Consider the following 57,305-nt stretch of genomic DNA (forward strand, 5'->3'; position numbering starts at 1 on the left):
GCGCGGACCGTCTTGACGAGATCGGGCGTGAAGGTGACCGGATCGAAATGGCCGACGGCCTCCACTTCGCAGCCGACGCCGAGCTCCTTGCAGATGGCGGCGGCCTCCTTCTCGATGCGCGCGCGCATGCCGTCGAGCTTTTCCTGGTCGACCGTGCGGATGTCGACGGTGAAGACCACCTTGCCGGGAAGCACGTTCCTGGAATTGGGCGAGAAGTTCGCCTGGCCGACGCCGCCGACGGCGTTGGGCTGGGCGTCCATCGCGACCTTCTGCACCATCTCCAGGATCCGGGCCATGGCGAGGCCGGCATTGACGCGCATCGCCATCGGCGTGGAGCCGGTATGGGCTTCCTTGCCGGTGAGGGTGAATTCCAGCCACCACAGGCCCTGGCAATGGGTGACGACGCCGATGTCCTTGCCCTCGGCCTCCAGGATCGGCCCCTGCTCGATATGGAGTTCGTAATAGGCGTGCATCTTGCGCTCGCCGACCTTCTCCTCACCCTTCCAGCCGATGCGCTCCAGCTCCTCGCCGAAGGTCTTTCCCTCCGGATCCTTGCGGGCATAGGCGTAGTCGACCGTCAGCGCCCCGGCGAAGACGCCGGAGGCGAGCATGGCCGGCGCAAAGCGCGCGCCTTCCTCGTTGGTCCAGTTGACGACGACGATCGGGCGCTTCGTCTTCACGCCGAGGTCGTTCAGCGTGCGCACGCCCTCCAGCGCGCCGAGGACGCCCAGAACACCGTCGTAGCGCCCGCCGGTCGGCTGGGTGTCGAGATGGGAGCCCACATAGACGGGCAGGGCCTCGGGGTCGGTGCCTTCGCGGCGGGCGAACATGTTGCCCATCTCGTCGACGCCCATCGTCAGGCCGGCCTCGTCGCACCAGCGCTTGAACAGTGCGCGCCCCTTGGCATCGTCGTCGGTCAGCGTCTGGCGGTTGCTGCCGCCGGCCACGCCGGGCCCGATCTCGGCCATTTCATGGATGGCGCTCCACAGACGGTCGCCATTGATCCTGAGATTGGATTCCACCTCGTCCCCCTCACCGTTTCCGGCCTCGGTGCCGCGCCTGCGGAAGGCGCCCGGAAAGCCCGGAAAACTTGACTAAATGGTCAAATTACACGCTATGTGGCGTCGATTTTCCGGTCAAGGCGAAAAGCTTGACCGGATGCCTGCAAAACAGGCAGGCATGCCGAATGGGCGGGAGGGAAGATGCTGGACAAGGGCGTGCCCGCGCCGAAACCGACGCGGATACAGGCCGCCAAACGTGCCCAGATCCTGAAGGCCGCCCTCGCCGTCTTTTCCATCGCCGGATACCGCGCCGCGACGCTTGACCGCATCGCCGAGGAGGCGGGCCTGTCGAAGGCGAGCCTCCTCTACTATTTCGCCGGCAAGGAAGCGGTGTATGTCGCCGTCCTGGAAGACACGCTCGCCTTCTGGCTGGAGCCGCTCGCCGCGCTCGACCCCGATGGCGATCCGCTGGAAGAGATCGGCCGCTACATCACCACCAAGCTGGAGATGTCGAAGAAGCGCCCTGCGGCTTCCCGGCTCTTCGCCAACGAGATCCTTGCCGGCGCGCCGGCGATCGGGCGCTTTCTCGAGGGACCGCTAAAGGACCTCGTGGACCGCCAGACCGCGGTCATATCCGGCTGGATCGACGAGGGACGGCTCGCGCCGGTCGATCCGCGCCACCTCCTCATGATGATCTGGGCCGTGACGCAGCATTACGCCGATTTCGACACGCAGGTTCAGGCGGTCCTCGGCCCGGGCGCGGCGCGCAAACGCTTCTCGGTGGCGCGCGAGACGGTGCTTTCGGTGCTTCTAGAGGGTCTGAAGCCGCGCGGCTGAGGGCGCGGCCGCCTCCGGATCGCACGCCCCGCCTGCAAATGTCTCTTCTTTCGGCCCCGCAGGGCCTCTGCGCCTTTGTCTTGCAGGCCGGCGCGCTATCTCTCGTCGGGAACGCAAAGACGGGACCGCCTTGCCAGAAGCCTTCATCAACCGCATCGCGACCGCCGTGCCCGCCCACGAGGTGCATCGCTTCTTCCTCGGCTTTGCCGCCGCGCAGCTGAAGGACGATCCGCGCAAGCGCGCGGTCTTCTCGCGCATGGCCGACAAGGGCGGCATCGAACACCGGTATTCCTGCGTCGCGCCGGCCGAGGATCCGGAGGGGGCCAAGGTGGATGCCGGCGGGATCTTCCTGCGGGGCGACTTTCCCGGAACGGCACAGCGGATGGACCTTTACGAGAGCCACGCGCCGGATCTGGCGATCGAGGCGGTGGAGCGGCTCGACCTCGGCGCCGAGCGCGAGCGCGTCACGCATCTCGTCGTGACGAGCTGCACCGGCTTTTCGGCGCCCGGGATCGACCTTGAAATCGTCGCCCGCTGCGGCCTGTCGCAATCCGTCGAGCGCACCCTTGTCGGCTTCATGGGCTGCTACGCGGCGCTCAATGCGCTGAAGCTCGCCCGGCACATCGTGCGCTCCGAACCGGAGGCGCGCGTCCTCGTGGTCAATATCGAGCTGTGCACCCTGCATCTGCGCGACACCGTGGAGCTGGAAGAGCTTCTCTCCTTCTGCCTGTGGGGCGACGGCTGTGCAGCCGCACTCGTCAGCGCCGAGGAGGCGGGGCTGCGTCTCGACAGTTTCAGGACGCTGCTCGCCGCCGACAGCCGCGAACTGATGAGCTGGCGCGTGCGGGACGACGGCTTCGACATGGTGCTTTCCGGACGGGTTCCCGCGGTGATCCACGAGACGCTCGGACAGCACCGGGGTGAGGTGCTCGGCAATACCGCGGTCGGCGACATCGACCTGTGGGCGGTGCATCCGGGAGGGCGCTCGGTGCTCGACGCGGTGGAGCGTGCGCTCGAGCTCGGACCGCAGGCGCTCGCAGCCTCGCGGCAGGTGCTGCGCGAAAACGGCAACATGTCCTCGGCGACCGTGATGTTCGTGCTGGAGAAGATGCTCGGGGACGCCAGCGGCGGCGAGCAGGGCTGCGGCATGGCCTTCGGGCCGGGGCTGACGGCGGAGACCATGCGCTTTCAGGCGACCGGACGCGCCGCGTGAGCCCGCTTGCGCTCAGGCGGGTCGAGCCGGAACTCCTCGATTCGCTGCCGGTGGTCGATCAACGGGCGATCGCCTCGCGGCGGGACCTTGCGCGCGTCAACGCGATCATGGGACAGGCGCGGATCGCCGCGCGCCTTCTGCGTGACAATCTTGCCCAGCCGCCCAAACGTATCCTGGAAATCGGCGCGGGCGACGGCAGCTTCATGCTGAAGCTTGCCGAGCGGCTGTCGCCGCAATGGAAGAATGTGGAGGTCGTGCTTCTCGACCGCCAGCACCTCCTCAGCGACGAGCGCTTCGCCGCCTTTTCAGCCCTCGGCTGGCGGGTGCGCCCGCTCCAGGCCGATATCTTCGAATGGACGGCACGGGCGGAGGAGGAGCGCTTCGACGCCGTTACCACCAACCTCTTCCTGCACCATTTCTCCGATACGGAGCTGCGCCTTATCTTCGAGCGGCTCGCCATGATCGCGCCGCTCCTGACGGCGACGGAGCCGCTGCGCTCCGGCGTGGCGCTCTTTGGGACGCGCATGCTCTGGGCGCTCGGGGCGAACGAGGTGACGCGGCACGACGCGGCGGCGAGTGTGCGGGCCGGATTTGTCGGCAACGAGCTTTCGACGCTCTGGCCGGAGGAGCCGGCCTTCGAGACCTTCGAGCGGCGGCGAGGCCTCTTCACCCATACCTTTGTGGCACGGCGGGCCGGGCGCCGGCGATGACAGGGCCGGCCGCCTACGACGCGATCGTGCTCGGCGCCGGCCCTGCCGGCTCGACTGCCGCCATTGCGCTATCGCGCCGGGGCTGGAAGGTGGCGCTCATCGAAAAGGCGGAATTCCCGCGCCGAAAAGTCTGCGGCGAGTTCGTCTCCGCCACCAGCCTTGCCGTGATCGAGCGGGTCGGCCTCGGCGGGGAATGGCGGGCGATGGCCGGACCGGAGGTTCGGCGCGTCGCTTTCTTCGGCGGCGAGCGCGCCGTCGCCGCGAACATGCCGGCCGCAGGCGGAAGGGGCTTCGGGCGGGCGCTCGGACGCGACGTTCTCGACGACCTTCTGGCGCGCGAGGCGGAGCGCGCCGGCGCCACGCTTTTCCAGCCCTTTCGCGCCACCGCCATCCGCCGGGAAGCGGAAGGACAGGCCGTGACGGTCGTTTCGCGGGAGCGGGAGGAAACGCTTCTGGCGCCCGTCGTCATCGCCGCGCACGGCTCCTGGGAGCCCGGCGGCCTGCCGAGCCAGCTGGAAAAGACGAACCGGCCCACCGATCTCCTCGGCTTCAAGGCGCATTTTTCGGGGGCGGAGCTGGCTTTCGACCTCATGCCGCTGCTCGTCTTTCCGGGCGGCTATGGTGGCATGGTCCGGGCCGATGGTGAGCGGCTTTCCCTTTCGCTCTGCATCCGGCGGGACGCGCTGACGCGGCTGCGACAGCAGGCGGGCGGCGGCCCGGCCGCCGACGCCGTGCACCGACATCTCCTCGCCTCCTGCCGCGGCATTGAGCAGGCAATCGGCGGGGCGGAGCTCATCGGGCCCTGGCTCGCATCCGGGCCGATCCGGCCGGGCATGCGCCCGCGCTACGCTGACGACATCTTCCGGATCGGCAACGCCGCCGGGGAATCGCATCCGATCATCGCGGAGGGGATCTCGATGGCGATGCAATCGGCCTGGCTTCTCGCCGAGGAACTGGGCGCCATCGATCCGTCAAGCCGCGCCGAGCGCGCGGCCGCGGGCCGGGGCTATGCGCGGCGCTGGCGCGGGCAGTTCGCGACGCGCATCCTTGCCGCCTCCGCCATTGCCGAACTCGCCCTGAGGCCGGCGGGCGCGGCCGCGATGGGCCGGGCTGTGGAGGCGCTGCCGGCGCTCCTCACCCTCGGCGCGCGCCTTTCCGGCAAAACGAAGGCGCTTGCAAAGATGCCAGATGGCCGAGCGAGGATGTGCCGGATGCGAGCCAGCTGAACCCCTCTACAGTTTTCGGGATATGCCGGCCTGCTTGAGCACGGCGTTTGCGGTGTGGCGCGAGGCCACGGTCACCGCCACGGTGAAATGTCGTTGCGAAAGGGGGCTGTACCAGACTTCATGGCTGCCCGTCCCTTGCCGTACGAAGCGACAGCCGCTGGCTCTGAGTATCTTCGCCAAATCCCGGTAGTAGTTTCCCATCGCCGTCGCCCCCGATCGCGATGAGCCAGGAGAACCTTACGCTGCCGCGGAAAGGCTGCTCCGGACGTGGGCCGTCAGATGATACTCGATCCGTGCCTGGGCTTCGACGTGATGCCCGTTCGCCTTCAGGAGTTGGGGTATGAGCGCCTCGATCTCCGCGACAAGCGTGTCAACGCTACGTGCCTCGACCACCAGCCCCGGGACGTCCTCGCTGACTGCGACCCAGACCTTTGCCTCGGCGTCCCAGTCCGCCGTTACCTCGATCGCATTGGTCGAGCTTTCAGTCATCCGTCGATCCTCGCTCGCGATCTTCCGAGAATATCACGACGGGACAGCAAACGCAGCGGGGCCTGGAGGCTATTCCGCCGCGTCGGGGACGATCTTTTCGATCCCGGCGTCGGGCCTCGCCATCGGGTTGTTCGGATGGCTCGTCCAGTTGCCGTACTCGGCCGGAATCGGCTTCTTCGTGCGCGGATCGTATTCGGCGATCCGCTCCATGGTGATGCAGTCCTCGACCGGGCAGACGTTGACGCAGAGGTTGCAGCCGACGCATTCGGCGTCGATCACCTCGAAGTGGCGCACACCGTCCACGGTGTGGGTGATCGCCTGGTGCGAGGTGTCCTCGCAGGCGATGTGGCAGCGCCCGCATTTGATGCAGAGCTCCTGGTCGATGCGCGCCTTGGTCACGTAGTTGAGGTTCAGATACTGCCAGTCGGTGACGTTGGGCACGGCGCGGCCGACGAAGTCGTCGAGCTTTTCAAAGCCCTTCTCGGCCATCCAGCGCTCCAGGCCCTCGACCATCTCGCGGACGATCTTGAAGCCGTAGGTCATCGCCGCGGTGCAGACCTGCACGTTGCCGGCGCCCAGCGCCATGAACTCGGCCGCGTCCTTCCAGGTGGTGATGCCGCCGATGCCGGAGATCGGCAGGTTGCGGGTTTCGGGGTCGCGGGCGATCTCGGCCACCATGTTGAGGGCGATCGGCTTCACCGCCGGGCCGCAATAGCCGCCATGCGAGCCCTTGCCGTCGATGGTCGGCTCCGGGGCGAAGAGGTCAAGATCGACGCCGGTGATGGAGGAGATGGTGTTGATCAGCGAGACCGCGTCGGCGCCGCCCTTCTGGGCCGCCCTTGCCGGGTAGCGGATGTCGGTGATGTTCGGCGTCAGCTTGACTATGACGGGCATGCGGGTGTGCTGTTTGCACCAGCGGGCGACCATCTCGATGTATTCCGGCACCTGGCCGACGGCCGAGCCCATGCCACGCTCCGACATGCCGTGCGGGCAGCCGAAATTGAGCTCGATTCCATCGGCCTCGGTCTCTTCCACGCGGCGCAGGATGTTGACCCAGTTCTCTTCCTCGCAGGGCACCATGAGCGAGACGACGACGGCCCGGTCCGGCCAGTCGCGCTTGACCTGCTTGATTTCGCGCAGGTTCACTTCGAGCGGCCGATCGGTGATGAGCTCGATGTTGTTGAGGCCGAGGAGCCGCCGGTCCGGCCCGTGGATGGCGCCGTAGCGCGGGCCGTTGACGTTGACGATATGCGGGTCCTCGCCGAGCGTCTTCCAGACCACGCCTCCCCAGCCTTCGCGGAAGGCCCGGACGACGTTGTATTCCTTGTCGGTCGGCGGCGCGGAGGCGAGCCAGAAGGGGTTCGGCGATTTGATGCCGAGGAAGTTCGAAGAAAGGTCAGGCATGGCGCTTCTCCTGTCCGGCCTCAGCCCATCAAGGCGCGATGGATCGATTCCGCCGCCACCTTGCCGTCCTCGACGGCGGCCACGGTGAGATCCTCGCCACCGGCGATGCAATCGCCGCCGGCCCAGATGCCGGCGAGCGAGGTGCGGCGTTCCTCGTCGACGCGGATGCGCCCGGCCTCGATGGCGAGCGCCTCGGCGGCGCCGTCGATCGCGGCGGGGACAAAGGTCTGGCCGATCGCCTTGAAGACCATGTCGGCGGCGAGCGCGAAGGTCTCGCCGGTGCCGACGAGCCGGCCGGCCTCTTCGCGGGTTCGCTCCAGCTCGATGCCGGCCACATGTCCGTCCTCGGCAATGAGCCGCTTCGGCTTCGCCCAATGGCGGATGGTGACGCCCTTAGTCTGGGCGAGTTCCTGCTCGAAGCCGGAGGCCTTCATCGCCTCGGGGCCACGGCGGTAGACGATGGTGACTTCCTCCGCGCCGAGGAGCTTCGACTGCACGGCCGCGTCGACCGCCGTCATGCCGCCGCCGATGACGACGACGCGGCGCCCGACGGGCAGGGATGAAAGATCGACCGTCTGGCGCAGCTCGGCGATCCAGCCGACGGCGTCCGCCGAGCCGGAGGCGTCCTCTCCCTCGGCGCCGAGCGCGTTGACGCCGGCAAGGCCGAGCCCGAGGAAGACGGCGTCGTAATCCGCCTTCAGGCTGTCGAGGGTGACATCGCGGCCGAGCGCCTTGCCGGTCTCAATGGCAATGCCGCCGATCTTCAGGAGGAAATCCACCTCCTTCCGGGCGAAGCCTTCCGGGGTCTTGTAGGCGGCGATGCCGTATTCGTTGAGGCCGCCCGGCTTCTCGCGTGCTTCCAGGATGGTGACGTCGTGGCCGCGCATGGCGAGCCGGTGGGCGCAGGAAAGCCCGGCCGGCCCGGCGCCGACCACGGCGACGCGCCTGCCGCTCGGGGCGGCGCGCTCGAAAGGCTGCTCGCCCGCCGCCATCATCGCATCGGTGGCGAAGCGCTGCAGGAAGCCGATCTTCACCGGCTTGTCCTCGGCGAGGTTCCTCACGCAGGCCTCCTCGCAGAGCGTCTCGACCGGGCAGACGCGGGCGCACATGCCGCCGAGGATGTTCTGTTCGAAGATCGTTTCGGCCGCGCCCTTGGGATTATGCGCCTGGATCTGGCGGATGAAGAGCGGGATGTCGATGGAGGTCGGACAGGCTTGCGTACACGGCGCGTCGTAGCAGAAGTAGCAGCGATCGGCCTCCACCAGCGCCTCGTGCGGCGAGAGCGGCGGATGCAGATCGGAGAAGTTCTTGGCGTAGGCTTCGGCTTCGAGGCGACCGGCGCGGATGTCCGGTTGACCGACCGGAATGGATCCGGACAAGCCCGACGAGTGTTCGTTCACGGCCAGTTCCCCCGTGAAAGCTGCTGTTCCCGGAAGGAAGAATGCGCATTTTTGACCGAACGGTCAATTTTTCTCTGTGCTGAAAATGCGGGCGCCGCAGGAGAGACGTGCCTCTCTATTCGGCGGAAGGCGGTTCGGCGAAGGTTTGTGCGGTGTTCGCACTGTCCGCAGGAAATCCCATCTCGAACTGCTCCAGCATGGCGAGGTACTTCACGCGCGTATCCTGGGTGAGCTGATAGAAGGCCAGAAGCTCCTTCCACGGCCCGAGCAGATCCTTGTAGGCGGCCAGCACGGCGACCAGCGCGCCGAAGGAGAGCGTGCCGGCGATCACCAGATAGCCGCCGACGGCGTAGAAGAAGAACGGCGTCAGCTGGTGCAGGAAGTTGTTGAGGAACTTGATGACGTATTTGCGCTGCGCCAGGCGGTAGCGGATCTGGAAATTCTCGTGGAGCCGCTCGTCGAGCGCGGCGAGGTGCGTGGCGCTGCCCTGCGGGTCGTCATCCTCCAGCGAGACGGCGCTCGCGGCGAATTCCTCGGCGATGCGGCGCGTGCTCTTCAGCCGCTCCAGCCCCAGCCGGTTGACCCGCTTCTGCAGGCGCGAGATCAGATAGCCCTGCAGCGGATAGAGCGCCACGGCGGCGAGACCGAGCCGCCAGTCCTGCACGAAGATGAAGAGGAAATAGACGAAGAGCGTGCCGCCCTGCAGGGCGGGCGTGGCGAAGGCCTCCCCGATGAAGTAGCCGATCGGCTGCACCTCGGCCGTCACCGTCGGGATGATCTCGCTCGGCCTTGCCTGCGGCCGGTCGGAAAGCCGCGCCGCCAGCGCCTTCCTGAGGAGGATCGCCCGCAGACGCTGCAGGAGGCGCTCGCCCGTCAGGTTCTTGGTGATGTTGATCCAGTACTTGATCGCGTTGTTGACGATGACGAGGCCGAGGAAGGCGCAGGAGAGGAGGAAGAGATATTCCACCTGCGAGAATTCGTGGCCGAAGACGAGCTTCGGGAACGCCTCGCCGGCGTCGAGGGCGCGATTGACGATCTGCTTGGGCAGTTCGAGCGTCAGGTAGAGAAGCGGCAGCGAGGCCGCCGAAAGCGCCACGATGAGAACCTGCCGCCGCCAGGAAGCCTTCAGCACATAGCCGAAGAGCGTCGGCTCCAGTTCCGGCCTCTCCTCGATGCCCGGAAGGGCGGAGAGGTTGGCCTGCCTCACCGCATGATCTCGTGGAGCGCCGGATAGACCTTGCGCCAATGCGCGTAGCTGTCGCGATAGGCGTGGGCGAGCGCCGGCACCGGTTCGATCGTGGCGGAGATCGGCGGCACGGTGAGGACGGAGGCGGGATCGGCGCCCTCCGCGGCGATGAGGCCGAGGCGGGCGGCACCGAAAGCGGCGCCGTAATCGCCCTCCGCCGGCACGTCGACCGGGGCGTCGAGAACGCTTGCGATGATGGAGAGCCAGGTTTGCGAGCGCGAGCCGCCGCCGACCGCGAGATAGCGCGGAATCGACGTGCCGGCCGAGGCGAGGGCGGCCTGGCAATCGGCGAGGGCGAAGGCGACGCCTTCCAGCACCGCCTGGGTCAGCGTGTTGCGGTCACTTTCCTGGGCAAGGCCGACGAAGGTGCCGCGCGCGGCCGCATCGTTATGCGGCGTGCGTTCGCCGGAGAGATAGGGAAGGAACAGGACGGGCGCCGGATGCGCCGGCGTGGGGCCGAGCTTGTCGATGAGGCCGGGGCCGGTCTCCTTGAGAACGCGGCCGAGCCATTCCAGCGAGGCGGCGGCGGACAAAATGACGCCCATCTGGTGCCAGACGCCGGGGACGGCATGGCAGAAGGCGTGGACGGCGCTCTCCACCTTCGGGGCGAATTTCTCCGTGGCGGCGAAGACGACGCCCGAAGTGCCCAAGGAAACGAAGGCGGTGCCCGGATGGGTGATGCCGAGACCGCAGGCGGCCGAGGCGTTGTCGCCGCCGCCGCCGGCCACCACGACGTTGCCGCTCATCCCCCAGCGCCGGGCGAGCTCGGGGCGCAGCGTGCCGGAGACCTCCGTGCCTTCCACGAGGCGCGGCATCTGCCGCTCCTGCATGTCGGTGGCGGAAAGCAGCGTGCCGGACCATTTGCGGGCCCCGACGTCGAGCCAGGATGTGCCGGAAGCGTCGGACATTTCGGAGACCGCCTCGCCGGTCAGCCAGAAGCGGACATAGTCCTTCGGCAGGAGCACCTTGTCGGTGGCGGAGAAGTGTTCGGGCTCGTTGTTTTTCACCCAGAGGAGCTTCGGTGCGGTGAAGCCCGGAAAGACGAGGTTGCCGGTGAGTTCGTGGAAGCGGGGATCGGCGTCGAGGAGCCTTGCTTCTTCCGCCGCGCGGCCGTCGTTCCAAAGGATCGAGGGGCGCAGCACGGCGCCGTCGCGGCCGATCAGGGTGGCGCCGTGCATCTGGCCGGAAAGCCCGATCGCCCTGGCGGCGGAAAGCGCCGCGGCGTTCTTCTGCTTCAGCCTGTCGAAATTCGCCTCGACGGCCGCGATCCAGTCGGCCGGGTTCTGTTCCGACCAGCCCGGATGTGGGCGCAGAACCTGAAGCGGCGAGGATGCCTCGCCGACGACCTGCTGCTCCTCGTCGATCAGGATCGTCTTGACCGAGGAAGTGCCGATATCGATGCCGAGATACAAGGAAGGCCCCCATTTTGAAGAGGGCCTTCTTGTAGCTGCCGAGCGCCTGCCGGTCGAGGCGGCAAGGCGCGGGTCTTCGCTGTCTCGGCCTTGCCCGCCCTCAGGCGAGGACGGCTGATTCCGGCTGGCTCGTGTCGAAGGCGACCGCGGCGAGCGCCGCTTCCAGCGTCGCGACCTGTTCGACCGAGAGCGGCAGGAGGGGCGGCCTTGGATTGCGCCAGGAGCGCGTGCCGTAATGGGCGGCGAGCGTGTGCTTCAGCGCCGGGATCATCGGCACCGTCTCGTAGGCGCGGCGCACCGCGGTGATGCGCTCCTGCAGCTGATCGGCTTCCGCCTCGCCGGCGCGGTCGATAAGGGCGCGGGTGGCGGTGACGTTGACGTTCGCCGTGGCGCTGATCGCCCCGGCGCCGCCGGCGCGCATGTTGGCGAGCAGGCTCGTCTCGGAGCCGGAGAAGATCTGCAGGCCTGGAAACTGCAGGATGAGCATCTGGGTGTTGGCCCAGTCGCCGGAGGAATCCTTGAGGCCGGCGATCACGGGCCCGAAGGCCTCGACGAGACGGTTCACCAGCGAGGCGCTGATGCCGATCTGCGACTGCGGCGGGATGTGGTAGAGATAGATACGCAGCGAAGGCTCGCCCACCGCCTCGATGACGGAGGCGAAATGGCGGAAGAGCCCGTCCTCGGAGACGCCCTTGTAGTAGAAGGGCGGCAGCATGAGGACGCCGCGGCAGCCGGCCGAAGCGGCCTGGCGCGTCAGCTCCACCGTCTCGGGAAGGTTGCACAGGCCGGTGCCCGGCATCAGAGAGGCCGCCTCGATGCCGCCCTCCAGGATGGCGTCGAGCAGCCGGCGCCGCTCCCGCGTCGAGAGCGAGTTGGCCTCGCTGGTCGTGCCGAAGGGCGCGAGCCCGTGCGCGCCGGAGGCGAGCAGCGTGCGGCAATGGCGCAGAAAGGCCGGGGCGTCCGGCTCGAGCTGCTCGTCAAAAGGCGTTGCGACAGGTACGTGAATTTCCGGCAATGGCGTCGTCCGAAAGCGTGAAAGAGGGAAGGGCACAGGTTCGCAATTTTCCGAAAGGATTGCTACACCCGGAAGACACGCAATTGCCGCGCCTCAGGCCCATGACCACACCCTGCATCATCACCGTCGCCATCACCGGATCTCTGCCCAGGAAGGAAAACAATCCGGCGGTTCCCATCACGGTGGAAGAGCAGGTCGCCTCGACGCGCGAGGCCTTCGAGGCGGGAGCGACGATCGCTCACATCCATGTGCGCAACGACGACCAGTCGACGACGTCCGATCCGAAGCGCTTCGCCGAGCTGCAGGCGGGCCTGAAGGAAGCCTGCCCGGGCATGGTGCTGCAGTTTTCCACCGGCGGGCGCTCCGGCCAGGGCGCGGAGCGGGGCGGCATGCTTCACCTGAAGCCCGACATGGCCTCGCTCGCGACCGGCTCCTGCAATTTCCCGACGCGCGTTTACGAGAACCCGCCCGACCTCGTCGAAGAGCTCGCTTCCAGGATGAAGGAACATGGCGTCAAACCCGAGATCGAGGCCTTCGACCTTTCGATGATGTACCAGGCGGTGCGCATGGCCGAGGAAGGGCTTCTCGTGGCGCCGCTGCATGTGCAGTTCGTCTTCGGCGTGAAGAACGCCATGCCGCCCGTGGAGCAGGCGCTCGACTTCATGGTCTCCGAGCTGAAGCGCCTGATGCCGGAGGCGACCTGGGTCGCGGCGGGGATCGGCCGCCACCAGATCGAGGTCAATCGCTGGTGCCTCGAAAAGGGCGGGCACTGCCGGACGGGCCTTGAAGACAATGTGCGCTGGGACAAGAACCGGCTCGCCGCGTCCAACGCCGAACTCGTCCAGCGCGTCGCCGATCTCTGCCCGCAATACGGACGTCATCCCGCGAGCGTGGACGAGGCCCGGGCGCTTCTGGGGCTGAACTGAGGGGGCGCACGACCGGCCTCTGTCTTCACCAGAGGGTACTGAGCGCGCTGTCGCTACCGCCGGCCTGACCCCGGCGATCCATCTCTCGGCTGTAGAGGCGTGCCGCAACCGTCATGGGATGGATGCCAGGGTCGGGGCTGGCATGACGACAATCTGGGATTTCCCGATTGCTGCCGCCGCGATGTTGGCCCGATTGCGGCGCCGTGCAGGCGGCACTAGCATCCCGCCAAAACGAGAGCGGAAGAATGCTGCCGAAACGGGAGGATTATGCGGCGCTGAGGCGCGATTTCGCCTGGCAGGTGCCAGCGCGCTTCAACCTCGCCGCTGCCTGCGGGACGAGCGCGGGACGGGCCGACAAGGTCGCGATCATCGAGGCGCGCGAGGGCGAGGCACGCCAGGTCACCTTCGGCGAGATCGAGCGGCAGGCGGCGCGTCTTGCCAATGTGCTGAAGGCGAAGGGCCTCAAACGCGGCGAGCGGCTGGCGATCCTGCTGCCGCAGATGCCGGAGACGGCGCTCGCCCATCTCGCGGCCTGGCGGCTCGGCGCCGTCACTGTGCCGCTCGCCATGCTCTTCGGCCCGGAGGCACTGAACTACCGGCTCTCCGATTCCGGCGCGGCGGGCCTGGTCACGCTCTCCTCCTGCCTGGGCAAGGTCGCCGAGTACCGGGAAGGGCTCTCCGATCTGCGCTTCGTCCTCACGGTCGATGGGCCGGGCGAGGGAGCCGAGGATCTCACGGCCCTGATGGAGCGTGCGTCGGAGAGCGGGGAGATTGCCTCCACCGGGCCGGACGATCCGGCTGTCATGGTCTACACCTCCGGCACGACCGGCCCGCCCAAGGGGGCGCTGCACGGCCACCGGGTGCTCCTCGGCCATCTGCCGGGTGTCCAGTTCTGCCATGAATTCCTGCCGCAGCAGGGCGACCTTTTATGGACGCCGGCCGACTGGGCCTGGGCCGGCGGGCTCTTCAACATCCTCCTGCCGGCGCTCTATTTCGGCGTGCCCGTGGTGGCGAGCCGGGCGCAGGGCTTCGATCCGGAAGCCGCGCTCGCGCTCATGGCGCGGCATGGCGTGCGCAACGCCTTCATCCCGCCGACGGCGCTGAAGATGCTGCGGGCGGTGCCCGATCCGGCGGGCTACGGCGTCGATCTGCGCACCCTCGGCTCCGGCGGGGAATCGCTCGGGCGCGAGGCGCATGAATGGGGCAGAAGCGCCTTCGGCCTTTCGATCAACGAATTCTACGGCCAGACGGAATGCAACTATGTGCTGTCCTCCTGCGGGGCGATCGGCGTCTTCTCGCCGGGCGCCATCGGCAAGGCCGTGCCCGGCCATGACGTCGCGATCGTTGGCCCGGACGGCAAGGTGCTTGCCGCTGGAGAGCAGGGGCAGATCGCCGTGCGGGCGCCCGACCCGGTGATGTTCCTGGAATATTGGGGGCGGCCGGAGGCGACGCGCGAGAAATACATCGGCGACTGGCTGACGACGGGCGACCAGGGCGTCATGGACGAGGAGGGCTACGTCTCCTTCGTCGGGCGCGACGACGACGTGATCACTTCGGCGGGCTTCCGCATCGGGCCGGGCGAGATCGAGGATTGCCTGATCGGTCATCCGGCGGTGCAGCTCGCCGCCGCGGTCGGCAAGCCCGATCCGATGCGTACCGAGATCGTCAAGGCCTATGTCGTGCTCGCCGATGGCTACCGGCCCTCGGAGGCGCTGGCCGCGGAGATCGGCCGGTATGTGCGCGAAAGGCTCTCGGCGCACGAATATCCGCGCGAGGTCGCCTTCGTTGAGGAGATGCCGCTGACCACGACGGGCAAGGTGATCCGCCGGCATCTGCGCGAGGCGGCGCAGCGCGAGGCGGAGGCTGGAGAAGCGCGCTGAGGCGCGGGCTTTGCCGCTGAGGATTTCGCCGCGCCCGAGGCTCAGCCCTTGAAGCCGCCGCCTTCCAGATAGGCCTTTTCGGCGGCACTGGAGCGCCGGCCCAGCGCCTCGTTGCGATGCGGGAAGCGCGCGAAGCGGCGGATGATCTCGCGATGGCGCAGGGCATAGGGCAGGGTCGCGTCGCCATCGGCGAGGGCATGCGAGAGCACCACGCAGCGATCCTGATCGGCGAGGCTTTCGGAATGCATGAAGGGCATGACGAAGAACTTCTTCACGTCCGGCGGCACCTTGCCGTCGAAACCATCGGCCAGCGCCTGATCGGCGATGCGCCGAGCCTTTGCGTCCGCCCGGTAGGCGGCAGCGCTGCCGCGATGCAGATTGCGGGAGAACTGGTCGAGGAGGAGGACAAGCGCCAGGGCGCCCTCCGGCTTCTCGGCCCAGCCGTCGAGCTCGCCGTCGGCGGCCGCGCGATAGGCCTCGGCGAAGCGGGAGCGGATCTCGGCGTCGAATTCGTCCGAGGCGGAGAACCATTTCTCCGGCCCGGCCTCGCGCCAGAATGAAACGATGTCGGCCGGGCGGGTCTCCATCGGCTCAGAAACGGATCTGGCCGGAGGTGATGACGCCGTAAAGTTCGCTGTCGATGGGCACATAGGCCTCCTTGTCCGGATGCAGCACATAGAGCGGATCGTCGATCTCGTCAGGGTCGAAGCCCTCGCGCACAAGGTCGATCTTGCGCTGCTTGAAGGTGCCGGTGACGTCCATCGCCTGCTGGACGCGCACGAAGATCGGCCGCGCGTAGCGGGGCAGCTGCTTCGTCACATGGGCGTAGAAGCCGGAAAGGTCGAAATCCTCCTCCACGACGAGCGAGACCATGCCGGCCCGGCCTTCCGTGCCCGGGATCGTCACGCCGAAGACATTCGCCTCCTTCACTCCCGGATAGACGGTGAGGGCCTCCGAGACCTCGGAGGTGGCGACGTTCTCGCCCTTCCAGCGGAAGGTGTCGCCGATCCGGTCGATGAAATAGACGTAGCCGAGGGCGTCCTTCTTCATCAGGTCGCCGGTGCGGAACCACATGTCGCCCTTCTTGAAGACGTCGCGCAGGATCTTCTTCTTCGTCGCCTTCTCGTCGGCGTAGCCCTCGAAGCGCTGGCTGGGCTTGGACGGATCGTCGAGGATCTCGGAGATCACCTCGCCGACCTCGTTCGGATCGCACTTGATGCAGAAGCCGTCCGGCCCGCGCATCGGCTCTTCGGTATCGTAGTCGAAGCGCACCACCTCGGTGACGAAGCGCTTTTCCGCCCATTTGGGGATGCGCCCGACCGAGCCCACCTTGCCGTCGAAGTTGAAGAAGACGGCATTGCCCTCCGTGGAGGCGTACCACTCAAGGATCTTCGGAATGTGGAAGCGGTTCTTGAAGTCGAGCCAGATATCCGGCCTCAGCCCGTTGCCGCAGGCGAGGCGGAGCTTGTGGCGGTTCTCCTTGGGATGCGTCGGCGAGTTGACGAGGTAGCGGCAGAGCTCGCCGATATACTGGAAGATGGTGCACTCGAAATCGACGACGTCGTCCCAGAACTGGCTCGCGGAGAAGCGCTCGCGGATGACGACGCTGGCGCCGGCCGTCAGCGCGGCGGCGGAGGCGACGCAGCTTCCGGTCGTGTGGTAGAGCGGCAGACAGACATAGATCCGGTCTTCCGGCTTCATGTCCATGGCGCCGTGGAAGCCGAAGGAGATGGCGAGCACGCGGTAATGATTGATGTTGGCGGCCTTGGGCATGCCCGTCGTGCCCGAGGTGTAGATGAAGAGGCAGCGGTCAGCGGTCGTCAGCTTCGGCTTCTCGCCGTCTGCGAGGTTGCCGGTGTCCATCTCCGCGAGCACCGTGTCGAGGCGCTGCCAGTCGGAGACGGGACCGTCGAAGGCCCAGTATTGCGGGCCGGGATTGAGCTGCTTCTCACCGGTGCGAAAGGCGTCGCCCAGAGCGGCATCGACGATGACGTGCTTCGGCTCCACGATGTTGACGCAGTTGGCGAGCACCGGGCCGCGCAGATGCGTGTTGAGGCAGGCGGTGACGCCACCGGCGCGGGCGATGCCGAGCCAGGCGGCCATGTAATCGAGCCGGTTCGGCATCATCAGGGCGACGCAGTCGCCTTTCTTGATGCCGGCGGAAAGCGCCCAGCGCGCATACTGGTTGGCGCGCTCGTTGTACTGGCGAAAGGTCCACCGCTCCGTCTCGGAGAGGAGCGCCGGGCGGTCGGCGAAGCGTTCCGCCAGCTCGTCCGCAATGTCGGGGAAGGTGCGGTTCTTGTTCTTCGCCGCAGGCGTTACCTTCCTGAGCGTTCTCAGCGCGCCGCGCAGATAGGCGATCTCGCTTGTAATTCTGTTGATGAAGCCCATTCGTCTCCCCCGCGGCCCGGCAAGGCCACGACCATCTTGTTGCTTGCTTGTGGTGTCGCATAGGACGGAACAGAGGGAAAGTCATGACGCCACGGAAGCGGCGGGAAACGGGGCATAGTCTTGGGTGAAAAAGACGCTGGGGAGCCGGCCGGGATGCTCGTCATCGACGTGCGCGGGATGAAATGTCCGCTGCCGGTCCTGAAGACGCGCAAGCGCATGGAGGGTCTGCCTGCCGGTGCGCAGGTGGAAGTCGTGGCAAGCGACCCGATGGCACGGATCGACATCCCGCATTTCTGCAACGAGAACGGCCACCGCCTCATCTCCGCCGAGGAGGAAGCGGGCGTGACGCGCTATCGGATCGAAAAGGGCGGCTGAGTTGCGCCCGAAGAACCGGGGTCAGGGCTGCGGGCGAGGCCGCGGCAGGAGCGAGGGCGGCGCGACAAGAAGGCTCGCCGGATCGACGATCGGCTCGGGAGCGGCCTCCTTCGGCGCGAAGGCCGTGGCGTATTGCGGGCTCACGGCCTGGATAATGGCCGGGCGCGGACGCGGCAGGACGCCGATATTGGCGACGATGACGCGGCGGGCGAGCTCGTCGGTGCCGGAACCGTCGACGCCGCCCGCGGCGACCGCCACCACCTGGCGCTTGCCGCTGCGCGGGCCGATATGGGACGGCTTGAAGCCCTCGCCGGTGTCGATGAGGATCGGGCCGCCCTTGATCGCCTTGTATTGCGGATGCTCGGGCGAGGCGGCGACCTGCTTGCCGCCGCCGCAGACCACGGGGCGCATGTTGCCGGCCTGCGCATAGGAACTCCCGGACGAGATCTTCGTGATGTCGCCGCGGCTGCCGGCAAAGAGGCCGATGCCGCGGTCGAAGCCCTGCTCCAGCAGGGCGGCGGCGCGCTCGGCCCGGTCGACGGCGTTGCGCGCGCCGAGGACGACGGCGATCAGCTCGCGCCCGCCACGACGGGCGGTCGCCACGATGTTCCAGCCGGAATCGCAGATATAGCCGGTCTTCATGCCGCTGGCGCCGCGGAAGCGGCCGAGGAGAAGGTTGGTGTTTCGCCGCACGGCGCCTTTGACCTGGATCGCCTCGATGCTGAAATAGTGCTTGTAGCGCGGAAACTCCGACATGATGGCGCGCGTCAGCAGGGCGAGGTCACGGGCGGTCGTCACCTGGCGGGTATCGTGCAGCCCGTGCGGATTGACGAAGCGCGAGCGGCTCATGCCGAGCCGGCGCGCCTCCAGGTTCATGCGCAGGATGAAATCGTCGAAGCCGTTGCCGACGGATTCGGCGATCGCCATCGCCATGTCGTTGGCCGAGCGCGTCAGCATCACCTTCAGCGCGTTGTCGACGGTCAGAACCTCGCCCGGCTTGAAGAAATGCGAGGCATAGGCCTGGCCGTAGGCGGTCTTCGACATGACCACGGGCGAATCGAGCGTGATCTCGCCCGCCTTCAGCGCCTGGAAGACGACAAAGGCCGTCATGAGCTTGGTCGTGGAGGCCGGATACCAGGGCCTCAGCGCATCGTGCTCGGCATAGACGTCGCCGCTCTGCGCATCGACGAGGACGTAGGGGCCGCCGAAGTCGAGCCCAGTCGCGGCCGAGGCCGGCGCGGGCAGAAGGCTGGCGAGCACGAGCATGGTCCATGCCGCGAAGGCTGCGAAAAGCTTTCGTCTCAAAGCTCGGCCTCGTTGCTTGAGTGGAGCGACGTTCGGATGATCGTCGCTGCCTACCATATTCGCCCTCTGCGGCACAAACAGGGCATTCGGGGCGTATCGTCAAGAAGTCGTAAGACGAGCGGGCTATGCATCCGCAAGGCGAGTCCCTAAGGTCGGCCATGTCCAAGATCAAGACGGCATAAGCCGGGAGGAAACAGCATGATATCGAGGCGTTTTTTCACACGTTCGTTCGCCGCCCTCGCCGCGGCGGGGATGATTTCCGGCGGTGTTCTCGCGCCGGGCGAGGCCCGCGCGCAGGACGCGCAGGACTATCTCCTCGCCACGGCCTCGACGGGTGGGACCTACTATCCGGTCGGGGTGGCGCTGGCGACGCTCGTCAAGGTGAAGCTGCAGCCCAATGACAAGATCGGCCTTTCGGCGATCAACTCCGCCGGGTCGGGCGAGAACGTCAAGCTCCTCGGCGACAACGAGGTACAGTTCGCCATCCTGCAGGGCCTTTACGGCGCCTACGCCAAGAAGGGCTCGGGGCCGCTGAAGGAGGCGGGGCCGCAGGAAAACCTTCGCTCCATCACCATGCTCTGGCCGAATGTGGAGCATTTCACCATGGCCGGTGACCTCGTCGATACCGGCACGATCGCCGACGTCGCGGCCGCCAAGGGCAAGGCCGTCAATCTGGGGGCGCAGAATTCGGGCACGCTCGGCTCCAACCGGACCATCCTCGGCAATCTCGGCTACGACATCGATACCGATTTCCAGCTCGTCTATTCCGGCTACGGACCTGCCGCCGAGGCGCTGCAGAACGGCCAGGTGGTGCTGATCTCCACGCCCGCCGGTGCGCCGGTCTCCGCCGTCACCCAGGCCTTCGCCAATATGGGGGGCAATATCAGGGTCCTCGACTTCACCGACGAGGAGATGGCCAAGGCGAACGGCGAATACGAGGATCTGTGGACCCGCTACACGATCCCCGCCGGCACCTATCCGGGGCAGGAAAAGGACATCAACACGATCGCCCAGCCGAACTTCCTCGCCGTGCGCGACGACGTGCCGGAGGAGACGATCTACAAGATCACCAAGACGATCTACGAGAACCTGCCTTTCCTGCAGAGCATCCATCCGGCGACGAAGAACATGAAGCTGGAGGCGGCGATCGCCGGCCTGCCGCTGCCGCTGCATCCGGGCGCTGCCCGCTACTACGAGGAGCAGGGCATCGATATTCCGGACCGGCTGAAGGTCGCGGCGCAGTAGACGCCACGGCTGGGGACGATCATGAGCGGGCGCGGAGAATGGCCGCGCCCGACGCCGCCGTGCAGCCGAATGGGGCGCCGCCATGAGCGCTGACAAGCCCGACCGCGAGGCTGGGGCCGCTCCCCGAGGGGAAGCGGGTCCGGCCACGCCGCCCGACGGGGAGGCTTCGCTCGACACCGCCGCCGCTTCGAGCCCCGTGGGGCTCGGCAAGGACATGGAGGGCGAGAGCGAGGCGCATATGCGCTCGCTTCCGGGCTGGCCCGGCCGCGCCTTCGCCGCCATCGGCATCCTCGTCTCCGCCTTCCATATCTGGGCGAATATCGACGGGCGCGTCAGCATGCTCTGGCTGGTCGGCCTGCATTTCGCCGGCTTCGCCTTCCTCGCCTGCCTGCGCTATCCGCTGAAGATCGGCCGGTTCGTGGCGCCGATCTGGCTCGACGCGATCATCGGGGCGGTCATCGCCGGCTCGACCGTTTTCATCGTCGGCTCGGAGAACGCCATCTATGCGCAGGGGGTGCACCTTTCGCCCGAGCACTGGGCAGCGGCGATCATCACCATCCTCGGCGCCATCGAGCTGACGCGCCGCACCACCGGACCGATCATCCCGACGATGATCGTCCTCGCCCTTGCCTATGTGTCCTTCCTGGGCGCGCATATTCCCGGCGTCTTCCGCTTCGCCGGCCTTTCCTTCGAGACGGTCATCTTCCGCTCGATCTTCGGCGACGACGCCATGTTCGGCACGATCGGACGGATCTCGGCGACCTTCGTGTTCATGTTCATCCTCTTCGGCGCCTTCCTGGTGCGATCGGGCGCGGGCGATTTCATCATCGACCTCGCGCGGGCGCTTGCCGGCCGCCTCGTCGGCGGGCCGGGTTTCGTCGCCGTCTTCGCCTCGGGCCTGACCGGCACGATCTCCGGCTCGGCGGTCGCCAACACCGTCTCGACCGGCGTCATCACCATCCCGCTGATGAAGAAGTCCGGCTTTCCGGCGCGCTTCGCCGCCGGCGTGGAGGCCGCCGCGTCCACGGGCGGGCAGTTGATGCCGCCGATCATGGGGGCGGGCGCCTTCGTCATGGCCTCCAACACCCAGATTCCCTATCTCGACATCGTCTCTGTCGCGGCGCTGCCGGCCATCGCCTATTTCCTTACCGTCGCCTTCTTCGTGCGCATCGAGGCGAAGAAGCGCAACATCACCGGCGTCGACGACGAGACGAAGAGCGCCTGGCAGGTGCTGAAGACGGGCGGCCCGGCCTTCCTGATCCCGGTCGCGACGCTGCTCTTCCTGCTCATCAAGGGCTTCACGCCGGTCTACGCGGCCGGCTGGGCGATCCTGTCCGTCGTCCTCGCCTCCTGGCTGACGAAGAACCGGATGGGGCCGCGCGCCATCCTGGAGGCGCTGGCGCTCGGGGCGCAGAACATGATCATGACGGCGGTGCTGCTCATCGCGGTCGGCCTCATCGTCAACGTCATCGCCATGACCGGCATCGGCAACACCTTCTCGCTGATGATCTCCGACTGGTCCGGCGGCAACCTTCTGATCGCGCTCGCCCTAATCGCGCTCGCCTCGCTGGTGCTCGGCATGGGCCTGCCCGTGACGGCCGCCTATATCGTGCTGGCGACACTCTCCGCCCCGGCTCTGCAGGGGATGATCGAGAACGGCTATCTCGTCGACCTTCTCGCCCACGGCACGCTGCCGGAGGCGGCGCGCGCCCCGTTCATGCTCGTCGATCCCGACGCGATGGCGAAGCTCGCCGCGCCGATGGGGCGGGAGGCGGCCGAAAAGTTCATCGCCGCGACCCCGAACGAGGTGCTGCAGCTCGTCCACGGACAGGCCCTCGATCCGGCGCTCGTCACCGCCGCCCTGCTCTCGGCCCATATGATCATCTTCTGGCTGTCGCAGGATTCCAACGTCACGCCGCCCGTCTGCCTGACCGCCTTCGCGGCCGCGGCGATCGCCAGGACCCCGCACATGGCGACGGGGCTGACGGCCTGGAAGCTCGCCAAGGGGCTCTACATCGTGCCGATCCTCTTTGCCTACACGCCCTTCCTCTACGGCTCGGTGCCGCAGATTCTGCTCGTCTTCGCGCAGGCGGTGATCGGCTCCTATGCCGTTGGGGCGGCGTTCGAAGGGCATATGGAGGCCCCGCTCAACTGGCCGCTGCGGATCCTCGCGGCGATCGCTGGCGTCGTCGTCCTGTGGCCGGGCCTGCCGGTCGCGACCGCCATCGGCGCGGCGCTCACGCTCGGGCTTCTGGCCTGGACGGTGAGGGCCGACCGGCGAAGCGCGGCGGCCCTTCAGACCGCCTGAGGCGTCCCCGTCCCGCGGCTGAGGCCAAGGCGCACATCCGGGCCGGCGGCGCAAAATTTCCCTTGGCGCGACACCGTTCCCTGCCCCACATGCCGGCGACAAAGGGAAACGGGAAAAGGATTTCAGACATGCGCCGGATCGTCGTCACGGGCCTCGGGGCCGTATCGCCGCTCGGCTGCGGCGCCGAGACCGCATGGTCGCGCCTCGTCGCCGGCCAGTCGGGCCTGAAGCCGCTGCCGGAATGGGCCGAGGCGCTGCCGGCCCGCATCGCGGGCATCGTGCCGGACATCGCCGACGACGCCGAGGGCGGCTTCGACCCGGACCAGGCGGCACCGGCCAAGGACCGGCGCAAGATGGACCGCTTCATCCAGTTCGCGCTGATGGCTTCCGGCGAGGCGCTCGCCCATGCCGGCTGGGCGCCGGCGAACGCCGCCGAGGCGGAGCGCACGGCGACGGTGATCGCCTCGGGCGTCGGCGGCTTTCCGGCGATGGCGGACGCCGTGCGGCTCACCTCCGAGAAGGGCCCGCGGCGGCTCTCTCCCTTCACCGTGCCCTCGTTCCTGGCCAATCTCGCCGCCGGCCACGTCACCATTCGCCACAACCTCAAGGGACCGATCGGCACGCCGGTGACGGCCTGCGCGGCGAGTGTGCAGGCGATCGGCGATGCGGCGCGGCTCATTCGCGCCGGCGAGGCGGAGATTGCGCTGTGCGGTGGGGCGGAGGCCTGCATCGACATCGTCAGCCTCGGCGGCTTTGCCGCCGCGCGCGCCCTTTCCACGAGCTTCAACGACACGCCGGAGCGCGCCTCGCGGCCCTTCGACCAGGCGCGCGACGGCTTCGTCATGGGCGAAGGCGCCGGCATGCTCGTCATCGAGGACCTGGAGCACGCCAAGGCCCGCGGCGCGAGCCCGATCGCGGAGATTGTCGGCTACGGCACGAGCGCCGACGCCTACCACATCACCTCCGGGCCGGAGGACGGCGAGGGCTCGCGCCGGGCGATGGAGGCGGCGCTGAAGCAGGCGAAGCTCCAGCCGGGCGACATCCAGCATCTCAACGCGCATTCGACCTCCACGCCGGTCGGCGATCTCGGCGAGATCGCGGCGGTGAAATCGGTCTTCGGCACGGAGGGCAAGATCGCCGTCAGCGCCACCAAGTCGGCGACCGGCCATCTCCTCGGCGCGGCCGGCGGGCTGGAAGCGATCTTCACCATCCAGGCGCTGCGCGACCAGGTGGCGCCGCCGACGCTCAACCTGGAAAATCCCGATCCGGCCGCCGAGGGCGTCGACCTCGTTGCGCTCGTCGCCCGCAAGATGGCAATGGAACACGCCATCTCGAACGGCTTCGGCTTCGGCGGCGTCAACGGCAGCGTCATCTTCCGGCGCTGGTCCTGACCGCCGGCCTTCCGCGGGGCGGCGCGCGCAGGCCCTGCAGGAGGCAAGAATGGTCGAAAACAGCACGAGGCATGTCGGGCCCGAGGAAGCGCTCGCCGAGCTGAAGACGCTCGGCGGGCTCAAATTCCTCAAGGCGATCCAGGAAGGGCGGCTGCCGCAGCCGCCGATCGCGGACCTGATGGGATTTCGCCTCGCCGAGGTGGAGGAGGGGCGCGCCGTCTTCACCGGCACGCCGGACGAGCGCGTCTACAATCCGATCGGCTCGGTCCATGGCGGCTATGCGGCGACGCTCCTCGATTCGTGCATGTCCTGCGCGGTGCATTCGCAGCTCCTGCCGGGATTCGGCTACACGACGCTGGAGTTCAAGGTGAACCTCCTCAGGCGAATCTCGGCGCAGACGGGGCCGGTGCGGGCGGAGGGCAAGGTCGTGCATCTCGGCCGGCAGATCGCCTGTTCCGACGGGCAGATCATCGACGGCGAGGGCCGGGTGCTCGCCCATGGCACGGCGACCTGCCTCGTCTTCGCCTTCGACCGCGGGCCATCGCGTGCCGGCGCATAGGCCGAGAGGCGACTTGCCACGGCCGGGCGCGCGCCACTAGCATCGCGCGAACCAGCGAGACACATATGCCCATCATCAATTCCCTTGCCGAGGCCGCGGACGAGATCGCCCTTTGGCGCCGCGACTTCCATCGCCATCCCGAACTTCTCTACGAGGTGCAGCGCACGGCCGGCGTCGTTGCCGCCAAGCTCCGCGAATTCGGCTGCGACGAGGTGGTGGAGGGGATCGGCCGGACCGGCGTCGTCGCCGTCATCAACGGCCGTGACGCGGGCGCGCGCACGATCGGCCTTCGGGCCGACATGGACGCGCTGCCGATTCTGGAGGAGACCGGCAAGCCTTGGTCCTCCGAGACGCCCGGCAAGATGCACGCCTGCGGCCATGACGGGCATACCTCCATGCTCCTCGGCGCGGCGCGCTATCTCGCCCAGACCCGCAACTTCCAGGGAAGGGCGGTGCTGATCTTCCAGCCGGCCGAGGAAGGCGGGGCGGGCGCCCGGGCGATGATCGAGGACGGGCTGATGGAGCGCTTCGGCATCCAAGAGGTCTACGGCATGCACAACATGCCCGGCCTGCCGGTCGGCCGGTTCGCCATCCGCAAGGGGCCGCTGATGGCGGCGGCGGACCATTTCGAGATCCATATCGAGGGCAAGGGCGGGCACGCGGCGAAGCCCCATGGCGGCGTCGATCCGGTGATGGTCGGCTCGCAGATCGTCAATGCGCTGCAGACGATCGTGTCCCGCAACGTCGATCCTTTGGCGAACGCCGTCGTCTCCGTCACGACCTTCCATGCCGGTGACGCCTTCAACGTGACGCCGCAGCGGGCGGTGCTGACCGGCACGGCGCGCACGCTCGATGAGGCGATGCGCGATCTCGTGGAGCGGCGCATGGGCGAGATCGTTGCGGCAATCGGCTCCGCGTTCGGCGCGACAGCGCGCTTTCGCTACCTGCGCAACTACCCGGTGACGGCCAACCATCCGGAGCAGACGGACAAGGCGGTCGCGGTGGCGCAAGCGGTCGTCGGCGAAGCCCATGTCGATCCCGACACCGTGCCGATGATGGGCGCAGAGGATTTCTCCTTCATGCTGGAGGCCCGGCCGGGCGCCTTCATCTTCATCGGCAACGGCGACAGCGCGGGGCTGCATTCGCCCGACTACGACTTCGACGACGGGGCCATCGCCTATGGGGCGAGCTACTGGGGCAGCCTCGTGGAACGCCTGATGGCGGCGTAGTTAATCGGGCGGAACGGCCGGGCGCGGCTGGCGTTGATCCGGCAGCACGCGAACCGAAATCCAAACACATCAAGGGCCTTTCGTGACCCAGCGCTTCTCCACCGAAACTCGATGGGGCGCGCGCCTTCTTGAGGAGGGCGGCGCGCTCTTCCGCCTCTGGGCTCCCGCGCAGCAGGAGCTGACGCTCCGCCTTGCGGGCGCCGACCATGCCATGCAGCCGAAGGGCGATGGGTGGTTCGAAATCGCCGTACCGGACGCGGCGGCCGGCGCCGACTACCAGTTCGTCCTTTCCGACGGCTTCGCCGTGCCCGATCCCGCGGCGCGGGCGCAGGCGGGCGACGTGCACGGGCCGAGCCGGCTCGTCGATCCCGGCGCCCATGCATGGCGGGCCAGCGACTGGCGCGGCCGGCCGGAGGAAGAGGTCGTCATCTACGAACTGCATGTCGGCACGTTTTCCGCCGAAGGCGATTTTGCGGGCGTGGAGAAGAAGCTCGACATGCTCAAGGAGACGGGGATCACGGCGATCGAGCTGATGCCCGTCGCCCAGTTCGCCGGCAATCGCGGCTGGGGCTATGACGGCGTGCTGCTCTACGCGCCGCATCCGGCCTATGGCGGTGTGGAAGGGCTGAAGCGCCTCGTCGACGCCTGCCACCGGCGCGGCCTGATGGCGATCCTCGACGTCGTCTACAACCACTTCGGCCCGGACGGGAACTACCTGCACATGTACGCGCCGGATTTCTTCGACAAGGAGCGCCAGACGCCCTGGGGCGCCGGCATCCGCTACGACGATCCGGCAGTGCGCGACTTCTTCATCGACAACGCCATGATGTGGCTCGGCGAATACCAGTTCGACGGGCTGCGCTTCGACGCCATCGACCAGATCAAGGGCGAGGGCTCTGAAACGCTGCTGCCGGAGATCGCCCGGCGCGCAAGATCGGCCTTCCCCGACCGGCATCTCTTTCTGTCGAGCGAAGACGACCGCAACATCGTCTGGCTGCATGCGCGCGAGGAGGCCGGCCGCCCTGCACTCTTGACGGCGGAATGGAACGACGACTTCCACCATGCCGCCCATTGTGCGGCGACGGGCGAGCGGGAAGGCTATTACACCGACTATGCCGACGATCCGGTCGGCCATCTGATGCGCATCCTGGCGGAAGGCTTTGCCTATCAGGGCGAGACCTCGCAGCACTGGAACGGGCCGCGGGGCGTTGCGAGCGCCGGGCAGCCGCCGACCGGCTTCGTCACCTTTCTGCAGAACCACGACCAGGTCGGTAACCGCGCCGATGGCGAGCGCCTCGGGGTTCTCGCCGATCCGGTGATGCTGCGGCTTCTCCAGGGCGTGCATCTCCTGTCGCCGCAGCTGCCGCTCCTGTTCATGGGAGAGGAGTACGGCGAGGAAAACCCTTTCCTCTTCTTCACCGATTTTCAGGGCGATCTGGCCGATGCCGTGCGCGAGGGAAGACGGCGCGAGTTCAAGGCCTGGGCGCGGTTCTCCGACCCGCAGGCGCGCGCCGAGATCGCCGACCCGAACGATCCGCAGACGTTCGAGCGCTCCCGCCTCGACTGGGAGCGGGCCGACAGCGCCCGGGGCCGCGCGATGCGGGATTATGTGCGCGAGCTTCTCGCCGTGCGGGCGCGCGAGATCGTGCCGCGCCTTGCCGGCATGCGGGCGATGAACGGCGAGGCGGAGCGTCTTGCCGACAAGGCGTTCCGCGTCGCCTGGCGGATGGGCGACGGGGCACGAATGACGATGTGCGCCAATCTCGGCAGCGGGCCGGCGCCGACGAAGGGACTTTCTCCCGCCGCGCCGGTCTTCGTTTCCGGGCCGGGCGTCGGCGCCGAGCTTCGCGACGGGCTGGTGCCGCCGATGTCGCTCACCCTTTTGATGGAGGCGGCCCATGGCTGAGGCGAACATGCCGGAAGGCGTGCCGCAGGCGGCCATCCCGGGTGCGACCTATCGGTTGCAATTCCGCGAGGGAATGGACTTTGCCCGCGCCGCGGAGCTGGCGCCGTATCTGAAGCGTCTCGGCGTCACCCATCTTTATGCCTCGCCGGTCTTCACCGCCGTGCCGGGTTCGACGCACGGTTACGACGTCGCCGATTTCGCCGAGATCGATCCCGTGCTCGGCGGGCGCGAGGGCTTCTCGGCTATGGCGGCGGCGCTGCGCGGGCAGGGCATCGGGATCCTCCTCGACCTCGTGCCGAACCATATGGGCGCCTCCACCGCCAATCCCTACTGGGCGGACATCCTGGAATGGGGCGTGGAGAGCCTCTTCGCCGACATGTTCGACATCGACTGGACGGCGCCGAAGCTGCTGGTTCCGGTGCTGGGCGAGCCCTATGGCGAGGCGCTGGAGGCCGGCAAGCTCGGCCTGGCCTTCGCGCCGGAAGAAGGCGGCTTCCGCTTCACCTACTATGAGCTCTCGCTGCCACTCGGCCCGCAGAGCTATGCCCGCATCCTCGGCCTGATCGAGGGGCCGGAATTCCAGGAGCTCTCGCTCGCCTTCGCCACCTCGGCCGCCGATGGCGCGCCCTACCTCAAGCAGCGCCTTGCCGAGCTTGCCGCCGATCCCGACCAGCTCAGCCGCATCGAGGCCGGCATGCGCGAAGTCGCTTCCGACAGGGACGCGCTGCACGAGCTGCACGAGGCCCAGGCCTGGCGCCTCTCCCACTGGCGCATGGCGCGCGAGACGCTCACCTATCGCCGCTTTTTCGAGATCGCCGATCTCGTTGGCGTGCAGGTCGACCGCCCCTCGGTCTTCGACGCCACGCATGCGCTTTTGCGCGAGCTCACCGAGGCCGGCGAAGTGAACGCGCTCAGGCTCGACCATATCGACGGGCTTGCCGATCCGAAGGCCTATCTCGCCCGCCTCGGGGAGATCGAGGAGGCGCCCTATGTGGTGGTCGAGAAGATCCTCGGCCCCGAGGAGCTTCTGCCCGCCAGCTGGCGCTGCGCCGGCACGACCGGATACGAGTTCGCCCGTTCCGTGACGGCGGTGCAGGTGGATGCGCATGGGCTGGAAGCGCTCGACGCCGCCTGGCGCGATGCGACGGGCGAGGATCGCGATTTCGACGACCTTCTCGCCGCGACGAAGCGCACCACGCTCACCTACAACCTCGCCGGGGAGCTCGCCTTCCTCACGGAAAGCGCCCGCGAGATCGGCGAGGGCGATCCCTCCACCCGCGACTTCGGGCCCGATTCCTTGCGCCGCGCCATCATCGAGATGGCGGCCGCCTTTCCGGTCTACCGGGCCTATGTCGACCATTCCGGCCCATCCGACCAGGACCGCAAGCTGGTGCTGACGGCGGGCGAAGTGGCCAAGACCTCCTCGGTGGTGGAAGACCCGGAAGTGGTCGACTTCCTCGTGCGCATCCTCCTCCTCGACCTTTCCGACCCGGAACTGGCGGCCAAGGCGCTCTATTTCGCGCGCCGCTTCCAGCAGACGACCGGGCCGATCATGGCCAAGGCGCTGGAAGACACGCTGTTTTATCGCTTCAACCGGCTGATCGCCCTCAACGAGGTGGGCGGCGAGCCGGATGCGGCCGGGCCCGAGGCCTTCCACGAAGCGATGGAGGTGCGGCTCGGCACCCAGCCCGCCGGGCTTTCGGCCACGGCGACGCACGACACGAAGCGCGGCGAGGATGCGCGCGCGCGCATTGCCGCCGTCTCGCAGATGGCCGGGGAATGGACCGAGGCGGTCGCCCGCTGGAACAGCATGCTCGCGCCTCTCATCAAGGAGGTGGAAGACGGTGCGGCGCCGGAGCCGAACATGGTCTGGCTCTTCCATCAGGCGCTGCTCGGCGGCTGGGAGGCGGATCTTTCGCCCGAGGACCGCCCGCGCGTGGAAGCGCTCGGCGAGCGGCTTGCCGCCTTCACGCTGAAGGCCGTGCGGGAGGCCAAGGAGCGCACGAGCTGGACGGCGCCGAACGAACCTTACGAAACGGCGCTGACGGATTTCGTGAAGGGAGCGCTTTCCCGGCCCGACTATCTCTCCGACTTCCTTTCCGTCACCCGCCCGCTGTTTGCCGCCGGCGCGGTCAATTCGCTCGCGCAGCTTGCCCTCAAGCTGACCGCGCCCGGCGTGCCGGACGTCTATCAGGGGACGGAGCTCTGGGATCTTTCCTTCGTCGATCCAGACAATCGCCGTCCGGTCGACTTCGCCCTCAGGGTGCGGATGATCGGGGAGGCGGAGAGCATGGATTTCTCGGCGACGCTGCCGCGCTGGCGCGAGGGCCTGCCGAAGCTCTGGCTGATGCAAAGGCTCCTTGGCCTGCGCGCGGAGCACCGCGATGTCTTCCTGACCGGGAGCTACGAGCCGCTTGCCGTCGAAGGCCCGATGGCGGCAAGGGTGCTCGCCTTTGCCCGGCGGCAGGGAGACAGGACACTGGTCGTCGCCGTGCCCCGCCTGCCACTCGACCTCATCGAGGAAGGGAGCGGGCCGGTGCTCAAGGCGGAAGCCTTCGCCGGCACGACGATCCGCCTGCCCGAAGTGGCGGCGCCCTTTGAGAATCTTCTGTCCGGCGGCACGCATGCCGGTGGGGATCGGATCGGGGCCGGCAAGGTGTTTTCGGGCGGTCCGGTCGCAATCCTCGCGTCGATACCTTAGGGAATTTACCGGGCCGAAGGCCGCGCCATCGCATGGCGGGGCCTGCGTGTCTGCTTAACCATCCCTCGGCGCCGGCGCAGGCGAATGGAACCCGCGCCATACCGCCGGTGTTCTGGTGGGGTGAGATCGTCTCAAGATAAGAGATTTCCGGGTAATCGGAACATGGAGAGGACAGGAATGAAAATCAGGACCATCGCCATCGCCGGCCTTGCCGCGCTCAGCATCAGCGCCTGCACGCAGACCGACCAGAATACCGCGACCGGCGCTGCTGTGGGTGGCGTTGCCGGCGCCGTCATCGGCGGTGTTGCGACGAATTCGGTGGGCGGCGCGGTCGTCGGCGGCGCCATCGGCGCGGCTTCCGGCGCCATCATCGGTTCGGTCGCCAGCCGTCCGGGCTACTGCTACTATCGCGACCGCAACGGTCGCCGGTACACGGCGGAGTGCCCCGCCGGCTACTGATCGGCGCAGGATCGAAGAAATCACGGGCCTCCGGCGCAAGCCGGGGGCCTCTTTGTTTGCGTCACAGAACGCCGACCGCTACAAAATCGGCTCCTGCCGCCGAACCTTCCCGAGAGCCGTCCTTGCGCAAAGTTTCCAAGCTCCTCGTTGCCAACCGTTCCGAAATCGCCATCCGCGTCTTCCGCGCCGCCAACGAGCTGGGGCTGCGGACGGTCGCGGTCTATGCCGAAGAAGACAAGCTCGCCCTTCACCGCTTCAAGGCAGACGAGGCGTATCTGATCGGCTCCGGCTCCCACCTTGCCGCGCAGATGGGGCCGATCGAATCCTACCTTTCCATCGAGGAGGTGATTCGCGTCGCCAAGGCTTCCGGCGCGGACGCCATCCATCCGGGCTACGGCTTCCTTTCCGAAAGCCCGGAATTCGCCGAGGCCTGCGCGGCGGCGGGCGTCACCTTCATCGGTCCCTCGCCGGAAACGATGCGCCGGCTCGGCAACAAGGTCTCGGCGCGCAACCTCGCCGAGGAAGCCGGCGTGCCGGTGATGCCGGCGAGCGAGCCGCTCGGCGAGGACGAGGCCACATGGAAGGATGTGGCGGCGAAGATCGGCTATCCGGTCATGCTGAAGGCCTCCTGGGGCGGCGGCGGGCGCGGCATGCGCGTCATTTCCGACGAGGACAGCCTCGTCGGCATGATCCGCCAGGCCAAACGGGAGGCGAAGGCCGCCTTCGGCAAGGACGAGGTTTACCTGGAAAAGCTGGTGGAGCGCGCCCGCCATGTCGAGGCGCAGATCCTCGGCGACCGGCACGGCAACCACGTGCATCTGTTCGAGCGCGATTGCTCGGTGCAACGGCGCCACCAGAAGGTGGTCGAGCGCGCCCCGGCCCCCTACCTCAACGATGCGCAGCGCGATGAGCTTTCAACCTATGCGCTGAAGATCGCCAAGGCGGCCGACTATGTCTGTGCCGGCACGGTGGAGTTCCTGCAGAACGCCGATACCGGCGAGTTCCACTTTATCGAGGTCAATCCGCGCATCCAGGTGGAGCATACCGTCACCGAGGAGGTGACGGGCATCGACATCGTCAAGGCGCAGATCCGGCTGATCGAGGGCGAGCGCATCGGCGACCCGAAATCGGGCGTGCCGGCGCAGGAGAAGATCTTCCTCAACGGCAACGCCCTGCAGTGCCGCATCACCACGGAAGACCCGGAAGAGAACTTCATCCCCGATTACGGGCGCATCACCGCCTATCGCGGCGCGACCGGCTTCGGCATCCGCCTCGACGGCGGCACGGCCTATTCGGGCGCCGTCATCACCCGCTTCTACGATCCGCTGCTGGAGAAGGTGACGGCCTGGGCGCCGACCGCCGAGGAGGCGATGAAGCGCATGCACCGGGCGCTGCGCGAATTCCGCATCCGGGGCGTGGCGACCAACCTCACCTTCCTGGAAAACATCATCACCCACCCGGATTTCCGGGCGAACACCTACACCACCCGCTTCATCGACGAGACGCCCGAGCTCTTCGAGACGATGAAGCGGCGCGACCGCGGCACCAAGCTGATCACCTACATCGCCGACGTGACGGTGAACGGGCACCCGGAGACGCGCTCGCGCCCGCGCCCGCCGGAGGGTGTGCCGCCGCCCGTGCCGCCGCTCTTCGACAAGCGCGAGGTGCCGGCGGATTTCCTCGGCACCAAGGCGCGGCTCGACCAGGAAGGCGCGGCAGGCCTTTGCCGCTGGGTGCGCGAGCAGAAGAAGACGCTTTTCACCGACACGACGATGCGCGACGGCCACCAGTCGCTTCTGGCGACGCGCATGCGCACGCACGACATCGCGGCCATCGCGCCGGCCTACCAGGCCGGCATGCCGGAGCTCTTCTCGCTGGAATGCTGGGGCGGGGCGACCTTCGACGTCGCCATGCGCTTCCTGACCGAAGACCCGTGGGAGCGTCTCGCCCGCATCCGCGAGGGCGCTCCGGACATCCTGCTTCAGATGCTCCTGCGCGGCTCCAACGGCGTCGGCTACACCAACTATCCCGACAATGTGGTGCGCTTCTTCGTCAAGCAGGCCGCCGACGCCGGGGTCGACGTCTTCCGTGTCTTCGACTGCCTCAACTGGGTCGAGAACATGCGGGTCGCCATGGACGCGGTGCTGGAATCTGGAAAGATCTGCGAGGCGGCGATCTGCTACACGGGCGACCTCGACGATCCGGAACGGGCGAAATACGACCTTTCCTACTATGTCGACCTCGCCCGGCAGCTGGAAGCGGCCGGCGCGCAGATGATCGCGGTGAAGGACATGGCGGGCGTCCTGCGCCCCGCCGCGGCGAAGACGCTTTTCACGGCGCTGCGCGAGACGACCGATCTGCCGCTGCATTACCACACGCACGACACCTCCGGCATTTCGGCCGCCTCGGTGCTGGCGGCCGTCGATGCCGGCGTCGATATCGTCGATGCGGCGATGGATTCGGTCTCCGGTCTCACCTCGCAGCCGGCGCTCGGCTCGATCGTGGAGGCGCTCGCTTCGGGGACGCGGGCGAGCGGGCTGTCGCGCGAGGCGATCCGGCGGATCTCCTTCTACTGGGAGGCGGTGCGCCACCAGTATGCGGCCTTCGAGAGCGACCTGAAGGCGCCGGCCTCGGAGGTCTATCTGCATGAAATGCCCGGCGGGCAGTTCACCAATCTCAAGGAGCAGGCCCGCGCGCTGGGGCTGGAATCTCGCTGGCATGCGGTGGCGCGCGCCTATCACGACGTGAACCTCCTCTTCGGCGACATCGTCAAGGTGACGCCCTCTTCCAAGGTCGTCGGCGACATGGCGCTGATGATGGTGAGCCAGGACCTTTCCATCGGCGACGTCATCGACCCGAAGCGGGACATCTCGTTTCCCGAATCCGTCGTGCAGATGATGCGCGGCGAGCTCGGCCAGCCGCCGGGCGGATGGCCGGAGGCGATCCAGAAGAAGGTGCTGAAGGGTGAGGAGCCGATCACGGTGCGCCCGGGCTCGCTGATGGGCGAGGCGGACCTTGAAGCCGAGCGCGCCAAGGCGGCCGAGGCCTGCGAGGCCGAGATCTCCGACACCGCGCTCGCCTCCTATCTCATGTACCCGAAGGTCTTCACCGATTTCGCCGCCGCGCAGGAGACCTACGGGCCAACGGAGGTTCTGCCGACGCCGATCTATTTCTACGGCCTGGAAGCCGGCGAGGAGACGCTGGTGGAGCTGGAGCGCGGCAAGACGATGGTGGTGCGCTGCCTCGTCGTCGGCGAGCCGGACGAGGACGGCCAGGTGCGCGTCTTCTTCGAGCTGAACGGACAGCCGCGCGTCGTGCGCGTGCCGGACCGGCTGCACGGCGCGGCCGATGCGGCAAGGCGCGCCAAGGCGGAATCCGGCAACGCCAACCAGGTCGGCGCGCCGATGCCCGGCGTCATCTCGCAGGTGCAGGTCAAGGCCGGCGAGAAGGTGACCTCCGGCGATGTCCTCGTCTCCATCGAGGCGATGAAGATGGAAACGGCGATCCACGCCGACCGCGACGGCACGATCGAAGCCGTCTTCGTCAAGTCGGGCGATGCAGTGGACGCCAAGGATCTGCTCGTGACCTACGAGGCGGAGGGGGAGTAGGGGCGCGCTCGCGCTTCTGCCTGCCGATAGCTCACCCTCACACGGCATTTCTCGCCTTGCAGTGCCTGCCGACTTCTCCCTTCGAGGGAGAGGTTGGCGCGGCGGCCTGCGCTGTGCGGTAGCCATTCGGCGCCGAACCGAGCGCCGACCTTGAAAAGTAAAATGATCGTTTTACATGCGGCGGCATGATCGATCGCGACGCCATCATCGCTTCCGCCGAGGCCGTCCTCGATAGAGAAGGCTTCTCCGCCACCGGCATGGACCGGCTGATCAAGGCGGCCGGAGTTTCCAGTCGCACGCTCTACAAGCATGTCGGCGGGCGCGCCGGGCTCATCCTGGCGGCGCTCGAGGCACGGGAGGAGCGCTTTTTCGCCGCCGTGCGGTCGGATGGCGTCGAGGAGCTCTTCCGCTCTCTCGCCGAATGGGTCGAGACCGAGGGCGCCCATGGCTGCTTCTTCCTACGCGCTCTCGGCGAGGCCGGCGCGAGCGATCCGTCGATTGCCGAGCGGGTGAGAGCGCACAAGGAGGCGACGGCGGGGCTGATCGAGGCGTGCGTCGCGAAGGATCTCGGCCGCGAGGACGCACTCCTTGCCGCCCAGATCCTCGTCCTCCTCGAGGGTGCCACCCATGCTGCCGTCTACCGCGGCGCGAGCGCTGTCGAGGCCGCCGGCGAGGCGGCGGCCACCCTCCTCGAAGCGGCCCGGGGCGGGCCGGAGCGGGCCGGTGGATAGGCGCAACCTCGCCCTGACGGCGAGCGGCTTTTTCCTGATCGCCGTCTGCTACGGCCTCGCGCGCTTCGCCTTTGGTCTCTTCCTTCCGGCGATCGCGGCCGACCTTTCCCTCTCGGCCTCCTTCAGCGGCTTCATCTCCGGCGGCTCCTTCTTCGGCTACTGCCTCGCCATTGTCGCCTCGGCCGGGCTGACGGAGCGCTTCGGCCCACGCTTCGTCGCCGGCCTCGCCGGCTGCATCGCGGCGACCGGCATCTTCGGCATCGCGCTGGCGCCAGGCAGCGTGATGCTCGCCGTGGCCGTCCTCTTTGCTGGCATGAGCACCGGCCTCGCATCGCCGCCGCTCGCGGCGGCGGTCGCCCAGCAGCTGCCACCCGAACGGCAGGACCGGACAAACACGCTGATCAATGCCGGAGCGAGCGGCGGCGTTGCTCTCTCCGCCCCGGCGGCGTTCCTCCTCGGCGGCAACTGGCGGCTCGCCTTCGCGATCTTCGCAGCCGTTGCCCTCTTCGTGACGTTTGCGGTCATCCTGTCGACGCCGCGAAAGGCACCGACTTCCGACGACCGCGCGCGAGGCCTTCCGACCGTCAACGGCGATGTGAAACGCCTGGTCGTGGCGGCCTTCCTGATGGGGGCCGCCAGCACTGCCGTCTGGTCCTTCGGCGGAGAACTGACGCGCCGGATGCTCGGCTGGACGAGCGGGGAGGTCGGCAATCTCTGGCTCGCCATTGGCGTTCTTGGCCTTTCGGGCGGCGCTTGCGGCCAGCTCGTCCGGCGCTTCGGCCTCAATCGGGTGCATGGCGCCTTCCTCATGATGCTGGCGGCGGGAAGCCTCGTCGTCGCGACCGCGACGAGCCCGGCGATGGCGCTCGCCGGCGGCGGCGCCTTCGGTGCCGCCTACATGATGCTGACCGGCGTCTATCTCGTCTGGGGCGTGCGCGCGCTGGCGGACCGGCCCGCGACGGGCATCACCATCGGTTTCCTGGCGATCGCCGTCGGCCAGGTGGCGGGGGCGCCGGCCTTCGGCCTTCTCCTCGATGCCACTGGGCCGATGGTCGCCGGCATCGCGTTCGCGCTGGTCGCCCTCTCGGCCTGCGCCTTCCCGCGCCGGCCGGTCGCCGCGTCGCGGGCGGCGTGACTCCAAACCCTCTCTTCTTGTGGGAGAGGGCGGTCGACGGAGCCGACCGGGTGAGGGGAAGGCCTCGGCGCGGCGTGGGCGGCGGCAGGCGCAAGGCCTCAAGTCCGTCATGCCAAGGCTTGACCTGGCATCCATTCCGTTCCGCTATCGGCCGGGTTGGCGCGGCGGTTTTTCTCTCTTCGTGAGGTGCCGCACCGCCCGGGAATGGATGGCCGGGTCGAGCCCGGCCATGACGACAAGCGGGTCCGCGGACGGTTCAGCCTTGTGCCTTTCCGATTACCTCCCCATCTCCCCCGCGATCTCGGCCAGCGCCGCGCGGTGGTGCTCGGCCGATTCCTCGGAAAAGCAGCAGAGGATGATCTTGTCGAAGATTCCCGGATGGCCCTTGGCGTAGCCGGCGCAGGTGCCGATGGCGATCTCCGCCGCATGGTCGGCCGGAAAGCCGTAGACGCCGGTCGAGATCGCCGGGAAGGCGACGGATTTCAGCTCCTCGGCGCGGGCGATGTCGAGGGAATGCTTGTAGGCGGAGGCGAGAAGTTCCGCCTCGCCGTGGCCGCCGCCCTTCCAGCGCGGGCCGACCGCATGGATGACATGGCCGGCGGGCAGCTCGTAGCCCCGCGTCAGGCGCGCCTCGCCGGTCGGGCAGCCGCCGAGGGCGCGGCATTCTTCCAGAAGCTTCGGGCCCGCGCGCCGGTGGATGGCGCCGTCGACCCCGCCGCCACCAAGGAGGCTCTGGTTGGCCGCGTTGACGATGGCGTCCACCTCAAGCGTGGTGATGTCGGCGACGATGACGGAAATTTCCGTCTCGCCAATATCGAGGCTGTCCATCTTCGCGACCTCACCCGTTTGTTCCAGTAAAAGCCCCTGCCATCCGCCCGTCTACATTGCCGTCCAGCCGCCATCGATGGAAAGCGGCACGCCAGTGATCTGCGCCGCGGCATCGGAGCACAGGAAGACCGTCATCGCCGCGACGTCGCTCACCTTGACGAATTCCTTCGTCGGCTGGCGCTCCAGGATGACCTCGCGGATCACTGTCTCGCGGTCCTTGCCGTGGACCTTCATCTGGTCCTCGATCTGGCCGTCGACCAGCGGGGTGTGGACGTAGCCGGGGCAGATGGCGTTGCAGGTGACACCCGCCTCGGCGAGCTCCAGAGCGACGGTCTTCGTCAGGCCCAGAATGCCGTGCTTGGCCGAGACATAGGCGCTCTTGTAGGGCGAGGCCGTCAGTCCGTGGGCCGAGGCGATATTGACGATGCGGCCCCAGCCCGCCTCGCGCATGCCGGGCACGGCCGCGGCGATGGTGAAGAAGGCCGAGGAGAGGTTGATGGCGATGATCTGATGCCATTTCTCGGCCGGAAACTCCTCCACCTTCGCCACATGCTGGATGCCGGCATTGTTGACGAGGATCTGGACCGGGCCGATCTCCGCCGCCGCCTCGACGAGGGCGCGGCACTCCTCTTCCTTCGACATGTCGGCCTTGACGTATTTCGCCGTGACGTCGTGCGCCTTCGCGATGTCCTCGGCGATGGCGTGGTCCCCGGCGGTGTCGGTGAAGGAATTGACGACGACATTGGCGCCTTCGGCGGCGAGGGCCTTTGCGATGCCAAGGCCGATGCCGGAGGTGGAGCCGGTGACGATGGCGGTCTTGCCCTTGAGCATTGTTGTCTCCTGAAATCGCTTCGTTGAAGGGAAATTGCGCCATGGCGCCGGCGTTTCCAAGGGATCTGAGGCGGAATCGCGCGGCGATGCTCCGGCATGGATGGCCGAGGCATGGATGCATCGCCGAGTTCGGCCGGCCATGTCCGCATGGGTTGCGCTGGCGCGCGGCACACGCAGGCGTGGAACAAGCGGGCCGCGTTGGAGATTGTTGATTCCAGTCAGTTACTTGAGTCGCCCCATGCCAACCGCAAGACCCGTCTGGAAAGGCCAGCTCCGCCTTTCGCTCGTTTCCATCCCGGTGGAGCTCTATTCGGCCACGAAGACCTCCTCGAAGATCTCTTTCCGGCAGATCCACGAGCCGTCGGGCAAGCCCGTCAGCTACCAGAAGGTGGTGGCCGGCATCGGCCCGGTCGACAAGGACGAGATCCTCAAGGGCTTCGAGTACGAGAAGGGCAACTATGTCCTCCTCTCCGAAGAAGAGGTGGAGGAGGTGAAGCTCGAGACGAAGAAGACGCTGGAGCTGACGCAGTTCGTCGGCGCCTGCGAGATCGACCCGATCTATTTCGACAAGCCCTATTTCCTCACCCCGCAGGACGATCTGGCCGAAGACGCCTTCCGCGTGGTGCGCGACGCGCTGCGCAAATCGGAGAAGGTGGGGATCGGGCAGCTGGCGCTGCGCGGCAAGGAATACCTGGTCGCCATCAAGCCCTGCGGGACGGGGCTGCTCCTGGAGACGCTGCATTACGAGGACGAGATCAGGAAGTCCGATCCCTTCTTCTCCTCCATCGGCAACGAGAAGGCGGACGAGGATCTTCTCGGCGTCGCGACCGAGCTGATCGAGCGCAAGACGGCCCCCTTCGACGCCGGCGCCTTCAAGGACCATTACGTCAAGGCGCTGCGCGAGGTGATCGACGCCAAGCTGAAAAAGAAGAAGCCGAAGACGGTGGAGGCCGACGAGGCGCCAAGCGGGCGCGGCGGCGACAACGTCATCGACCTGATGGCGGCGCTGAAGGAGAGCCTGGAAAAGAGCGACGGCGGGAAGGCAAAGGGCAGCCGGGGCTCCAGATCCGCGCCGAAATCGGGCGCGAAATCCTCCGGCGGCCGGTCTACCTCGACGAAATCGTCCTCCGGGTCCTCGTCGACGAAATCGAAGACCGCATCCGGGGGCGGCAGGCAGCGCAAATCCGCCTGAGGCGAGCGACGATGGCGAGCGCCGATCTTCTCAAGACCTACCGGACGAAACGGGACTTCGCCAAGACGGCCGAGCCTTCCGGCGAGGCGGCGGGCGAGGAGGGCCATTCCTTCGTCGTGCAGAAACACGATGCGCGCCGGCTCCATTACGATTTCCGGCTGGAACTCGACGGCGTCTTGAAGAGCTGGGCCGTCACCAAGGGGCCGAGCCTCGATCCCGGCGAGAAGCGGCTGGCGGTCCGCACCGAGGACCACCCGCTCGATTACGGCACGTTCGAGGGGACGATCCCCAAGGGCGAATATGGCGGCGGCACGGTCATGCTCTGGGACCGGGGAAGCTGGGAGCCGCTGCACGATCCGCATCAAGGGCTTGAAGAGGGCAAGCTGCATTTCCGCCTGCACGGCGAGCGCATGCAGGGCGGCTGGGCGCTGGTCAAGATGCGCGGCGGCAAGAAGGAAACCCGCGAGAACTGGCTTCTCATCAAGGAGCGGGACGAGGTGGCCGACGAGGAAGACCCTCTGCTGACAGCGAACGAGGTGAGCGTTTCGACCGGTCGGAAGATGGAGGAGATCGCCAAGGGTGCGGCGCCCAAGAAGACGGCGGCCAAGAATGGGCCGGCGAAGAAAACGGGGGCAAAGAAGATGGGGGCGAGCGGGACGGCGAAAGGCGGGGCGAAGCCGGGCCAGGCAAAGGCAGGCAAGCTGCCCCGGTTTCGCGCGCCGGAGCTTGCGACCCTCGTCGACCGGGTGCCGGAGGGGACCGGCTGGGTTCACGAGATGAAATACGACGGCTACCGCCTCGTCGTCGCGCTGGGGCAGGGCGGGCCGAAATTCTATACCCGCTCCGGGCAGGACTGGACGGCGAAATTTCCGGCGCTCGCGAAAGCCTTCGCGCCGCTTTCCGGCATCTCTGCGCTTCTCGACGGCGAACTCGTCGCCTTCGACGAGAAAGGCCGGACCGACTTTTCCTCCCTGCAGAAGGCCATCGGCGAGGGGGGTGAGGTTGCCTTCTTCGCCTTCGACCTTCTGGAGGTCGAGGGCGAGGACGTGACGGGTGAGAAGCTGACGGAGCGCAAGGCGCGGCTGAAGGCGCTTCTGGAGCCGCTGCCCAAGGCTTCCGCGATCCAGTATTCGGAGCATGTGCGCGGCGAGGGTGAGAAGGTGCTTTCCGCCCTTTGCGCCGGCGGGCATGAGGGCGTCGTCTCCAAGAAGGCCGATTCCACCTATGTCTCGCGGCGCTCCAAGAGCTGGCTGAAGACCAAGTGCACGAAAAGGCAGGAATTCGTCATCGGCGGCTGGTCGGAATCGGCCCGGCGGACGGGCTTTTCCTCCCTCCTCCTCGGCACCTTCGAAGACGGAAGCCTCGTCTATCGAGGCCGGGTCGGGACGGGGTTTTCCGAGGACGATCTGGAGCGGCTTTCGGCGCGTCTCAAGAAGCTGGAGAGGAAGACGCCCGCCTTCGCCGAGGTGCCGCCCGAGGTGAAGAAGGGCGCGCATTTCGTCCGCCCCGAACTCGTCGCCGAAATCGCCTTCGCCGAATTGACCGGCGAGAAGATCCTTCGCCATCCTTCCTTCCTGGGGCTGCGCGAGGACAAGGAGGCCGGACAAGTGAGCCTTGAAAAGCCGGTCCCGGCCAAGAGCGCCGGAAAAGCCGCCGCCGCGCCGAAGAAGAGCGCCCGCTCCACGCCAGCCTCCGGCGACGGAGACGCGGTCACGATTGCCGGCATCCGTGTCTCATCGCCCGAGCGGGTCGTCTTTCCGGGCCAGGGCGTCACCAAGCGCGATCTTGCCGAATATTACGCGGCGGTCGCCGAGAAGATGCTCCCCTATGTCGCCGAGCGGCCCCTCAGCCTGGTGCGCTGCCCCCAGGGCCGGGCGAAGAAATGCTTCTTCCAGAAGCATGATTCCGGCGGCTTCCCGGCCGAGATGAAGCGCATCGAGATCACCGAGGGCTCCGGCGACAAGGAGCAGTACTTCTACGTCGACGACGCGGCTGGCCTCGTCGCCGCGGTGCAGATGGGGGTGATGGAGTTTCATCTCTGGGGCTCGCGGATCGATGCCATCGAAAAGCCGGAGCGGCTCATCTTCGACCTCGATCCCGACGAGGGGCTCGATTTCGCCGACGTGAAGAGAGCTTGCCTCGATCTCAAGGCCCGGCTCGAAGAGATGGGGCTGAAGAGCTTTCCCATGCTGACGGGCGGCAAGGGCGTGCATGTCATCGTGCCCCTGACGCGGCGGGCGGAGTGGCCCGAGGTGAAGGCCTTCTGCCGGGGCATGGCGATGCGGCTCGCCGAGGAGGCGCCGGAGAAGTACGTCGCGACGATGTCGAAGGCGAAGCGCAAGGGGCGCATCTTCGTCGACTATCTCCGCAACGAGCGCGGCTCGACGGCGATCGCGCCCTATTCGACCCGCTCGCGCGAGGGCGCGCCCGTGGCGGCTCCCGTTACCTGGGACGAGCTTTCGCAGGCGAAGGCGGCCAATATCTACAATGTGGAAAGCCTGCAGCGGCGCCTTGTCTCGCTGAAGAGCGATCCGTGGGAGGGGTATTTTTCGACCCGCCAGTCGCTGACGAAGGCGATGCTGAAGGCGGTCGGGGCCGAATAGAGACCCTTGCGGATTGCGGCAGCTTCCGCCAAGCCCGCCTGATGGACCTCATTCTTGCCATCGATGCCGGCGGCACTTCCTGCCGGGGCCGGCTTTCCACCCTGGAGGGGGAGGTGCTCGCCAAGGCGGAAGGCGGGCCGGCCAATCCCTCTACCGACCTTTCCGGCGCCGTCGCCAGCATCGAGGCGCTGATCGGCCAGCTTGACCGCATGATCGAGCCGGCGCCGCGGCGCGCCGAAACGGTGCTGGCTATCGCTGCCGCCGGGCTGGTGGACGACGCACGGCGCGCGGCCTTTCTCGATGCCTTTTCCGGCTTTGCGCGCGTGGCCGCGGTGACCGACGGCTATGCGGCGCTCGTCGGCGCCTCGGGCGGCAAGCCGGGCACGCTCCTTTCCCTCGGCACCGGTGCGGTGGGGCACCGCCTCTTTGCCGATGGCACCTCGCTGCAGCGCGACGGCTGGGGATTCCTCGGCGGCGACCGGGGTTCGGGCGCCTGGCTCGGCAGGCGGGCGGTGGAACTTTCCCTGAAGAGCTTCGACGGGGCGGCGGCGCCGAGCCTGATGGCGACGCGCATCGTGGAGCGCCTCGGGGGCGAGGAGGGGGCGATCCTTGCTTGGCTGCTCTCGGCCGGGGCACGCGACTTCGCGGCGCTGGTGCCGGAAGTCGTCTCCGCAGCGGAGGCGCATGACGAGGCGGCGCTGGCACTGATCGATGCGGCAGGCGAGGAGGCGGCCGCGCTTCTGCGCGCCCTCGGCCCCGAACCCGGGGAGCCCGTCTATTGCGTTGGTGGACTTTCGGCGATCCTGGGGCCGCTGATCGAGGAAAAGACCGGGCAGGCCTTCTCCGCCCCGCAGGGGGATGCGCTCGACGGGGCGCGGCTCGTGGTGCTCGGCGCGGCGCCGAAGGAGGTGCGCGGATGAGACTTGAAGGCTCCATCCTGACGCCGTCCGGCTGGATCGCCGGCGAGCTTCTCGTCGCCGATGGGCGTATCGCCGGAACCGTCGGACGCCCCGTCGGCGAGGAGGCGCTTCAGCCGCCCTTCATCCTGCCCGGCTTCATCGACTGCCATGTCCATGGTGGAGCGGGCGCGGATGCGATGGAGGGCGAGGCCGCCGTGCGCAAGTTGGCGGCCTTCCACGCAAGCCGCGGCACGGTGGCGATGCTGCCGACGACGATGACGGCCAAGAAGGCGGAGATCGAGGCGGCGCTCGCCGGAATCGAAGCGGTGCGCAGGAGGCCGGGCTCCGGCGAGGCGGCCGTGCTCGGGGCGCATCTGGAAGGCCCGTTCATCAACCCCTGCAAGCTCGGGGCACAGCCGGCGGAAATGCTCGATCCCGATCCCGTCCTTGCCGCCGAATGGTGCCGGCGCTTTTCCATCCGGGTCGTGACGCTGGCGCCTGAGAGGCCGAACGGCGAAGCGTTGGTGCGCCTGCTCGCCGAGGCGGGCGTCAAGCCGCAGATCGGCCACAGCCTCGCCACCGCCGATGAGGCGCGATCGGCCCTCCAGGCCGGCATTGCCGGCTTCACCCATCTCTTCAACGCCATGTCCGGCACGGATCACCGCGCCCCGGGCGTCGCGGCCGTGGCGCTCGCCGAAGGCGAAAGCGCGGAGCTGATCGCCGATCTTCACCATGTGGCGCCCGACATGATCCGCGCCGCGGCGCGGGCGATACCGGGGCTCTATGCCATCACCGACGCGACCTCGGCCGCCGGCATGCCGGACGGGCAATACCGGCTCGGGGCGCAGACCATCGTGAAGCAGGGCGGGCGCGCCACGCTGGCCGACGGTGAGACGCTCGCCGGCTCCGTGCTGACCATGGATGCGGCGTTGAAGAACCTCGTCGCAATCGGTTTTTCGCTGCGCGAGGCCTCCGACATGCTCTCGGCGCGGCCGGCTTCCTATCTCGGCCTTGAGGATCTGGGCGCCATCTCGGAAGGCGCGGTCGCCAGCCTCGTCGTTCTCGACGAGGCGCTAGCCCTCGCCGAGGTCTTTCTGGCGGGCGTGGCTCTTGATGGGACCGCCTGAGGCGTCCTTTTCGGCCGCAAGCGTCGCCGCGAGGCCTTCCCGGTAGGTCGGATAGGCCAGCCGGACGCCGAGCTCTTCCTTGATCTTGTCGTTCTTGACGCGCTTGTTCTCGCCCCAGAAGGAGAGCGCCATCGGCGACATCTCCGCCTCCTCGAAACGGACCTCGGGCGGCGGCTCCATGCCCAGAAGGCTGGCCGCATAGGCGATGACATCCTGCGGCGGGGCCGGCTCGTCGTCCGTGCCGTTGAAGATGCCGACGGCCTGCTGGGTGAGCGCGGCGGCCGCGATTGTGCCGATATCGGCGCCGTGAATGCGGTTGAAGACCTGGCCTTCCTTGATGATGCGCCGGCTCTTGCCGGAGCGCAGCTTCTCGAAGGGGCCGCGGCCCGGCCCGTAGATGCCGGACAGGCGGATGACGGAGACGGGAATGCCTGCCTCCTCGCCGAATTCGAGCCAGCGCTCCTCGGCCGTCCGGCGCTGGCGCGAGCGCTTCGAAACGGGATTGCATTTGGTGGTCTCGTCCACCCATCCCCCGCCGTGGTCGCCGTAGACCCCGACGGTGGAGAGATAAGAGATCGCCATCGGCTCGGCCTCCGCGAGCGCCTGCCGGAAGACGTTGAGGACGGGATCGCCATCCTCGCCGGGGGCGATGGAGACGAGGACATGGCTCGCCTCTGCGAGGGCGTCCTCCACGGCGCCGTTGTGCGGCGCGCCGGGCACACCGTCGAAGATCAGCGGCATGGCGCCGAGATCTGCGAGTTCACGAAGCCGCTCGGCGCTTCGGGTCGTGCCCCAGACACTCTCGGGCTGGAGCGCGTCGATGGTATTTCGGGCCGAGAAACCGAGCCCAAAGCAAAAGAGACTGATGGTCAATGCTAACCGCCCTGTCCGGTGATCGCGGGCCCCGGATCGCCCTTCATCATGGGTGAAGCGCCGTGGCCGTCACCCGGTGGATTCTCTCGTATTGTCATAAATTTACGCGCTTGTCCCGGTCTGCCATGCGCGGTGGACGGCAGAATCCGTCTCCTGCGACAGCCTGTGCGTCGCCGGAGGTTGGTGAGCAGATGCGGAGCCCGGGAGCGGGCTTATGCCGTTTCGCCTTTATCGCGTGGTTCGCGCAGGACGAGCCTTTCGACTTCGAGCGTTCCGATCGAAAGATGCCGGATGCGGGCCTGCCTGACAGCGAGACGCTTGATCGCGATCGCGCCGACGGCCAGCGCTCCGATCGCCAGGGTTCCGAGGAGAAGGGCACCAACGCTGCCGGCGCCGACGGCGGCGGCGGGCATCGCGAGATTGCGGCGACGCCGACGATCATCGCGGCCAAATTCGATCACGTCTCGGTCTCTCATGGATCGATCTCCTCCGAAAGGCTGTCCCATTCGCGGCGCACCAGCGAATCGGCTTCCTCGTCCCGATGCTGCCGGCGGGCAGCACGCGCCGCCGTCCGATCGAGCCGGCCGAGCGCCCAGATGGCGGCGCCGCGCACCAGCGCGCTTGCATCGTCAAGATGTGCTCCGGCTTCGGGCGCGAGATCGGCGTCGCCGGAATTGCCGATCGCGATCAGGACGTTGGAGATGAACTTGTCGCGGCCGATGCGCTTCACCGGCGAGCCGGAGAACTTTTCGCGGAAGGCGGCATCGTCGAGGCGGGCGAGATCGGCGAGCGGCGGGGCGGAAAGGTCCGCGCGGGCCTTCAGCTTCGCCTCGGCCGCCTCGGAGGCGAACTTGTTCCACGGGCAGACGGCGAGGCAGTCGTCGCAGCCGTAGATGCGGTTGCCGATGGCGGCGCGGAATTCGCGCGGCACGAGACCCTTGTGCTCGATGGTGAGGTAGGAGATGCAGCGCCGCGCATCGAGCCGGTAGGGCGCCGGGAAGGCGTCGGTCGGGCAGACGTCGAGGCAGCGGCGGCAGGAGCCGCAATTGTCCTCCTCCGGCGCGTCGACCGGCAGTTCGGCGGCGCAGAAGAAGGCGCCGAGGAAGAGCCAGGAGCCGAAATCGCGCGAGACGAGGTTGGTGTGCTTGCCCTGCCAGCCGATGCCGGCGGCCTCCGCAAGCGGCTTTTCCATGACCGGGGCGGTGTCGACGAAGACCTTGATCTCGTCGGGCAGGCCGAGGCGGCGCGCCTCGGCCGAAAAGCGCGAGCCGATCCGCTTCAGCGCCCCCTTGATGAGGTCGTGATAGTCGCGGTTGCGGGCATAGACGGAGATCGTCGCCCGGTCGCGGCGCTGAAGGCCGGCCAGCGGGTCTTCATCGGGCCCATAGTTCATGCCGAGCATGACAATGGAGGAAAGGTCCGGGAAGAGGGCGGCGGGATCGGCGCGGCGGGACGCCGTATCGGCGAGCCAGTCCATGGTGCCGTGGCGGCCTTCCGCCAGCGCCGCGAAGAGACGGGGCCCGGCCTCGCCGAGGCGCTCCGGCGTGGTCACGCCGAAACAGGAAAAGCCCTCCTCGGCGGCGAGCGCCTTGAGACGGGCTTTCAGGCGCCCGGCGCTCAGAAGTCGAGATCGGTGTAATGGGCCGGCGGGGTCACGCCGCGAATCTGATCGGCGAGGAGAGGACGGAAGGACGGGCGGGACTTGATCTTGACGTACCAATCCTTGGCTTCCTCGGTCTCCTGCCAGGGCACTTCGCCGAGAAAGTCGGCGACCGAAAGGGCCGCGGCAGCGGCAAGGTCGGCATAGCTCATCCTGTCGCCGGCGAGCCAGCTGCGCTCGACGATGAGATGGTCGATATAGCGCAAATGTGTGCGGATGTTGGCCCTTCCGGCCCGCAGCAGGGACGAATCGGGCGAGGAATCCATGCCCAGCCGCGACAGCTCGCGCTTGATGACGCGCTCCTCGGCCAGATAGATCGTCACTTCCTCGTTGAACTTCGTCAGGAACCATTCGAGCAGGCGACGCACCTCGGCGCGGCGGTCGGCGCTCGCCGGCAGGAGGCGATGCTCGTCCAGCGCGAAGCCGCGCGTCTCGTCGAGATATTCCGAGCAGGCCCAGACGCCGACGATCGGCGGGCCGTTGTCCTCGATCATCACCGGCAAAGTGCCGGCGGGGTTCATCAGCAGGAATTCCTCCCGCCGCTCCCACGGCCTCTCCTCGATCAGCTCGGGCGTGAGCTCGCATTCGCCGAGCGCGAGGCGAACGAAGCGGGAGGGGGCGGAAAGAGGATGGTGGAAGAGCCGGATCATCAGCTGGCGTGTAACTCAATAATGCAAACGAAATGGGAAAAAGCGAAGGAGCGTGCTAGGAGCCGGTGCCCCAACCACGATTCGAAGGGCCGATGCCATGAAGGGCCAATCGGGCGAAGGTTGGGCAGCTTAAAAAGGCTAGGGGAAGAGGCTTGGATCTCACGACTTTACTGGAGGCCGCCTTTCTCGGCCTCATCGAGGGACTGACGGAGTTCATCCCCGTCTCGTCGACCGCACACATCCTTCTGGCCGGCCACTTTCTCGGTTTCGAATCGACGGGCAAGACCTTCGAGGTGCTTATCCAGCTCGGCGCGATCCTGGCGATCCTGTCGGTCTATTTCGCCCGGCTGTGGCGCGTCGCCATGGCGCTGCCCACTGATCCCAATGCCCGCCGCTTCGTCATCTCCATCCTCATCGCCTTCCTGCCGGCGGCGGTGATCGGCGTGATCGCGCACGATTTCATCAAGAACGTCCTCTTCGAGACGCCGGTGCTGATCTGCGTGACGCTGATCGTCGGCGGGGTGATCCTCGCCTATATCGACCGGCTCGACCTCAATCCGGTGAATCACGACGCCATGCGCTACACGCCCTGGCTCGCCTTCAAGATCGGGCTCTTCCAGTGCCTTGCGATGGTGCCGGGCGTGTCGCGCTCGGGCGCCACCATCGCCGGCGCGTTGCTGATGGGCTGCGACAAGCGCTCGGCGGCGGAGTTCTCCTTCTTTCTCGCCATGCCGACCATGGCCGGCGCCTTCGCCTACGACCTTTTCAAGAACCGCGATCTGCTCTCGGCGAACGATGCGCTGATCATCGCCGTCGGCTTCGTCTGCGCGTTCATCGCCGCCGTCTTCGTGGTGCGCTCGCTGCTCGACTTTGTCTCGCGCCACGGCTTCACGCCCTTCGCCTGGTGGCGAATCGCGGTCGGAACGGCAGGCCTCATCGGCCTCTGGCTGGTCGGATAGGATTTGCGGGGCTGGCTGGCGGGCCGGCCTCGCGAGCCTCAGCCCTGATAGCGGGCCGTGAACTGGCCGTGGCTGCGGAAGCGCACGAGATAGGTCGGCAGGATCAGTTCCAGCGCCGAAGGCTCGATGCCGAGGCCATCCAGCGTTCGGCCCTCCGCCTTCGCCTCATCCGAGACGACGTTGTCGAGTTCGAGCTGGCGGACCTGGTCGGGCGTCAGCGGCGCGTTCGGCAGGAACTTGGTGAAGTTGCTCATCGCCTTGGCAAAGCCCGTCGGGATCGAGACGATCTTGCGCCGGCGGTTGATCGTGCGCAGCATCAGTTCCATGCATTCGCGAAAGGTGAGGACTTCCGGGCCGCCGAGCTCGTAGACGGCGCCGCGCTGGGCCTTGCCCTCCAGAGCGCGTGCCACGGCTTCGGCGACATCGCCGACCCAGACCGGCTGAAAGCGCGTCGTGCCGCCGCCGATCACCGGCAGAACCGGCGAAAGGCCGGCCATGCCGGCGAAGCGGTTGAAGAAATCATCCTCGGGGCCGAAGACGATGGAGGGGCGCAAGACGACGGCCTCCGGCGCGTGCTCGAAGATGCCGGCCTCTCCCTCGGCCTTGCTGCGGAAATAGGGGATCTGCGAGGCGGCGTCCGCCCCGATCGCGGAAATGTGGACGACGTCCTTGATGCCGGCCTTCTTCGCCGCCTCGGAAATGGTGCGGGGACCGGAGGCCTGGATGGCGTCGAAGCTCTGGTTGCCGGACTGGACGAGAATGCCGACGCAGTTGACCGCGGCATCGGCGCCTTCCAGCGCCTGCTCCACCGACCAGGGATAGCGAAGGTTCGCCTGCACGGCCCGGATCTGGCCGACCGTGCCGAGGGGCTGCAGGAAGCCCGCGAGGTCGGGCCTTCGCACGGCGACGCGGATGCGCCAGCCGCGCTTGGCAAAATGGCGGACGATGTGTCGGCCGACGAAGCCTGAGCCGCCGAAAATGGTGACGAGGCGCGTCGGTTCGCTCGGTGCGGGCACGGGTCAACTCCTGCAAGGAATGCGCGCTTCTTCTTAGCGAAGCTGGTCTCAGGGGCAACCATATAGGGCGCGGGAGCGGCCGCCAGCAACGCCCGAAACCGGCCAAAGGCTAAGGCGCGGTGAAGCCGCGTCTATTTTCCATCGGCCACGGCGGAGCGGCGATACGCTTCATAGCTCACGAGGCCGGTGGCGATCGCCAGGTTGAGCGAATCGGCCTTGCCGCGCATCGGGATCAGGAGAAGCTCGTCGCAGGCCCTGGCGAGGCTCTCGGTCAGCCCCTGGCGCTCGTTGCCCATCAGGAGAATGACGGGGGCGGAATAATCGGCGCCGCGAAAATCCTGTGTGGCGGAAAGATGCGTGCCGAGGATGCGCGCGCCGTTCGCCCTGGCGGCGGCGAGGAAGGCGGTCTCGTCCGCGAGCGCCAGCGGCACATGGAAGAAGGACCCCATCGAGGCGCGCACCGCTTCCAGCGAGAAGGGGTCGCAGCATTCGCCGACGAGCGCGATGCCGGCGGCGCCGACGGCGTCGGCCGTGCGCAGGATGGTGCCGAGATTGCCGGGATCGCGGATGCGGTCGAGACCGATCCAGAAGCCGCCGCCGCCAATCTCTTCCGGTTTGGCAAGGCGCTTCCTGAAGACCCCGATCACCGTCTGCGGGTTTTCCCGGTGCGAGAGCTTTTCCAGCACCTTGTGGCTGACGGCTAGGATGCGGCCGCCGCGGGCCTTGACCTCTGCCGCGGTCTCGCCGACCGGGCCCTCGGAAAGGCTGTCGGCGGAGGCGATGAGATCCTCCACCACGAAGCCGGCGAGGAGTGCGTCGCGCACCAGCTTCAGCCCCTCGCCGAGAAAGCGGCCGGTGCGGTCGCGCTCCTTCTTCATGGAAAGGGCGCGCAGTTCCTTGACGATCGGGTTCGCCGGGCTGTCGACCCGGTGGAAAGCGCCGGGGGTGCCGCGCTCGCTCATTTCGGCTTCTCCGCACGGCAATAAAGCGAGGTCGGCAGCGACTTCGCGCCGCCCTCGCCGACAAGCACCATCTCGCCGGACGTCACCGGCCCGCCGACGATGTCGGCGCAGAGCTGGTGGAGCGCCAGATAGGAGGCGCGGATCGCATAGGCGGTCAGAACGAGCGTGCCGCCCGGCTTCAGGCAGGCGGCGCAGAGCTTCAGCATTTCGGGAAGATCCTCGAAGAGCCGCCAGGTCTCGTTCTTCGGCCCGCGGCCGTATTTCGGCGGATCGAGCAGGATCATGTCGTAGGCATTGCCGCGGCGCACCTCGCGGGCGGCGAACTTTCCCGCATCCTCGCACAGCCAGCGGATCGGCTTTTCCTCCAGGCCGGAGAGAGCCTGGTTCTCGCGCGCCCAGGCGATGGCCTTCTTCGAGGCATCGACATGGGCGACCTCGGCCCCCGCCTCGGCGGCGACCAGGGAGGCGATGCCGGTATAGCCGAAGAGATTCAGGAGCTTCGCGCCGTGCGCGCTCCCGAGTTTGTCGGAGACGAAGCGCCACTGCGCCTCCTGCTCGGGAAAAACGCCGACATGGCGGAAGGAGGTAAGGCGGCAGCGATAGCGCAGCGCCCCGTGGCGGCAGGTCCAGTCAGGCTCTTCCTGCCTCTGCTTCCAGCGCCCGGCGCCTTCCTCCTCCACATCGCCCGTAAAGACCGCGTCGGCCTTTGCCCAGGCGCTTTCGGGCAGCGAAGGCGCCCACATCGCCTGTTCCTCCGGCCGGTCGAGCAGCTTTGCGCCGAAGCGCTCCAGGCGCCGGCCGTTGCCGGAATCGACGAGGGCGTAGTCTTGCGGGCCGTCGGAGGCGAGGACCTCCGGGCGAAGGGATTTTGCGAGCTCGGACACGTCAGGCGGCGGGCGCTTCGATCAGCGTTCCGGCAAGGCTCGCATCGCCGAGCGCGAGGAAAAACGGGTTCTCGAACGGGCGCGGCCCGCCCTCGTTGGGGCGGCCGTAGAGAAAGGGGGTGCCGTCGAGCTTGACGACCTTGCCGCCGGCTGCCTGCAGCACCGCCTGGCCCGCGGCCGTGTCCCACTGCATGGTCGGGCCGAGACGCGGATAAAAATCCGCCTCGCCTTCCGCCACCAGGCAGAATTTCAGCGAAGAGCCGATGGAGCGGCTGTCGATGCAGCCGCAGCGGTCGAGAAAGACCGCCGTCTCGGGCGACAGATGCGAGCGGCTGGCCACGGCCACCGGGGGCTCTTGCGCCGCGCGCACATGGATCGGCAGGAAGGCGCCGACCGTGCCGGTGCGGGCATCGGCCTCTGCCGAGAAGGCCTTGCCGCCGGCGCCGCAATAGAGCGTGCCGAGCGCCGGGGCGAAGACGACGCCCGCCACCGGATGTCCGTCCTCGATCAGGGCGATGTTGACGGTGAACTCGCCACTGCCGGTGATGTATTCCTTGGTGCCGTCGAGCGGATCGACGAGGAAGAAGCGGTCGCCCGTCTCGGGCGGGCCATGCGCGGCACAGGCCTCCTCGGCGACGACCGGAATGTCTGGAAAGGCTTCGCGCAGGAAGGTGTCGATCACCTTCTCGCTCGCCCGGTCCGCCTCCGTTACGGGGCTCTCGTCGGCTTTCGTCTCGACCGACAGGCCGGCATCGTAGGATTTCAGGATGGCGCGGCCGGCGGCGAGCGAAGCTTCCACGAGCGGCTGCAGAAGGGGGGGGAGGTGACTGAGCGACATCGGCTCCTCTTAGCCTTTCCGTTATGGCCATGAAATAGCCTTCCGGCGGGTCTCATTGCCAGTTGAGTATGAACGGGGCTGTGTGCACAATCGCGCGCAAGCAACAAATGCGGGCCGAAGGGCTCGGCCACGGGGAGGCTGAATGAAACTTACCGGCGAATACCAGATCCCGGCGCCACGCGAGCGGGTCTGGGCTCTGCTCAACGATCCGGACGTGCTGAAGGAATGCATGCCGGGCTGCGAGATGCTGGACACCACCGAGAGCGGCGGCTTCGCCGCCCGGGTGACGACCAAGATCGGGCCGGTGAAGGCCACCTTCAACGGATCGGTCGACCTCAAGGACATCAACGCGCCGGAAAGCTACCGCATCGAAGGCGAGGGACAGGGCGGCGTCGCCGGCTTTGCCAAGGGGCATGCCGACGTTCACCTCGCCGAGGAAGGCGGGGGCACCAAGCTCAGCTACGACGCCGACGTGCAGGTGGGCGGCAAGCTCGCCCAGCTCGGCAACCGCCTCGTCGGGTCCACCGCCAAGAAGCTCGCCGACCAGTTCTTCTCCTGTCTCGCCGAAAAGGCCGGGGCGGGAGCGGCCTCGGCCGCAGCGAGCGCGCCCGTCGCCGACGAGCCGGTCGGGCTGCCCGGCGAGACGGTGCCGCCCGCTGCGACCGGCGTTCCGGAAGTGGGCGCGGCCGCGGAGGCGTCGCCCGCCGAGCCGCATCCCGCGCCAGCGGCGCATGAGAGCGGTTTTTCGCATGCCGCGCACGAGCTGGAGCATGCCGCCGAGGAGGCGGAGGAGGCCGTGGAAGAGCGCGCCGCCGGAGGTTTTCTGGGCGGGCCGTTCATGTGGGGCCTTCTCGTCATTCTCGTCATGATCGTCGTGTGGGCCGTTCTTTCCTAGGCCGCCCGCCGCACCATAACAAAGACATTCAAGGGAGGAATTTCATGGTCACGGTTACGATGACGGTGAATGGCCGTCAGGTGTCCAAGGAGGTGGAGGACCGGCGGCTCCTCGTCGATTTCCTGCGCGAGGATCTGGGTCTCACTGGCACGCATGTCGGCTGCGACACCTCGCAGTGCGGGGCCTGTGTCGTGCATCTCGACGGCAAGGCGGTCAAATCCTGCACCGTGCTCGCCGCGCAGGCGGACGGCGGCAGCGTCAAGACGATCGAGGGGCTGGCGAACGGGGCCGATCTGCATCCCCTGCAGGCGGCGTTCAAGGAGCATCACGGCCTGCAATGCGGTTTCTGCACCCCGGGCATGATCATGTCGGGCGTCGACCTCATCGAGCGCCATCCGGACGGGCTCGACGAAAAGACGGTCCGCGTGGAGCTTGAAGGCAATATCTGCCGCTGCACCGGCTACCACAACATCGTCAAGGCGATCCTGGCCGCCGCCGAAGAGATGCGCGGCGGCATGCGTCAGGCTGCCGAATAGGACGATCGGGAACTAAAGGCCTGGCGAAAGAAGAGGCCGGCAAGGCCCCCTTCGACCCGGCCGAAGGGAGGAAAGATGACAGTTGAGGGCATCGGCGCCCGGGTGGCGCGCAAGGAAGACAAGAGGTTCATCACCGGCAAGGGCCGCTATGTCGACGACATGGCCGTGCCCGGCATGAAGCACGCGGCGTTCGTGCGCAGCCCGCACGCGCATGCCCGCATCGGCTCCATCAACGCCGAGGCGGCCAAGGGCATGCCGGGGGTGATCGCCGTCCTCACCGGCGGGGAGATGGCGGCCGACGGGATCGGCAACCTGATCTGCGGCTGGATGATCCATTCCAAGGACGGCTCGCCGATGAACATGGGCGCCTGGCCGGCGCTCGCTTCGGAGACGGTGCGCTTCGTCGGCCAGGCCGTCGCCGTCGTCATCGCCGACACCAAGGGTCAGGCGCGCGACGCCGCCGATGCGGTGGAGGTCGCCTGGGAAGAGCTGCCGGCGGTCTCCGACGTGACCAGCGCGCTCGCCGAAGGCGCGCCGCAGATCCATCCGGAAGCGGCGGGCAACCTCATCTACGACTGGGAGATCGGCAGCAAGCCGGAGGTCGACGCGGCCTTCCAGGGCGCGGCACATGTGTGCCGCATCGAGCTCACCAACAATCGGCTGGTGCCGAACGCCATGGAGCCGCGCGCGGCGCTCGCCCAGTACGACGCGGCGGACGACCATTTCACGCTGTGGACGACCTCGCAGAACCCGCATACGGCCCGGCTCGTCCTGTCCGCCTTCTACAACGTGGCGCCGGAACACAAGCTGCGCGTGATTGCGCCGGATGTCGGCGGCGGCTTCGGCTCCAAGATCTACATCTATCCCGAAGAGATCGTCTGCCTGTGGGCCTCCAAGAAGACCGGAGAACCGGTCAAGTGGACCGGCGACCGCTCGGAAGCCTTCCTCACCGACGCGCATGGGCGCGACCATGTGACGGTCGCCGAGATGGCGTTTGACGCCAACAACAAGATCCTCGGCTTCAAGATCGACACGATCGCCAATTTCGGCGCCTACATGTCGCTCTTCTCCTCGGCGGTGCCGACCTATCTTTATGCCACGCTCCTGTCGGGCCAGTACGACATCCCGCTCATCCACTGCAACGTGCGGGCGGTCTATACGACGACGGCGCCGGTCGACGCCTATCGCGGGGCGGGCCGGCCGGAAGCCACCTATGTGGTGGAGCGGATGATGGAGACGGCGGCGCGCGAGCTCGGCGTCTCGCCGGCGGAGCTGAGGCGCACCAACTTCATCCGCGAATTCCCGCATCAGACGCCGGTCATCATGATGTACGACGCCGGCGATTACGACGCCTCGCTTAACGCGGCGCTCGCGGCCTCCGACTATGACGGCTTCGGCGCGCGCAAGGCGGAAGCGGAACGGCGCGGCAAGCTCCGCGGCATCGGCATCTCCTGCTACATCGAGGCCTGCGGTATCGCGCCGTCCAAGGCGGTGGGCTCGCTCGGCGCCGGCGTCGGGCTGTGGGAATCGGCGGAAGTGCGTGTGAACCCGGTCGGCACGATCGAGGTGCTGACAGGCTCCCATTCGCACGGCCAGGGCCATGAGACGACCTTCGCCCAGCTGGTGGCGAGCCGCCTCGGCGTGCCGCTCGACAACATCTCCATCGTCCATGGCGACACCGACAAGGTGCAGTTCGGCATGGGAACCTACGGCTCGCGCTCCGGCGCGGTCGGCATGTCGGCGATCTCCAAGGCGATCGACAAGGTGGAGGCGAAGGCGAAGAAGCTCGCGGCCCATCTCCTGGAAGCCTCCGAAGGCGATATCGAGATCGCCGACGGCGAGGTGCGGGTCGCCGGCACGGACAAGAAGCTCGGCTGGCACGAGGTCTGCCTCGCCGCCTACACGGCGCACAACCTGCCGGACGGCATGGAGCCGGGCCTCAAGGAGGGCGCCTTCTACGACCCGACCAACTTCACCTTCCCGGCGGGCGCCTATGTCTGCGAGGTGGAGATCGATCCCGATACCGGCCACACCGACATCGTCTCCTTCGTGGCGGCCGACGATTTCGGGCGGATCATCAATCCGCTGATCGTCGAAGGCCAGGTGCATGGCGGCATCGCCCAGGGTATCGGCCAGGCGCTGCTGGAAGGCTGCGTCTACGACGAAGGCGGGCAGCTGATCACCGCCACCTTCAACGACTACGCCATGCCGCGGGCGCATGACCTGCCTTCGTTCAACGTCTCGACGACGGAGACGATCTGCCCCTCCAACCCGCTCGGCATCAAGGGCTGCGGAGAGGCCGGGGCCATCGGCTCGCCGCCGGCGGTCATGAACGCCATCACGGACGCGATCGGAAACAACGACCTCAGCATGCCCGCCACGCCGGAAAAGGTGTGGCGCGCGCTCCGCGCAGCGGGCGGCGGCATGCGCGAGGCGGCGGAATAAGGAGAGCTCATCCATGTACCCACTTTCCTACAGGCGCGCTTCCAGCGTCGACGAAGCGCGGCGGCTCTTCCAGGAGGCCTCCGACGCGGCCTATCTGGCCGGCGGGCACACGCTGCTGCCGACGATGAAGCAGCGGCTTGCCGTGCATGACGTCCTGGTCGACCTCACCCGCATCGAGGCGATGCGCGGCATCTCCGTCTCCGGCGACACGCTGACGATCGGCGGCGGCATGACCCATGCCGAGGTATCGGAATCCTCCGAGGTAAAGGGCGCGATTTCCTCGCTTGCGGCCATGGTCGGCTCCATCGGGGATGCCCAGGTGCGCCACCGCGGCACGATCGGCGGCTCGATCGCCAACAACGACCCGGCGGCCGATTATCCTTCGGCGGCCCTGGCGCTGGCGGCGACGATCAAGACCGACAGCCGCGAAATCGCGGCCGATGACTTCTTCACCGCGCTCTACGAGACGGCGCTGGAGGAGGGGGAGATCGTCACCGGCGTTTCCTTCCGCATTCCGGAGACGGCGGGCTATGCCAAGTTTCGCAACCCGGCCTCACGCTATCCGATGGCCGGCGTCTTCGTCGCCAAGCACAAGGACGGCTCGGTGCGTGTGGGCGTCACCGGCGCCGGCATGGAAGGTGCTTTCCGCTGGCACGAGGCCGAAGAGGCGCTCGCCGGCAACTTTTCCGGCGAGGCGCTCGCCGGCATCAGCCTCGATCCGGGAATGATGATGGGCGACATCCACGGCTCGCCGGAGTACCGGGCGAACCTTGTGGCGGTGATGGCCGGGCGCGCGCTCGCCAATCTCGGCTCGGCCGAAGCGATCATCTGAGTGCCGTAAGGCATGCCCGCGTCTTGGCGGCGGGCAGGACGAGATAAAGGCGCCGCGGCCCGGGTGGGCTGCGGCGCCTTTTGCTTTCGTCGCGGATCGCCCTAGTCGCAGATCATCCGGCGCTGGATCACGTAGCCGCCGATCTGGCGATTGTAGACCTCGACATTGCGATAGCGGCAGTTCGGCTCCAGCGTCGTGGCGCGGCGGAACGAATTGTTGAAGAAGTGGGCGTTCGGATTGCGGATGATCAGCTCCAGCTTCTCGTCGGGGCCGTCCCATATGGTGCGGCTCTCCGCCTCGGCGCTGGCGGTGAAGGTGGTGGCCGCGATGGCGGCGGCGATGGCGATCATGACATAGCGGCGCATGGTTTCTCCTTGCGGTCGGCCCGCATTTTTCGGGGGCGACGTGCCGGCCCGGCTGCAATGGGTGCCGTTCTATGCGAGCCTGATCCGCGCCTCTGTGAACCGCGTCACGTTGGGCGAAAGCGTCCTTGCGCGGCTGCGCCGCCCGCAAGAGGGGCTGCTGCCCGTTGACTGGCCGGATGCGCCCAACTATAGCATGCCGCAACCACGCGGCCGCTTTGGCCGCGCTTTCTGTTGGGCAGAGCTTTTTTCTGTCCGCAGACCTTGAACACCACGGAATTGAACGGACGGTACGGACCCATGGCCAATACACCTTCGGCCAGAAAGGCCGCTCGCAAGATCGAGCGGCGCACGGCAGAGAACAGGGCGCGGCGCTCGCGCATCCGCAGCTATCTGCGGAGCGTGGAGGAGGCGATTGCCTCCGGAGATTCCTCCGCCGCCCAGGCGGCGTTGAAGCAGGCACAGCCGGAACTGATGCGCGGCGCCTCCAAGGGCGTGATGCACAAGAATACGGCCTCGCGGAAGATCTCCCGCCTCGCCAGCCGCGTGAAGGCCCTCGGCTGACACGTCTTCGGGGCGGCCCGCCGCCCCGCCTGCCGCTTCCGAGCGAATGAGGGCGATCCGCCCTTGCGCATGACCGGTGTGCTTGGCGCGCCGGCCCTCATGCTGCGCCGATGCGGCGCTTTCCAATCGAGCGAAAACAAGCAGCCTGCACAGGCCATGCAGCCGCGTGATCGCGGCTGTCGGCGCATGTGCGGGCTGCCTGACTCTAGCTGCTATCTTGCCTCTTTTCCGAGGCGGCACATCATGC

50 protein-coding genes (1 of these 50 cut by a window edge) are annotated in these 57,305 nt (G+C 67.6%); 28 read left to right on the top strand and 22 right to left on the bottom strand.

What is annotated here, in order from left to right:
- A protein-coding gene (locus CLD20_RS06545; RefSeq protein ID WP_224405787.1) for a Zn-dependent hydrolase crosses the window boundary here: on the bottom strand, positions 1-1,022 show its 5' portion. The gene continues 220 nt to the left of window position 1, outside the view; only the first 1,022 of its 1,242 coding nucleotides appear in the window; its start codon is at positions 1,020-1,022; the stop codon falls past the left edge of the window.
- Between the two features lie 180 nt (positions 1,023-1,202).
- On the opposite strand from CLD20_RS06545, the gene CLD20_RS06550 reads away from it, so the two are divergent.
- From CLD20_RS06550 to CLD20_RS06565, 4 genes are all read left to right on the top strand, one after another.
- The gene (locus tag CLD20_RS06550; RefSeq protein WP_224405788.1) at positions 1,203-1,838 is read left to right on the top strand and encodes a TetR family transcriptional regulator C-terminal domain-containing protein; all 636 of its coding nucleotides are present in this window, start codon (positions 1,203-1,205) and stop codon (positions 1,836-1,838) included.
- Between the two features lie 130 nt (positions 1,839-1,968).
- Positions 1,969-3,051: a type III polyketide synthase gene (locus tag CLD20_RS06555; protein WP_224405789.1), complete on the top strand. Its 1,083-nt coding sequence runs from the start codon at positions 1,969-1,971 to the stop codon at positions 3,049-3,051.
- On the top strand, positions 3,048-3,761 hold the full coding sequence (locus tag CLD20_RS06560) for a methyltransferase domain-containing protein (protein WP_224405790.1): 714 nt from the start codon (positions 3,048-3,050) through the stop codon (positions 3,759-3,761). Before CLD20_RS06555 ends, CLD20_RS06560 begins: the two co-directional genes overlap by 4 nt.
- On the top strand, positions 3,758-4,987 hold the full coding sequence (locus CLD20_RS06565; RefSeq protein WP_224405791.1) for an NAD(P)/FAD-dependent oxidoreductase: 1,230 nt from the start codon (positions 3,758-3,760) through the stop codon (positions 4,985-4,987). Before CLD20_RS06560 ends, CLD20_RS06565 begins: the two co-directional genes overlap by 4 nt.
- Positions 4,988-4,993: 6 nt before the next feature.
- Here the strand turns inward: CLD20_RS06565 and CLD20_RS06570 are convergent, their stop codons facing one another.
- The 7 genes from CLD20_RS06570 to CLD20_RS06600 form a co-directional block, all read right to left on the bottom strand.
- Positions 4,994-5,188: a type II toxin-antitoxin system HicA family toxin gene (locus CLD20_RS06570; protein WP_224405792.1), complete on the bottom strand. Its 195-nt coding sequence runs from the start codon at positions 5,186-5,188 to the stop codon at positions 4,994-4,996.
- Positions 5,189-5,224: 36 nt separating this feature from the next.
- Positions 5,225-5,476, bottom strand: coding sequence for a DUF1902 domain-containing protein (locus CLD20_RS06575; protein ID WP_224405793.1), 252 nt, complete (start codon positions 5,474-5,476; stop codon positions 5,225-5,227).
- A 69-nt stretch (positions 5,477-5,545) separates the two neighbouring features.
- A complete protein-coding gene (gene preA / locus CLD20_RS06580) occupies positions 5,546-6,880 on the bottom strand; it encodes an NAD-dependent dihydropyrimidine dehydrogenase subunit PreA (protein WP_224405794.1) in 1,335 nt (444 codons plus the stop codon).
- Positions 6,881-6,900: 20 nt separating this feature from the next.
- A complete protein-coding gene (locus CLD20_RS06585; protein ID WP_370636838.1) occupies positions 6,901-8,247 on the bottom strand; it encodes an NAD(P)-dependent oxidoreductase in 1,347 nt (448 codons plus the stop codon).
- A 148-nt stretch (positions 8,248-8,395) separates the two neighbouring features.
- Positions 8,396-9,487: an ABC transporter transmembrane domain-containing protein gene (locus CLD20_RS06590; RefSeq protein WP_224405796.1), complete on the bottom strand. Its 1,092-nt coding sequence runs from the start codon at positions 9,485-9,487 to the stop codon at positions 8,396-8,398.
- Positions 9,484-10,938 (bottom strand): xylulokinase, encoded by a 1,455-nt coding sequence (gene xylB / locus CLD20_RS06595; RefSeq protein ID WP_224405797.1) that lies wholly within the window; start codon positions 10,936-10,938, stop codon positions 9,484-9,486. The genes CLD20_RS06590 and xylB overlap by 4 nt, the downstream gene beginning before the upstream one ends.
- Positions 10,939-11,038: 100 nt before the next feature.
- Positions 11,039-11,953, bottom strand: a complete 915-nt coding sequence (locus CLD20_RS06600) for a dihydrodipicolinate synthase family protein (protein WP_224405798.1) — start codon at positions 11,951-11,953, stop codon at positions 11,039-11,041.
- A gap of 101 nt (positions 11,954-12,054) precedes the next feature.
- On the opposite strand from CLD20_RS06600, the gene CLD20_RS06605 reads away from it, so the two are divergent.
- Together CLD20_RS06605 and CLD20_RS06610 are read left to right on the top strand one after the other, a co-directional pair.
- On the top strand, positions 12,055-12,879 hold the full coding sequence (locus CLD20_RS06605; protein ID WP_224405799.1) for a 3-keto-5-aminohexanoate cleavage protein: 825 nt from the start codon (positions 12,055-12,057) through the stop codon (positions 12,877-12,879).
- 245 nt (positions 12,880-13,124) lie between these two features.
- On the top strand, positions 13,125-14,759 hold the full coding sequence (locus CLD20_RS06610; protein WP_224405800.1) for an AMP-binding protein: 1,635 nt from the start codon (positions 13,125-13,127) through the stop codon (positions 14,757-14,759).
- A 41-nt stretch (positions 14,760-14,800) separates the two neighbouring features.
- Here CLD20_RS06610 and CLD20_RS06615 read toward each other — a convergent pair whose 3' ends face one another.
- Both CLD20_RS06615 and CLD20_RS06620 read right to left on the bottom strand, forming a co-directional pair.
- Positions 14,801-15,346, bottom strand: a complete 546-nt coding sequence (locus CLD20_RS06615; protein ID WP_224405801.1) for a DUF924 family protein — start codon at positions 15,344-15,346, stop codon at positions 14,801-14,803.
- Between the two features lie 4 nt (positions 15,347-15,350).
- Positions 15,351-17,150 carry a long-chain-acyl-CoA synthetase gene (locus CLD20_RS06620; protein ID WP_224405802.1) on the bottom strand — a complete coding sequence of 600 codons (1,800 nt, stop codon included), beginning with the start codon at positions 17,148-17,150 and terminating at the stop codon, positions 15,351-15,353.
- Positions 17,151-17,303: 153 nt separating this feature from the next.
- On the opposite strand from CLD20_RS06620, the gene CLD20_RS06625 reads away from it, so the two are divergent.
- A complete protein-coding gene (locus tag CLD20_RS06625; protein WP_224405803.1) occupies positions 17,304-17,525 on the top strand; it encodes a sulfurtransferase TusA family protein in 222 nt (73 codons plus the stop codon).
- A gap of 21 nt (positions 17,526-17,546) precedes the next feature.
- Here CLD20_RS06625 and CLD20_RS06630 read toward each other — a convergent pair whose 3' ends face one another.
- Positions 17,547-18,830 carry a D-alanyl-D-alanine carboxypeptidase family protein gene (locus tag CLD20_RS06630; RefSeq protein WP_224405804.1) on the bottom strand — a complete coding sequence of 428 codons (1,284 nt, stop codon included), beginning with the start codon at positions 18,828-18,830 and terminating at the stop codon, positions 17,547-17,549.
- Positions 18,831-19,028: 198 nt separating this feature from the next.
- On the opposite strand from CLD20_RS06630, the gene CLD20_RS06635 reads away from it, so the two are divergent.
- The 11 genes from CLD20_RS06635 to CLD20_RS06685 all read left to right on the top strand — a co-directional run bounded on the left by CLD20_RS06635 (position 19,029) and on the right by CLD20_RS06685 (position 36,102).
- Positions 19,029-20,075 carry a TAXI family TRAP transporter solute-binding subunit gene (locus tag CLD20_RS06635; RefSeq protein ID WP_224405805.1) on the top strand — a complete coding sequence of 349 codons (1,047 nt, stop codon included), beginning with the start codon at positions 19,029-19,031 and terminating at the stop codon, positions 20,073-20,075.
- 82 nt (positions 20,076-20,157) lie between these two features.
- On the top strand, positions 20,158-22,383 hold the full coding sequence (locus tag CLD20_RS06640) for a TRAP transporter fused permease subunit (RefSeq protein ID WP_224405806.1): 2,226 nt from the start codon (positions 20,158-20,160) through the stop codon (positions 22,381-22,383).
- Between the two features lie 128 nt (positions 22,384-22,511).
- Positions 22,512-23,774: a beta-ketoacyl-ACP synthase II gene (gene fabF, locus CLD20_RS06645; RefSeq protein ID WP_224405807.1), complete on the top strand. Its 1,263-nt coding sequence runs from the start codon at positions 22,512-22,514 to the stop codon at positions 23,772-23,774.
- A 49-nt stretch (positions 23,775-23,823) separates the two neighbouring features.
- Entirely contained in the window at positions 23,824-24,333 is a 510-nt protein-coding gene (locus CLD20_RS06650; protein WP_224405808.1) for a PaaI family thioesterase, read from the top strand.
- Positions 24,334-24,398: 65 nt separating this feature from the next.
- Entirely contained in the window at positions 24,399-25,562 is a 1,164-nt protein-coding gene (locus tag CLD20_RS06655; protein WP_224405809.1) for a M20 aminoacylase family protein, read from the top strand.
- An 82-nt stretch (positions 25,563-25,644) separates the two neighbouring features.
- Entirely contained in the window at positions 25,645-27,468 is a 1,824-nt protein-coding gene (gene treZ, locus CLD20_RS06660; protein ID WP_224405810.1) for a malto-oligosyltrehalose trehalohydrolase, read from the top strand.
- Positions 27,461-30,169, top strand: coding sequence for a malto-oligosyltrehalose synthase (treY, locus tag CLD20_RS06665; protein ID WP_224405811.1), 2,709 nt, complete (start codon positions 27,461-27,463; stop codon positions 30,167-30,169). Before treZ ends, treY begins: the two co-directional genes overlap by 8 nt.
- Before the next feature lie 177 nt (positions 30,170-30,346).
- On the top strand, positions 30,347-30,628 hold the full coding sequence (locus CLD20_RS06670) for a glycine zipper domain-containing protein (protein WP_224405812.1): 282 nt from the start codon (positions 30,347-30,349) through the stop codon (positions 30,626-30,628).
- A 122-nt stretch (positions 30,629-30,750) separates the two neighbouring features.
- The gene (gene pyc / locus CLD20_RS06675) at positions 30,751-34,236 is read left to right on the top strand and encodes a pyruvate carboxylase (protein WP_224405813.1); all 3,486 of its coding nucleotides are present in this window, start codon (positions 30,751-30,753) and stop codon (positions 34,234-34,236) included.
- Positions 34,237-34,421: 185 nt separating this feature from the next.
- Positions 34,422-34,967: a TetR/AcrR family transcriptional regulator gene (locus CLD20_RS06680; RefSeq protein WP_224405814.1), complete on the top strand. Its 546-nt coding sequence runs from the start codon at positions 34,422-34,424 to the stop codon at positions 34,965-34,967.
- Positions 34,960-36,102 (top strand): MFS transporter, encoded by a 1,143-nt coding sequence (locus CLD20_RS06685; protein WP_224405815.1) that lies wholly within the window; start codon positions 34,960-34,962, stop codon positions 36,100-36,102. The genes CLD20_RS06680 and CLD20_RS06685 overlap by 8 nt, the downstream gene beginning before the upstream one ends.
- Before the next feature lie 276 nt (positions 36,103-36,378).
- Here CLD20_RS06685 and CLD20_RS06690 read toward each other — a convergent pair whose 3' ends face one another.
- Together CLD20_RS06690 and CLD20_RS06695 are read right to left on the bottom strand one after the other, a co-directional pair.
- On the bottom strand, positions 36,379-36,930 hold the full coding sequence (locus CLD20_RS06690) for an O-acetyl-ADP-ribose deacetylase (protein WP_224405816.1): 552 nt from the start codon (positions 36,928-36,930) through the stop codon (positions 36,379-36,381).
- A gap of 51 nt (positions 36,931-36,981) precedes the next feature.
- A complete protein-coding gene (locus CLD20_RS06695; RefSeq protein ID WP_224405817.1) occupies positions 36,982-37,761 on the bottom strand; it encodes a 3-hydroxybutyrate dehydrogenase in 780 nt (259 codons plus the stop codon).
- A gap of 238 nt (positions 37,762-37,999) precedes the next feature.
- Here CLD20_RS06695 and CLD20_RS06700 point away from each other — a divergent pair, with 238 nt between their 5' ends.
- Genes CLD20_RS06700 through CLD20_RS06715 form a run of 4 tightly spaced genes read left to right on the top strand, consistent with a single transcriptional unit; the run spans position 38,000 to position 43,582 of the window.
- Positions 38,000-38,953: a Ku protein gene (locus tag CLD20_RS06700; protein ID WP_224405818.1), complete on the top strand. Its 954-nt coding sequence runs from the start codon at positions 38,000-38,002 to the stop codon at positions 38,951-38,953.
- An 11-nt stretch (positions 38,954-38,964) separates the two neighbouring features.
- Positions 38,965-41,556 carry a DNA ligase D gene (ligD, locus tag CLD20_RS06705; protein ID WP_224405819.1) on the top strand — a complete coding sequence of 864 codons (2,592 nt, stop codon included), beginning with the start codon at positions 38,965-38,967 and terminating at the stop codon, positions 41,554-41,556.
- A gap of 41 nt (positions 41,557-41,597) precedes the next feature.
- Positions 41,598-42,476 carry a BadF/BadG/BcrA/BcrD ATPase family protein gene (locus CLD20_RS06710; protein WP_224405820.1) on the top strand — a complete coding sequence of 293 codons (879 nt, stop codon included), beginning with the start codon at positions 41,598-41,600 and terminating at the stop codon, positions 42,474-42,476.
- A complete protein-coding gene (locus tag CLD20_RS06715; protein WP_224405821.1) occupies positions 42,473-43,582 on the top strand; it encodes an N-acetylglucosamine-6-phosphate deacetylase in 1,110 nt (369 codons plus the stop codon). The genes CLD20_RS06710 and CLD20_RS06715 overlap by 4 nt, the downstream gene beginning before the upstream one ends.
- Here CLD20_RS06715 and CLD20_RS06720 read toward each other — a convergent pair.
- The 4 genes from CLD20_RS06720 to CLD20_RS06735 all read right to left on the bottom strand — a co-directional run bounded on the left by CLD20_RS06720 (position 43,529) and on the right by CLD20_RS06735 (position 46,765).
- Positions 43,529-44,455, bottom strand: coding sequence for an SDR family oxidoreductase (locus tag CLD20_RS06720; protein WP_255599510.1), 927 nt, complete (start codon positions 44,453-44,455; stop codon positions 43,529-43,531). The genes CLD20_RS06715 and CLD20_RS06720 overlap by 54 nt on opposite strands.
- A gap of 212 nt (positions 44,456-44,667) precedes the next feature.
- Entirely contained in the window at positions 44,668-44,931 is a 264-nt protein-coding gene (locus tag CLD20_RS06725; RefSeq protein ID WP_224405822.1) for a hypothetical protein, read from the bottom strand.
- Entirely contained in the window at positions 44,928-46,076 is a 1,149-nt protein-coding gene (gene queG, locus CLD20_RS06730; protein WP_370636839.1) for a tRNA epoxyqueuosine(34) reductase QueG, read from the bottom strand. Before queG ends, CLD20_RS06725 begins: the two co-directional genes overlap by 4 nt.
- A complete protein-coding gene (locus CLD20_RS06735; RefSeq protein ID WP_224405823.1) occupies positions 46,073-46,765 on the bottom strand; it encodes a glutathione S-transferase family protein in 693 nt (230 codons plus the stop codon). Before CLD20_RS06735 ends, queG begins: the two co-directional genes overlap by 4 nt.
- A gap of 152 nt (positions 46,766-46,917) precedes the next feature.
- Here CLD20_RS06735 and CLD20_RS06740 point away from each other — a divergent pair, with 152 nt between their 5' ends.
- Positions 46,918-47,724, top strand: a complete 807-nt coding sequence (locus tag CLD20_RS06740; protein ID WP_224405824.1) for an undecaprenyl-diphosphate phosphatase — start codon at positions 46,918-46,920, stop codon at positions 47,722-47,724.
- 38 nt (positions 47,725-47,762) lie between these two features.
- On the opposite strand, the gene CLD20_RS06745 is transcribed toward CLD20_RS06740, so the two are convergent.
- The 4 genes from CLD20_RS06745 to cysQ all read right to left on the bottom strand — a co-directional run bounded on the left by CLD20_RS06745 (position 47,763) and on the right by cysQ (position 51,424).
- A complete protein-coding gene (locus tag CLD20_RS06745) occupies positions 47,763-48,740 on the bottom strand; it encodes a complex I NDUFA9 subunit family protein (protein WP_224405825.1) in 978 nt (325 codons plus the stop codon).
- A gap of 131 nt (positions 48,741-48,871) precedes the next feature.
- Positions 48,872-49,702, bottom strand: coding sequence for an RNA methyltransferase (locus CLD20_RS06750; protein ID WP_224405826.1), 831 nt, complete (start codon positions 49,700-49,702; stop codon positions 48,872-48,874).
- Positions 49,699-50,586 (bottom strand): class I SAM-dependent methyltransferase, encoded by an 888-nt coding sequence (locus CLD20_RS06755; RefSeq protein ID WP_224405827.1) that lies wholly within the window; start codon positions 50,584-50,586, stop codon positions 49,699-49,701. Before CLD20_RS06755 ends, CLD20_RS06750 begins: the two co-directional genes overlap by 4 nt.
- Position 50,587: 1 nt before the next feature.
- Complete coding sequence (gene cysQ, locus CLD20_RS06760; RefSeq protein WP_224405828.1) at positions 50,588-51,424, bottom strand: 3'(2'),5'-bisphosphate nucleotidase CysQ; 837 nt, start codon at positions 51,422-51,424, stop codon at positions 50,588-50,590.
- Positions 51,425-51,566: 142 nt separating this feature from the next.
- Between cysQ and CLD20_RS06765 the strand changes: the two genes are divergently transcribed.
- The 4 genes from CLD20_RS06765 to CLD20_RS06780 all read left to right on the top strand — a co-directional run bounded on the left by CLD20_RS06765 (position 51,567) and on the right by CLD20_RS06780 (position 56,132).
- Positions 51,567-52,319 (top strand): CoxG family protein, encoded by a 753-nt coding sequence (locus CLD20_RS06765; RefSeq protein ID WP_224405829.1) that lies wholly within the window; start codon positions 51,567-51,569, stop codon positions 52,317-52,319.
- A gap of 44 nt (positions 52,320-52,363) precedes the next feature.
- Positions 52,364-52,855 carry a (2Fe-2S)-binding protein gene (locus CLD20_RS06770; RefSeq protein ID WP_224405830.1) on the top strand — a complete coding sequence of 164 codons (492 nt, stop codon included), beginning with the start codon at positions 52,364-52,366 and terminating at the stop codon, positions 52,853-52,855.
- A gap of 75 nt (positions 52,856-52,930) precedes the next feature.
- The gene (locus CLD20_RS06775) at positions 52,931-55,300 is read left to right on the top strand and encodes a xanthine dehydrogenase family protein molybdopterin-binding subunit (protein WP_224405831.1); all 2,370 of its coding nucleotides are present in this window, start codon (positions 52,931-52,933) and stop codon (positions 55,298-55,300) included.
- 13 nt (positions 55,301-55,313) lie between these two features.
- Positions 55,314-56,132 carry a xanthine dehydrogenase family protein subunit M gene (locus CLD20_RS06780; protein ID WP_224405832.1) on the top strand — a complete coding sequence of 273 codons (819 nt, stop codon included), beginning with the start codon at positions 55,314-55,316 and terminating at the stop codon, positions 56,130-56,132.
- Between the two features lie 101 nt (positions 56,133-56,233).
- Here CLD20_RS06780 and CLD20_RS06785 read toward each other — a convergent pair whose 3' ends face one another.
- Positions 56,234-56,497, bottom strand: a complete 264-nt coding sequence (locus CLD20_RS06785; RefSeq protein WP_224405833.1) for a hypothetical protein — start codon at positions 56,495-56,497, stop codon at positions 56,234-56,236.
- Between the two features lie 297 nt (positions 56,498-56,794).
- On the opposite strand from CLD20_RS06785, the gene rpsT reads away from it, so the two are divergent.
- A complete protein-coding gene (gene rpsT, locus CLD20_RS06790; RefSeq protein ID WP_224405834.1) occupies positions 56,795-57,058 on the top strand; it encodes a 30S ribosomal protein S20 in 264 nt (87 codons plus the stop codon).
- Positions 57,059-57,305: the final 247 nt, after the last annotated feature.

Origin of the sequence: Afifella sp. IM 167 (assembly GCF_020144925.1) — a bacterium.
Taxonomy (GTDB): domain Bacteria; phylum Pseudomonadota; class Alphaproteobacteria; order Rhizobiales; family Afifellaceae; genus Afifella.

Excerpts from the sequence above, each read along its gene's own strand:
- CLD20_RS06550 (WP_224405788.1), top strand. The coding sequence starts at position 1,203 with ATGCTGGACAAGGGCGTGCCCGCGCCGAAACCGACGCGGATACAGGCC.
- CLD20_RS06565 (WP_224405791.1), top strand. The coding sequence starts at position 3,758 with ATGACAGGGCCGGCCGCCTACGACGCGATCGTGCTCGGCGCCGGCCCT.
- CLD20_RS06570 (WP_224405792.1), bottom strand. The coding sequence starts at position 5,188 with ATGGGAAACTACTACCGGGATTTGGCGAAGATACTCAGAGCCAGCGGC.
- CLD20_RS06575 (WP_224405793.1), bottom strand. The coding sequence starts at position 5,476 with ATGACTGAAAGCTCGACCAATGCGATCGAGGTAACGGCGGACTGGGAC.
- preA (WP_224405794.1), bottom strand. The coding sequence starts at position 6,880 with ATGCCTGACCTTTCTTCGAACTTCCTCGGCATCAAATCGCCGAACCCC.
- CLD20_RS06605 (WP_224405799.1), top strand. The coding sequence starts at position 12,055 with ATGACCACACCCTGCATCATCACCGTCGCCATCACCGGATCTCTGCCC.
- CLD20_RS06610 (WP_224405800.1), top strand. The coding sequence starts at position 13,125 with ATGCTGCCGAAACGGGAGGATTATGCGGCGCTGAGGCGCGATTTCGCC.
- CLD20_RS06615 (WP_224405801.1), bottom strand. The coding sequence starts at position 15,346 with ATGGAGACCCGCCCGGCCGACATCGTTTCATTCTGGCGCGAGGCCGGG.
- CLD20_RS06620 (WP_224405802.1), bottom strand. The coding sequence starts at position 17,150 with ATGGGCTTCATCAACAGAATTACAAGCGAGATCGCCTATCTGCGCGGC.
- CLD20_RS06625 (WP_224405803.1), top strand. The coding sequence starts at position 17,304 with ATGCTCGTCATCGACGTGCGCGGGATGAAATGTCCGCTGCCGGTCCTG.
- CLD20_RS06635 (WP_224405805.1), top strand. The coding sequence starts at position 19,029 with ATGATATCGAGGCGTTTTTTCACACGTTCGTTCGCCGCCCTCGCCGCG.
- CLD20_RS06640 (WP_224405806.1), top strand. The coding sequence starts at position 20,158 with ATGAGCGCTGACAAGCCCGACCGCGAGGCTGGGGCCGCTCCCCGAGGG.
- fabF (WP_224405807.1), top strand. The coding sequence starts at position 22,512 with ATGCGCCGGATCGTCGTCACGGGCCTCGGGGCCGTATCGCCGCTCGGC.
- CLD20_RS06650 (WP_224405808.1), top strand. The coding sequence starts at position 23,824 with ATGGTCGAAAACAGCACGAGGCATGTCGGGCCCGAGGAAGCGCTCGCC.
- CLD20_RS06655 (WP_224405809.1), top strand. The coding sequence starts at position 24,399 with ATGCCCATCATCAATTCCCTTGCCGAGGCCGCGGACGAGATCGCCCTT.
- treY (WP_224405811.1), top strand. The coding sequence starts at position 27,461 with ATGGCTGAGGCGAACATGCCGGAAGGCGTGCCGCAGGCGGCCATCCCG.
- CLD20_RS06670 (WP_224405812.1), top strand. The coding sequence starts at position 30,347 with ATGAAAATCAGGACCATCGCCATCGCCGGCCTTGCCGCGCTCAGCATC.
- CLD20_RS06680 (WP_224405814.1), top strand. The coding sequence starts at position 34,422 with ATGATCGATCGCGACGCCATCATCGCTTCCGCCGAGGCCGTCCTCGAT.
- CLD20_RS06690 (WP_224405816.1), bottom strand. The coding sequence starts at position 36,930 with ATGGACAGCCTCGATATTGGCGAGACGGAAATTTCCGTCATCGTCGCC.
- CLD20_RS06695 (WP_224405817.1), bottom strand. The coding sequence starts at position 37,761 with ATGCTCAAGGGCAAGACCGCCATCGTCACCGGCTCCACCTCCGGCATC.
- CLD20_RS06700 (WP_224405818.1), top strand. The coding sequence starts at position 38,000 with ATGCCAACCGCAAGACCCGTCTGGAAAGGCCAGCTCCGCCTTTCGCTC.
- ligD (WP_224405819.1), top strand. The coding sequence starts at position 38,965 with ATGGCGAGCGCCGATCTTCTCAAGACCTACCGGACGAAACGGGACTTC.
- CLD20_RS06710 (WP_224405820.1), top strand. The coding sequence starts at position 41,598 with ATGGACCTCATTCTTGCCATCGATGCCGGCGGCACTTCCTGCCGGGGC.
- CLD20_RS06715 (WP_224405821.1), top strand. The coding sequence starts at position 42,473 with ATGAGACTTGAAGGCTCCATCCTGACGCCGTCCGGCTGGATCGCCGGC.
- CLD20_RS06725 (WP_224405822.1), bottom strand. The coding sequence starts at position 44,931 with ATGAGAGACCGAGACGTGATCGAATTTGGCCGCGATGATCGTCGGCGT.
- CLD20_RS06735 (WP_224405823.1), bottom strand. The coding sequence starts at position 46,765 with ATGATCCGGCTCTTCCACCATCCTCTTTCCGCCCCCTCCCGCTTCGTT.
- CLD20_RS06750 (WP_224405826.1), bottom strand. The coding sequence starts at position 49,702 with ATGAGCGAGCGCGGCACCCCCGGCGCTTTCCACCGGGTCGACAGCCCG.
- cysQ (WP_224405828.1), bottom strand. The coding sequence starts at position 51,424 with ATGTCGCTCAGTCACCTCCCCCCCCTTCTGCAGCCGCTCGTGGAAGCT.
- CLD20_RS06765 (WP_224405829.1), top strand. The coding sequence starts at position 51,567 with ATGAAACTTACCGGCGAATACCAGATCCCGGCGCCACGCGAGCGGGTC.
- CLD20_RS06770 (WP_224405830.1), top strand. The coding sequence starts at position 52,364 with ATGGTCACGGTTACGATGACGGTGAATGGCCGTCAGGTGTCCAAGGAG.
- CLD20_RS06775 (WP_224405831.1), top strand. The coding sequence starts at position 52,931 with ATGACAGTTGAGGGCATCGGCGCCCGGGTGGCGCGCAAGGAAGACAAG.
- CLD20_RS06780 (WP_224405832.1), top strand. The coding sequence starts at position 55,314 with ATGTACCCACTTTCCTACAGGCGCGCTTCCAGCGTCGACGAAGCGCGG.
- CLD20_RS06785 (WP_224405833.1), bottom strand. The coding sequence starts at position 56,497 with ATGCGCCGCTATGTCATGATCGCCATCGCCGCCGCCATCGCGGCCACC.
- rpsT (WP_224405834.1), top strand. The coding sequence starts at position 56,795 with ATGGCCAATACACCTTCGGCCAGAAAGGCCGCTCGCAAGATCGAGCGG.